This is a genomic window from Limimaricola soesokkakensis (assembly GCF_900172345.1).
Classification (GTDB): Bacteria; Pseudomonadota; Alphaproteobacteria; order Rhodobacterales; family Rhodobacteraceae; genus Limimaricola; species Limimaricola soesokkakensis.
The window spans coordinates 1-57,276 of record NZ_FWFY01000011.1 but is presented as its reverse complement, the minus strand read 5'-3'; the positions used below and the strand labels follow the sequence as shown (position 1 = coordinate 57,276).

Below are 57,276 nucleotides of genomic sequence, written 5' to 3'. Positions count from 1 at the left end.
CGGCGATGCTGGCACTGGTGGGAATCTGGCACAACCAGGTGCTGGGCCACGCCACCCGCGCCGTGCTGCCTTACGACAACCGCCTCGCCCGGCTGCCCGCCTATCTCCAGCAGCTGGAGATGGAGAGCAACGGCAAGCGGGTCTCGATGGATGGCGAGACGCTGTCCTTCCACAGCGGCCCGGTGGTCTGGGGCGAGCCGGGCACCAACGGCCAGCACGCGTTTTACCAGCTGATCCATCAGGGCACCCGGGTGGTCCCGTGCGAGTTCCTCGTCGCGGCCGAGGGCCACGAGGAGGGGTTGGAGCACCAGCACCGGCTGCTGGTCGCCAACTGCCTCGCGCAGTCCGAAGCACTCATGAAGGGGCGCGATCTCGACGAGGCGCGCGGCAAGGTCGCCGGCAAGTTCGAGGGCGACGAGCTGGAGCGCCAGGCAAAGCACCGGGTGTTCCCCGGCAACCGCCCCTCGACCACGCTGGCCTATCCGAAACTCGATCCCGAGACGCTGGGCAAGATCATCGCGCTCTACGAACACCGGGTCTTCGTCGAGGGCGCCGTGCTCGGCATCAACTCCTACGACCAGTGGGGCGTGGAACTGGGCAAGGAGCTCGCGACGGCGCTGCAGCCGATCGTCGATGGCGAGGAGAGCCCCGACAGCAAGGACGGCTCTACGGCGCAGCTCGTGGGCTTCCTGCGTGCCAACGGCCTCTGAGGTCCGGCTTCGCTGAATGAAAGGGGCGGTCGCGATGGCGACCGCCCCTTCTCGTTTCTGCGGATACACAAGCGCTGCGCTTGGCCAGCGCCGCGTTCAGACGGCGGCGGTGACGATGATCTCGACGCGGTAGTCGGGCGAGGCGAGCTTGGATTCGCCGGTATAGCGCGCCGGGGCGTGCTCCTTGGCGACCCATCCGTCCCAGACCTCGTTCATGGCGGCGAAATCGGCGATGTCGGCGAGCCAGATCTGAGCGGTCAGAATGCGGGTCTTGTCGGTACCGACCAACGCCAGGAGACGGTCGATCTCGGCCAGCGTGGCGCGGGTCTGCTCACCGGCATCGGCGCCGGGGGCTTCGACCTGGCCCGCCAGATAGGCGATGCCGTTATGCACGACGACCTGGCTCATGCGGCCGTTGGATTCGAAGCGGGTGATGTCTGTCATGGAAAGCTCCCTGTGGTGACGACCGGCGGGAGTGGATGGAGCGGGTAACGGGAATCGAACCCGTAACTGAAGCTTGGGAAGCTTTCGTGATACCTTTTCACCATACCCGCGCGCTCAGGCCCCGAGGTAGCCAAGCCCGCGGGTATCGTCAAGCCGGTTTCGCGGCCCGGACCGGTTCAGTCGCGGGCCCGCCGACGCCGCCGTGCCCCGCCCTCGCCGCTACCGCCTTGGTTGAAGCTGGGCTCCGGCAATGGCTGGGTTTTGCGCAGCCCCGCGAAGGGGGCCGTGGCATGCGGGATCGCGTTCGCGGCGACGAAGTGCTCCTGGAATCGCGGCTCGATCGCGGTTTCGACCTTGGTGATCTGCCGGACCAGCGCCTCCGCCTCGCGCCGTGCCGCGACCGAGCACAGCGCGATCCGCGCGCCGGTGCCCGCCGCGTTGCCGGCGCTCGTCACCTTCTCCACCGGGACGTCGGGGATCATGCCCAGCACCAGCGCGTGCTTGGGGCTGATATGCGCGCCGAAGGCGCCTGCGAGCACCACGCGGTCCACCGCCTCGACCTCGCGCTCGTCCATCAGCAGACGCGCGCCCGCGTAGAGCGCCGATTTGGCGAGCTGGATCGCGCGGATGTCGCCCTGCGTTACGGTAATGCGCGGACCACCCGCCTCCGAGCCGTCATGGATCAGATAGGCATGGGTACGGCCCTCGGCGATCATCCGGTCGGTGCCAGTCTGCTCGGCCGAGCCGATCAGCCCCTTGGCGTCGACCAGCCCGGCGATGCGCATTTCGGCCACCGCCTCGATGATGCCCGATCCGCAGATGCCGGTGACGCCACCCGGGCCGACCTCGTCCCAGAACCCCGGCTCGTCGGACCATGTCTCGCAGCCGATGACGCGGAAGCGCGGCGCCTTGGTCTCGGGGTCGATGCGGATTGCCTCGATCGCGCCCGGCGCCGCGCGCTGGCCGGAACTGATCTGCGCCCCCTCGAAGGCCGGGCCGGTGGGCGAGGAGCAGGCCAGCACCCGCGCCCGGTCGCCCAGGAGCAGTTCGGCATTGGTGCCGACATCGACGATGAGCACGAGATCGTCCGACTGGTCGGGCCGCTCCGACAGCGCCACGGCGGCGGCATCGGCGCCGACATGGCCCGCGATGCAGGGCAGCACGTAGACCTGCGCGCCGGGGTTCAGCGCCGAGAGGTCGAGATCGCGGGCGGGCAGGGCCACGGCGTCGGAAGTGGCGAGTGCGAAGGGCGCCTGTCCCAGCTCGACCGGATCGATACCCAGAAGCAGGTGGTGCATCACCGGGTTGCAGACGAAGACCGTCTCGACGATGTCACGCGGCTCGATCCCGGCCTCGGAGGCCAGCTCGCGCGCCAGATCGTCGATCGCGACCCGCACGGCGGCGGTCATCTCCGCGGCTCCGCCTTCGTTCATCATCGAATAGCTGACCCGGCTCATCAGGTCCTCGCCGAAACGGATCTGCGGGTTCATCACCCCGGCAGAGGCCTCGACATGACCGTCCTCGAGCGAGGTCAGATGTGCGGCGACGGTGGTCGAGCCGAGATCGATGGCCAGCCCCCAAAGCGGCTCCGCCCGAAAGCCCGGCCAGAGATCGAGAATGTGGTGCGGCCCGTTCTCGTCGGCCCGATGCAGCGCGACGGTCACCTCCCATTCGCCCTTACGGAGGGCTTGCTGCAGCTTGGCCAGAACCGGCGGGGCCGCGATCACCTCGTCGATGCGCCATTGGCCGCGCAGCGCCTCGGCAAGACGTTCCAGATCGCCCTTGGGCTCGTGCATGTCGGGCTCGGCCACCGTCACGAAATACTTGCGCGTCGCCGGGTCCATGACGATGGGCCGGGCATCGGCGTTCTTGCGCACCACCTGCCGGTGCACCTGGCTCTCGGGCGGTACGTCGAGCACCACGTCGGAGAGGATCTGCGCCTGACAGCCGAGGCGACGGCCGGGCTTCAGACCGCGAATCCGGTCGTAGCGTTCCTCGACCGCGTTGATTTCGCTCAGCGCGTCCTCGGCCACCGTCACGCCATGCTTGGAGAACTGGCCGCGCCCAGGGCTGACCTGGCACTTGGAGCAGATGCCGCGGCCGCCGCAGACGCTGTCGAGATCGACGCCGAGCCGCCGTGCGGCACTCAGCACCGTGGTGCCCTGGGCCACGCGGCCGCGCTTGCCCGACGGGGTGAAGATGACGAGCGGATCCTGAGTCATGGCGGGCCTTTCGGGGCGGCGGGGTCGTTTGCGCGGACCATAGGCGATTGCGCCCGGAGGAAAAGGGCATCCGGGCGGCAGATCATGCGGTCAAAGCGACGCGGCCGTTTCGCCCTTTCCCCTCGGGAAGATCGGTGCGATAGGGACGTGCCAAACGAAGCATCCCAAAGGAGTGGTCCCGATGGAGATTCGCGAGGCTCTGACCTTCGATGACGTTCTGCTGGTTCCCGCCGCCTCGAGCGTCATGCCGTCCACGGCCGATACCCGCACAAAAGTGACGCGCGACATCGCGATGAACATCCCGCTCCTGTCGAGCGCGATGGACACCGTGACCGAGGCGCGCATGGCGATCTGCTTGGCGCAGTCCGGCGGCATCGGCGTAGTGCACCGCAATCTCGGCGTCCAAGAGCAAGCCGACCAGATCCGCCAGGTCAAACGCTTCGTTTCGGGCATCGTCTACAACCCGATCACCCTGACGCCCGATCAGACGCTCGCGGATGCGCGGCGGCTGATGGAGCAGTACAGCGTCACCGGTTTTCCGGTAGTGGGCGAGGGCGGCCGCGTCGTCGGCATCGTCACCAACCGCGACATGCGCTTCGCCGCCGATGACCGCACGCCCGTCAAGGCGATGATGACCGCCGACAATCTCGCCATGCTGACCGAGCCCGCCGATCTCGACGAGGCGCGCAACCTGATGAAGGAGCGGCGGATCGAGAAGCTGCTCGTCACCGACACCGAAGGCCGCCTGACCGGCCTCCTGACGCTCAAGGACAGCGAGCAGGCGGTGCTGAACCCCTCGGCCTGCAAGGATCGCCTAGGCCGTCTGCGCGTCGCCGCGGCCTCGACCGTCGGTGACGCCGGTTTCGAACGCTCAATGGCGTTGGTCGAGGCTGGGGTCGACATTGTCGTGATCGACACCGCGCATGGCCATTCCGAAGGGGTGGCAGAAGCGGTGCGCCGTCTCAAGCGCGAAGCGGGCGACGTGCAGATCATGGCCGGCAACGTCGCCACGGGCGACGCCACGCGCGCGCTGATCGATGCGGGCGCCGACGCGATCAAGGTCGGGATCGGGCCGGGCTCGATCTGCACCACGCGGATGGTGGCGGGCGTCGGCGTGCCGCAGCTCACTGCGATCATGGATTGCGCCGAGGCTGCCGGTGACGTGCCGGTGATCGCCGACGGCGGCATCAAGTTCTCGGGCGACTTCGCCAAGGCGATCGCCGCGGGCGCCAGCTGCGCCATGGTCGGCAGCATGATCGCGGGCACCGACGAGAGCCCGGGCGAGGTGATCCTCTATCAGGGCCGGACTTTCAAATCCTATCGTGGCATGGGCTCTCTGGGCGCGATGGCGCGCGGATCGGCCGACCGCTACTTCCAGAAGGATGCGGCTTCCGACAAGCTGGTACCCGAGGGCATCGAGGGCCAGGTACCGTACAAGGGCACGGCGACGGCGGTGATCCACCAGCTCGTGGGCGGCTTGCGCGCCGCGATGGGCTATACCGGTCACCCGACCGTTGCCGCGATGCGGGGCAACTGCAACTTCGTGAAGATCACCGGCGCGGGCCTCAAGGAGAGCCACGTGCACGACGTGCAGATCACCCGCGAAAGCCCGAACTACCGGATCGGCTGAAGGCGCCGGCCTTCCCGAGGATTCCATCTCATAGAGCAATGAGCCGGACCCGCCGTTCGGGTCCGGCTCATTGCAATCCGGTATCAATCGAGACGCCACGGGCAAGGCCGCAGCGCGCATCTTCCCGAGCGTGCGGCCTCCTCAGACCGGGTATCCCTCCTCGACGACGAGGGTCCAGATTTTGCGGTTGAGTTGTTTCAGCGCCTCGATCGTGTCGCGGATCCGATCGAGCGCGCTGGCGTCGATCGCGTCGCTTTGACCCATCTTGAGGGCATTCTTTCGATCCGCGATCCGCATGGTGATCGTGCGGGCCGCTCCGGTTTCAGTGTCGAAGGAATAGATTGAATGGCTGTAGCGGTTTCGCAGGGACTGGTGCTTGCGGATCTGAGCCGTGGCCGCGAGGATCCGGCTCCGGGTCGCGTCGGTGATGCCGCCCGATTTGGCAAGTCGCTCGACGAGGTCGAGTCGTGCCCGCGTGGTGTTCAGTGTCAGGTAGATGATGACGGCGGACTGCTTGGTCGTGCCGGCCAGCCCGGCGATCAAATGGATCAGAAGGCTTTCGGTGTTGGTCCAGCTGTAATTCATCCGGCCCACCAGCAGAAGCAGCTGATCGAACGGGCTGAGGCTAGCCTCGGCAGGTGTTGAGGTGCTGGCATCGCGGGTCGTCATGACTTGTCAGGTAGAATATCGGCTGCCTCCCCCCGGGCGAGGTACCAGATCGCGGCGCCGGTGCGGTTCGAGACGCCCAGCTTGTGAATGAGGTGGTGGATATGGAGCTTGACGGTATGCTCCGACAGCCCCAACTCCGCGGCTACGATCTTGTTTTGCTTGCCCTCGGCCAAGAGCGACAGCACCTCCCATTCCCGGCGCGTCAGATCCGACCCGACCAGCTCCGCGCTTTCGTCGGGAGCGTCCAGAGGCACGTGTTGTCCATTTTCGAGAAGCACTTTCAGCACGGCCTCGGGTACGAGGATTTCGCCGCAGAGCAGCAGGCGCATCATCGCCAGAAGCACGTCGATCCGTACGTTGAGCGGTAGAAGCCCGAGCCGGGGGGGCTCGGCTTGGTTCAGGCCCTTCAGCAGGAGGTCTCGATCCGGGACACGCCCTCCATAGGCCAGAACGAGCATGTCGGTTCCCGCGGCCTCGGCGGCGGCGAGTACCTCGTCGCGGGTCGTCACCCTTTGGGCGTCGATAAGCATGAGCCGCGGGTTGCCGCGTTCGTCACGAAGCTTGGAAATGGTGGAGAGGTTGTCGGTGCGCATGAAGTCGACGCTGTCGAATTCCGCCGCGAGTGTCTTTAACAAATCTTCGGGAAAGCAGAACTCGCTTCCAAGAATAGGAATGGACGTGCGGCCTCGGGGATTGGCTTCTGTCAGATCCTGAACCTGAAATATTCTTTCACGATTTAACATAAATCACCCGATAAAATTGGACTGACACGACTTCGATATCGGTGCGCCTGAACAATACGGCCAATGGCAGGGCTAACCCATATACCGATCGGTTAGGTGCAAGAACTGCCGAGTAGATGGTTCCTCCAGCGCGTGTGTACGCAAGAGCGAAGGAGCCAAAAGCGAATGCCTTAACAGAGCATTACGACCGGAGCGATGGCTGCTTCTACAGTCTTGCCCAAATCGGCATCTCACGCAAATTCTTGATCACGTTTTGTTGAAAATTGTAAAGATCCGGAACTTTTCGTGAATGTGCCTATGAGCTATCCCCCATTCGGCCAGATGGGTATTAGTACCATTTTCCGGGCTGATAGAATTTTGCATTCTGCGCAACATTTGGGCGTCGGCTGCAACCGGTCGTAGCAAGCGTGTGCGCTCTGCGATGAAACGGAAATTGTAAACCGCGTCTTCCGGTATCTCCTGCGGCTGGCGAAGCTGCTCGTTTCGCAAGGGGAGGTTAATTCGTGCCGCCGATCAGGCGGAGTTTTCTCGCATTCGGAATGTAGATCCGGAATGCTCATCGATCCCAAATCACTGACATGCCATCGCAGATCACCGCTTTTGAAATGACTGGCGGGGCGGCGATAGCTTTTTGTCCGGAGACAGGACCATGGCTACACGCAACAACAACATGATCATCGGCTGGGGCGACGGTACCGCCCCGCAGGGGGAGGCCATCGAGGCGGCTGAAGCCGCATCGGCCGCGGAAACCACAAGCAAGGAAGTGCACTACGGGAAAGGTAAGGGCGATCACGACAGAGGCGACAAGGACCATGACGGGCACCATGCCGGCAAGTCCTACAGCGTCAACAAGAACCAAAACGAGAACGAGAACCACGACAGCAACGTGAATCGGAACCACAACGAGAACGAAGCATCGGCGCGTAGCAAAGCCGAGGCGAATGCGGATAGCGACAACAGCAACGTCAACGAAAACACGAACGACTCCGACGTGGATGTTGACGTGAGGGTCGACGTGGGCGTGGGTCTCGACCTCGAAGGCGCCGGCCACGAGGACAATGACCTCGCCGATATCGACATCGACCATTCGGAGATCGGGAACATCCTCACCGCGAAGGGTGATATCGACTACAACCCCGGTGACGATTTCGATCTCGAGAACATCCTGAACCACTCGCTCAATGGGGAGGGCAACGACGCCGGCTTCCTGAACGTGCTCAGCAACGATCTCGATGACAACGACATGCTGTCGGACGTGCATCTGTCGAATGACGGGACGTTCGAGCAGAACGGCAGCGCCCATGGTGGAACCGCGCATGCCGAAGAGGGCATCGAGGCCGGGAGCGAAGGCGGCAAGGGCGGCGACGACGCCGACTCCACCGGCGGCAATGGCGAAGGAGGTCATGCCGGTGATGCCAACGCGGCAGCCGAAGGCGGCAGGAGTGGCGATACCGGCGATACCACAGCCGCTGGAGGCTATGGTGGCGACAGCGGCTATGCCTATGCGCAAGGCCACGATACCATAAGCGGCAAGATCGACACGCAGTCTGACGCCATGGGCGGTCACGGCGGCGATAACGACTCGACCAACGACTCGACCGCCGACAACACCATTGACCAGAGGGCCGATGGCGAGGGCGGCGACAGCGGCAGCGTCGATACCGAGAGCCATGTCGATTCCCAAAGCGACGCTCAGGCGACCTCCGATGACGACGGTGGCGATGGCGGCGATGGCGACGCCTGGGCTCACCAGTATTCCGACGGTTCGGCCTGGAGCGACAACGCAGCCGATGGCGGTACCGGTGGATGGGCCGATAGCGAGGGCAACGGCACCGGCACGGCCGATAGCACCTCGACGGCCGATGCCGATGGTGGGCGCGGCGGTGATATCGATGGCGATGTCGATGTGCATGGTGACAGCGCGACAGACAGCGACGCCTCCGGGGACGGTGGCGATGGTGGCGAAGCCACGACCGACGCCACTGGCCATGCCGATGGCGAGACGACGGCCGATGCAACTGCCGAAGGTGCCGAAAGCGGCTATGTCGATACCGATGTGGAAGGTACCGCTGACGCTCATGCCGATGGCGATGGCGATGGCGGTGACGGTGGCTATATCGACGGCCATGTCGATGCCGCCGCAGATGGCACCACTGATGGAGATGCCGATAGTCGAGCCGGCAATAGCGGCGACAATAATCAGGATGCCGCCGGATCCGGCCACTCGGAATCCTACGCCGATGCCACGCACGACACGGGTGACGGTGGTGACGGATATGGCGACGCTGACGCCACTGGTGATGCCGCTGCATATGGCGATGCCGATGCGGGCGATGCCGGATACATCGACGGCGACGTCGAGGGCGATAGCGATGCCCGGACCCAGGGTACGGCCGAAGCCGGCGACGGCGAGGGCGGGGACACCGACAACGATGCCGACAGCCATGCCGACGGCGCAGCCACATCCGACGCCGCTTCGACGGCGGGTGCCGCAGGCAGTGCCGACGGTGCCGGCTACGGCAAAGGGGAGGGCGGCGAGGCCTACAACACGGTAGACCAGAGCGCCGACGGCTCCGGGGATACCGCGCCCATGGCGCGGGCCACTGGAGATCCGGCCGATGCCGGTGCCGACGACGCACGTGGAAGTGCCGGCGGGACTAATACCGGCGATGCCGGCCCGGCCAATGCGAACGGCACCGGCGATGGCCCGGGCACGGGCGGCACCAGCACAGGCGGCGCCTCCGACGCCACTGCAGGCATGGCCGGTAGCGATGTTTCCGGCGATGCCCGCAGCGATGGCGATGGCGGAGATGGACTTGGCGGCGACGCTACCAATACCGACAGCGCCATGGCCAGCACCGGCAACTCGACCGACTCCGAGTCGGGCGATGGCGGCGCGGCGGATGCTGCGCATATGGCCGAGGCCCGGGGTGACGCGGCCACCGACAACGACGGTGGCGCTGGCGGCGCATCCATGGGTGACGGCGGCACTTCGGCCAGTGACGGCTCCGGCGATGCGCGGAACGACGCCGTGTCCGGCGATGTCGCAGGCGGCCCGGCCTCGGCCGATAACGATGCCATGGCTGATGCCATGGGCAGCATCGACTCTGACAGCGGCGATGGCGGCGGTGGTTCCACCGACAACGATGCCATGGCCGACAACCGCTCCAGCTCCGACGGCAATGCCAGCGGTGCCGGTGGCGCGGGCACGCTCACGACCGGCATGGTGTCTGGAGCCGTCTCCGGTGATGCCGCTGCGGACGGCGCTGGCGGCATGGGCGGGGCCGGTCACGCCGAGACCGATGACGACTCGGAAGTGCACGGCACCGGCTCGACGGACTCCGAGAGTGGCTTTGGTGGCGAGGCCGCTGCCAACAACGATGCCGACGCGACCGGGAGCGGCACCGGCGGCAGCACCGCAACGGGCGGCAATGCCGACGCTGCGGCGACCAGCGACGTTTCCGGCATGGCCGATGGCAATGCCGAGGCGAACGGGACCGGCGGCGTCGGAGGTGCTACCAACTCGGATACCGACGCCACCTCCGACAGCATGGCCGACGGCTATGCCGACGGCACGAGCGGCTATGGCGGGATGTCGGATCTCGCCGCCGAAGCGCTGGCGGAGTCGATGGCCGACAACGACTCGGACATCGACACCGGTGACGGCGGCATGGCCGATGCTGGCAACATGGTCGAGGCGGCCAATACCTCGATGGGCGAGGTCTCGGCGATGAGTGGTGCTGGTGGCGCTACCGGCGCGATGACGACCACCGGCGCGGCCAGCGGCCTGGCCGCCGGCGGCGAGGCCATGGGCGGCAGTTCCATGGGCGGGGCCGGAACGGGCGGTCATGCCGGCGCTGCATATGCCGGCGATGGAGGCGCTGCGGGCGATGCCGGTACCTGGGGGTCGTCGAATGGCGACGACGGCTACGTGACGGGGGAATCCTATGCCTCCGCCGCCGCCCAGGTCGACACCTCCGCCTTCAACCAGGACATCGTGATGGGCGCGAACGTGCTCGGCAACACGGTGGACATGAACGTGGTCGGGGGATCCTTCAGCTCCCACTACATCGGTGAAGACGACGACGGGATGTAAATCCTCGCAATCCCGGGGCCGGAGCGATCCGGCCCCGGATCCGCGCCGCGATGGCGGCGCAAATGAGCCGGAGGCCTGCCGTAGCAGAGGCGGGCATCATGGCCCCGGGGCAAGGAGCGCAGCATGTCGATGGACCGTGTCACCGAATCCATTGCGCATTTCATTGGCGCGTTCGAACTGGCGGAGGAGAATGGACGCCTCAGGGCGCAGTACGACAAGATCGCGGCACAGCGCCCCCCGGATGAGGATCTGGGGGATATCGCGTTCAAGGGGCTGCATCTCAAGCCCGAGCATCCGCTAGAGGATCTGGAACCCCAGATCGCCTACCAGCCGCTGCCCCCCACGCCTTTCTGGATCCTCGCTATGCCGGCCCGACCGGCGGACGCGCCGCAGCCCGAGATCGTGATCGTCATGCCCTCGCCGGCGCTGCAGGACGCGCCCGGCCCTGCTTCGGATGGCGCGGGGCCCCGCCTCGTGCTGCCCTATGAGTTGCCGCCGCCCTCGAGCGTCGTGGCACTGTTCCACATGATCAACAGGCTCGATGACACAGATTGGTTCGGTGACGTCGATCCCTCGCTGATGGCCCAGATTTCGGGTCTGCCGCAACTGATGCATACGCTGACGGAGCAAGTTCTCGCGCTGTCGCCACTTTCGGCGCCACTGCCTCTCCTGGCGGAGGGGACCGTTGGCACTCTCGATTGGGCAACGATGACACCCGCCATCATCGAGGCCGCCGGGCAACTTGCCGGTGGCGTGCTCGACGCCGTCGTTCTGCACGGACCAGAGGCGGAGAGGCCATATGTCGACGGCGTCGCGGTCGATACCCTGCCGGACTGGCAGACGCTCTGGCCGGAATTCCTGACCCGCGAGGCCGCGGCGCAGGGTGGGGAGGAGACCGAGGTCAGCCCGGCCAAGCGCGGGGACGAGCCAATCGGCGATGATGGGAACGAGAGCGGCGAGATCGTTCCGGACTTCGCAACCGGCTGGGACCGGGCGCTTGAGGGGCTTGCTGAGGGGATGCAACCCTCGTCCGCCGCCGCTGAACAGGCGGGGCCGCTCGTCGTCACCGGCGCGAACAAGCTGGTCAACGAAGTCACGATCACTTCTGACTGGCTCGATGCGCCGGTCATCACCGTGGAGGGTGACGTGCATCGTTTCGATGCCGTCTCGCAGTTGAACATGGTGTTCGACCGCGACCAAGGCGCAGTAGCGACAGGCGCGCCGTCGCTGGCTCAGAACGCCGCTTCGATCATCACCACCCCTGATCCGGACCGCGCCGAGATCACGGCGGGACAGCAGCCGTCCGGCTGGGCGATTGCCCGGATCAGCGGCGATCTGGTCCAGATCAACGGCCTGCAACAGTATAATTTCGCAAATGACTCAGACGTCGCACGCATCGAAATCGGTTCGGGGGGTCTGCATCTCGGGCTGGGTGAAAACCAGCTCGACAATCTTGCAGTGCTGAACCAGTTCGGCTGGGTTTTCGACCTGATCATTGTCGGCGGTCAGATGATCGACGTGAACCTGATCCGTCAGGTGAACCTGCTGGTCGATGACGACACGATCGAACAGCCGATCGCGACGGCGTCGAAGCCCGAGCCGCAGCCGCTTCCAACGCTGAATCCCACGGCGCCGGTGCAGCATGCGACGAAAAAAAGCGACGAGGTAGGAAGGAAGTCGATACCCAACGAGCCCGAGGCGAAGCCGCTCTCCACCGCCCCTTCGAATGTCTCAACAGTGGCTGCCACGGAACTCAAGGGTGGGGCCGGCATGGATCAGCATCTTGCCATGAACGGCGGTGTCCAACCGGGCAGGGCGCAAGCGAAGGAGCCGGTCTCCGAAAACCTTCAGCAGACGGCACCGACGGCCAAAGCCACCAACACCTCTGAACATGTTTCGGCTCCGGCAAAATCCGTATCCCCGACCATTTCGCCCGAGCCCGTGGCTGGGCCACCGTCGAATGGGGGGGCTACTACCTCGCCTAACTCCGGAAAAACTGATCCTGCCCCGGTAAAAGCCGGAAGCCACGAAGCAGGATTGAAGCCCATGGCAGCCGCTGAGCCCGCCGCGCACGCCACGAGCGCTGCCAAGCCTCTCCCGATCAAGGCCGAGCCGGCAAAGATCGATGGAGGGGCCGATGACCAAGCTGCGGCGGTGAAGCCCTTGGCGAAGCCAGCCGCCGTCCCCGCTCCGGAAAACCTCGCCTACAACGAGGCGCGCATCCAGACCGAGGGACAGGATCTCGTCACCAAGCTTCCGGCGGCGCTCGCCGAGGCCAGTGCCGCGCTGGCGAAGGGCGCAGAAACCCTTGAGCAGGAGATCCTGGGTCTCGACCTGTTCGAGGGCGTCGAGCTGCTCAAGGTGCTGCTGATCGAAGGTGACTTCACCACCATCAACTGGATCGACCAGATCAATGTCCTCGGCGACTCGGACAGGGTGGATCTGCTTCAGGAGGCGATTGCAGCGCTGCCGGGCGCACAGATGGTGACCGGATCGAACCTCCTGGCCAACATCGCGACAATCGTCGATCGGGGCATGGATACGCAGCTCATGGCGAAGGGCGAGGTCTACAGCGACGCGTTGCTCCATCAGGCAGGATTGGTCGAAGACGGCACGCCGATCGGTGCCAATGGGCCCGCAGCGCTTGCTTCGGAAGCGGTCGCATTTCTTGCCGACGGTATGATCGAAGCGGGAATGGCCGAACTGGAGGCCGCGCAGGCGGAGGCCAAAGCGGAACTCGCGGCCATGTCGGCGAGCCAGGCCGATCTCATGCAGACCATGCTGAGCTGATGGGGAGCGATATGCGCGTCAAGGATTACGCCCAGCCGATCCGTCCCGATATCCCTTCATCCCCTGGATCTCGCCCGGCGCGACTGCCGCGCTTTCTGAACCGCGCCTTGCGGGGCGGGGCGGACGGTGGCGAGCCCGACGCAGCCCCCGCTCGTAATCACGGTGGTTCCGCAGATGACGCCACCTGCAAAGCGGAACGCGTCCCACAATCGCGGACATCCAACAAGCATTCGCGAGCCGATCCCATCGTCGAGCCCGAGCGGGCCAAGCCGATGCCGGAGGCGCGGTCGGCCGCCCCCGTGCCCGGAAAAAGTTCGCAGCGGCCTGCGGGGGAGGTTCCCGATCGCGTTCCTGAACCGGTGTCGAGGTCGGCTTCGCCGGAAGCGCGTGATCCCCAGAAGAACCTCGTATCCACGCCGAGCGCTCGGCCCGATTGCGAACCGGCTGATCCAGCTTGCAAGATCGAAACCGTACCGCAGGCGCGCGGGCCCGAGGAGGGGCCGTTGCCCGGACAGGTCATCGAGGCCGATCGCGGGCCGATCCGGCGGCGGCCGGACGTGCCGCGCCCCGACGGCGGCGAGGGGAAAGGTGACGGAAGAGGGCCGGCCAAGGGAGGGGGCGGCGGTGGCGGTGGGGTGCCGCCCAAATTCCACAAACGGGTAGGTCCGGAGAATTACGGGCTGGCGCTGAAGCTCGGTCTGCGCGCGGTGCGGCGCAACTTCATCATGGTGATGGTTTTGACCTGCGCCACCAATCTGCTGATCCTCGCGATCCCGATCTACCTGTTCCAGATTTCGGACCGGGTGCTGACCAGCCGCTCGGTAGACACGTTGGTGATGCTCACCATCGTCATCGTGGGCGCAGTGATCCTGCAGGCGGTCTTCGATGCGATCCGCCGCTTCATGCTGATGCGCACGGCAGTGGAGGTCGCGGCCCGGCTCGGCGCACCCATCCTGAGCGCGGCCTCGGCCGCGGCGCTGCATGGCTCTGGCCGCGAATACCAGACGCTGGGCGATCTACAGCAACTGCGCGGTTTCATCGTCTCGGGCACGTTGCTGTCATTCCTCGACGTGCCCTTCGCGCCGCTGTTCATACTTGCGATCTTCCTGATCCATCCGCATCTCGGAACGATCGTGGTCAGCACGGCGCTTGCCCTCTTGGTGATCACGCTGATCAACCAGAAGCTCACCGCGCGTCCCTTCGCCGAGGCCAACGCCGCCCAGAGCCGCGCCAACCTGCATCTCGAGTCGATGGCGCGCAACAGTCAGATCATCAACGCTCTGGCGATGATCCCGGAAGCCGTCCGGATCTGGGGGCGCGACACCGCGACTTCGCTCACGGCGCAGGTACATGCACAGGACCGCAACATCGCCGCCTCGGCCATCAGCCGGGCCGTGCGGTTGCTGACGCAGATCGCCATGCTGGGCTGGGGTGCCTATCTCGCCATTGGCGGCGAGATCACCGGCGGCATGGTGATCGCCGCCTCGATCATTGCCGGCAGAGCACTGGCGCCCATCGAGGGCGCGATCGAAGGCTGGAGCGCCTATGCCCTGTCACGCGCCGCCTATGGTCGGATTTCGGCCCTGCTCACCAATTCGCGGCTCCAGTTCGAACGGCTGAACCTGCCGCGCCCCGAAGGGCGTCTTGACGTAGAGCGGCTGCTCTACGTGCCGGGTGGCACCAAGCAGGTCGTGTTGAACGGCATCAGCTTTTCGCTCAGCCCCGGCGACACGCTGGCGATCATCGGCAATTCCGGGGCAGGCAAGACGACGCTCGGCAAGATGCTGGTCGGTTCGATCCTGCCAACGTCGGGCAATGTTCGGCTCGACCTGATGGACCTGCGCAATTGGGACCCGCGCCAACTTGGCGAGAACATCGGCTACCTGCCACAGGACGTGCAGCTGTTTCCCGGCACCATCAAGGACAATATCGGCCGAATGCGCGATGATGCGACCGACGCACAGATCTACGAGGCGGCGGCGCTTGCCGACGTCCACGAGATGATCGCCAACTTGCCACAGGGCTATGAGACGGTGGTGGCTGCGGATGGCGCGCCTCTTTCGGGCGGGCAAAAGCAGCGCATCGCGCTTGCGCGCGCCTTCTTCGGGGAGCCGCGTTTCGTGGTGCTCGACGAGCCAAACTCCAACCTAGATAGCGCCGGCGACAAGGCGCTGGCCCGTGCGATCCAGCACGCCAAGAAGAACCGGATCACCGTCGTGGTCGTAACCCAGAAGCCCTCGCTTCTCACCGCAGTGGACAAGATCATGCTGCTGGGCGACGGCACGATCCAGATGTTCGGCGAACGCATGGAGGTGCTTAAAAAACTTGCCGGCGACAAGGTGGCACGTGTGCCCCGAGCCGGCTCGGAGGGCGGGACATGACCATGACTAAGCATCCGGCCGATACGGGGGAATGGTTCGCCGAGGTGCCCCGGTCGGTACGGCGGCACACGATTGTCGGCCTCGTGATCTTGGTGCTGAGCTTCGGCGGTTTTGGCGCCTGGGCATTTCGGGCACCGCTCGCGGCCGCCGTGATCGCGCAGGGCAGCTTCGTGGCTACCGGGCAGAACAAGATCGTGCAGCATTTCGAGGGCGGGATAATCGAAGAAATCCTCGTGAGTGAAGGCGACCGGGTCGAGGCCGGTCAATTGCTACTGAAGCTCGACGGCACCCAGGCGGCTGCGACCGAGCGCGAATTGTATTTGCGTCAGATAAGGCTCGAAGCGACGCAGGCGCGGCTCATGGCCGAGGAAGAACGTCGGGGGGAACTGCGCTTCTCTCCCGCGTTCGAAGCTGCGCGAGAAGACCTCGCCGTGGCCCACATCCTGGAGGGACAGGAGCTGAGCTTCCGTGTGTCGCGCGATGCGCTTGAGAATGACCTCGCGCTGCTTGAGCGCAGCTTGCAGGCCTTGGAGATCCGGGCGCGCGGCTACCAGACCCAGCTCGAGACGCATCGGGGCCAGCACGCGCTTTTGCAGGCGGAACACGCGGACAAGGTCACTTTGTTTGAACGCGGCTTGTTGCGGCGTCCCGAGCTTCTGGCCATCGAGCGAGCCCAACTTGAGGCCGAGGGCCAAATCGGACGGCTCGAAGCGGAGATTGCCGAAATCGAGGAGGTGGTGCTGAAGCACCGGGCGCAGATCGCACAGGAGATCGATCGCTATCGCGAAAAGGCGCTTGATGAGTTGCAAGGCGTGCAGGCGGAGCTCGAGAGCATCCGTGAGAAGTCACGTACGGCGCGCTCAATCCATGAGCGAGTCGATCTGGTGGCGCCGGTCGCGGGCACCGTGGTGCGGCTGTATTTCCACACGTCGGGAGGCGTGATCGAAAGCGGACGACCGATCCTCGAGATCCTGCCGGTGGACGAGCCATTGATCATCGAGGTGCAGATCCCGCGGGTCGAGATCGACAGCGTAAGGCGCGGTCAGCCCGCCACCGTTCGGCTCACTGCGCTCAACCAGCGTACGACGCCGGTGCTCGACGGCGAGGTCTACTACGTCTCCGCGGATGCGATCACCGACGGGTCGGGCGACGAGATGCGAGAGGTCTATCTGGCGCGGATCTCGCTCGATGCGCAACAGCTCGGACGCGTGCCGAACTTTTCGCCGACCCCGGGCATGCCGACCGAGATCATGATCCAGACCGCCTCGCGCACCTTCGTGCAATACATCGCCAAGCCTATCAAGGACAGTATGACAAGAGCGTTCCGCGAGAACTAGGACGTGCTTGCAGCTGCGCCGTATATCGTCACGCCAGTACCAACCCCGTGCCTTCAAACCCATGTCTACGACCTGTAGATGGGCATTGTCCGGAGGTGGCCGGGCAGGACTGCGGGGCAGGATCGATGAACCAGACAGAGCTGCAAATGCAGAGCCAACGGGCACGGATGATCCGTTTGTGTGCCTCTCACGGATACGTACAGCGCTTCACGGGAGCGACCCGATGACCCCGGCCGCGCGCGTTGCGGCCGCGATCGGCGTGCTTGATGATTGCTTGGGCGGCATGCCTGTCGAGAAGGCGTTGCTTCGCTGGTCGCGTGCCAGCCGTTTTGCGGGCTCCAAAGACCGCGCAGCGGTGCGCGACCTCGTCTTCGGCGGCTGGCGCCGAAGGCGGTCGGCCGCGCATGCGGGCGGGGCCGAAACCGGGCGTGGCATCATGATCGGCTGGCTTCGCCAGCATGATACCGATCCCGCCGCGATCTTCACCGGCCTGGATCACGCTCCGGCACCGCTTACATCAGAGGAGACGCAACTTTCTGGAGAAGCGTCGCCGGCGATACGCCACGACCTGCCGGACTGGCTGTGGGAGCGGTTCTCGCGTGATCTGGGTGCCGATGCCGACACATCCGCTCAGGCGCTGCGCGACCGGGCTCCGGTGTTCCTGCGGGTCAATCCGCGCCGCGGCGATACCGACGCGGCCATGGGCGCATTGGCTCGGGACGGCGTCGAGGCGGTCGCGCATGACGAGGTCGCCGGAGCGTTGCGAGTCGTGTCGGGCGAGCGCGCGGTGTCGCGGAGCCAGGCCTATTCCGAGGGGATGGTCGAACTGCAGGACGCCGCATCGCAGGCGGCGATGCTGCGCCTGCCGCTTCAGGACGGTCAAAGCGTGCTCGACTATTGTGCCGGTGGCGGCGGCAAGGCGTTGGCCTTGGCTGCGCGGGCCGAGATCAGTGTGACCGCGCATGACATCAGCGCGGCGCGGATGCGTGACATACCGGCCCGCGCCGCGCGCGCCGGTGTCAGGATCGAATTGGCGGAACGCCTGAATGGGCTGAAGGCTGACCTCGTGCTGGTCGATGCACCTTGTTCGGGCAGCGGCACCTGGCGGCGTGACCCGGACGGCAAATGGCGCCTTACGCCCGAGCGGCTGGCCGATCTGGTGCGGCTTCAGGCGGAGTTATTGGATCAGGCGGCGCGGCATGTCGCACCCGGCGGCAGCCTTGCCTATGCCACCTGCTCGGTGCTTGCGGAGGAAAACGACGCGCAGGTCGCGGCCTTCCTTGCGCGTTGTCCCGGCTGGGTGCAGCGCGACAGGATGCAGAGGCTGCCCGGACCAAATGGCGACGGCTTCTTTCTGGCGCGTTTTCAGCGCGGCGACGCGTAATCGTTTACTGACCATTAGCCATTTTAGCCTTCACTGGATTCGTGGATATCCTGGGAGGTGGAGGTGGTCGAACTCGATGTGCCGGCCATGGTGGCCGATGACGGCGCGGCTCTTCCCGGCGCGGCACAGCTTTCGGCCATACTGGGGGCCGCTTCGCTGGCCCTCGCCGGGGCGGCGCTGGTGCCGGACGGTCATGCGGCGCTGGCGCTGTTGCTTGTGGGCTCGACGCTGGGCTTCGTCGCGGCGCTGTTCGGCCTCAAGCGGCTGCGCCACACCCGCCATCGCCGAGCCATGCTCCGCCTGTGCGGACGAATGCTTGGACATGATCCGGTGCCCGGCTTCCTGAGTGACGCGCAGGGTACGATCCTCGATTGCAACTCGGCGGCCTCGCAACGGTTCGGGGGCCGTAGTGGCAGCCTGTCGGCGGCGCTGTCGCAGCATTTCGCGACGCCCGCGACGGCTCTGACGCGGCTGCGCCAACGTGCGCTCCGCGACGGATCGGCGCAGGACATGGTCGCAACCCGCCGCGGGCATCTTCGAATCGTAGTGACTGGGCTTGGCGCGGGCACCTTCCTGTGGCGGGTCGAGGATCTGTCCGAGCGGCAGGGGACCGGCCGTGCCGCGGATGCTCTGGGTCTGCCGATGCTGACGGCGGGCCCGTCCGGCACGATCCTATACATGAACGAGGCCTGTCGGGCCCTTGTTGGGGAACGGGCTAAACGGCTCGATGCGATTTTCGACGAACTGCCCCTTCGACCCGGTCAGATCCAGCGGGTGCAGGGAGAGGCCGGTCCGGTGGATGCCCTGGTGGCCGAGATCGCGGCGGCGGGCGGGCGCAGCGAGATCTACCTGCTGCCACCGGTCGGACCCCGGCGGATTGCCTGCGCCGGCGATTGGCACGAAGCCGAAGGCCTGCCGGTGCCACTGCTGCGGCTCGCTCGCCGTGGAGCGATACTCGGCGCCAACCGTGCCGCTCGGGTCCTTCTGCCGAATGCCACCGAGCCCGGGACACGCGTTTCGGACATCCTCGAAGGGCTGGGACGACCGGTCGCGGACTGGCTCGCCGAGGCGGTGGAGGGCAGGGCGGTACCGGGGCCGCAATTCCTGAAGGGACGCGGCGCCCGCAACGACACCGTGCTGCAGGTCGCGCTTGGCGACGTCGATGAAGAAGGGGCGCTTGTGGCTGTCCTTTACGACGCGACCGAGCACAAATCGCTCGAGGCGCAGTTCGTGCAGGCTCAGAAGATGCAGGCGATCGGCCAACTCGCTGGCGGCGTCGCGCATGACTTCAACAACCTGCTCACCGCGATTTCAGGCCATTGCGACCTGTTACTCCTGCGGCACGAGAAGGAGGACCAGGATTACAGCGACCTGATCCAGATCCACCAGAACGCCAACCGCGCCGCCAGCCTCGTGGGCCAGCTCCTGGCCTATTCGCGCAAGCAGAACCTGATGCTCGAACAGCTCGATCTGCGCGATACGTTGTCGGATCTGACGCATCTGCTGAACCGGCTGGTCGGGGAAAAGGTGACGCTGACACTCAACCACGACCCCGATCTGCGGCAGGTCAGGGCCGACCGGCGACAGCTCGAACAGGTGCTGATGAACCTCGTGGTCAATGCCCGCGACGCGATGCCCGACGGCGGAGAGATCCAGGTCGAGACCGACAATTACGTGCTCGACGCTCCGATGGAACGGGATCGGGCGCTGGTGCCTGCGGGCCCATGGGTGCGAATCCGGGTGCAGGATCAGGGCAGCGGCATTCCGGCGGAGAAACTGCCCAAAATCTTCGAGCCGTTCTACACCACCAAGCGGGTCGGCGAGGGCACCGGTCTCGGTCTTTCCACCGCCTACGGTATCGTCAAGCAGAGCGGGGGTTACATCTTCGTTGAAAGTACGCCCGGCAAGGGCAGCTGCTTCACGCTGTTGTTGCCCAGTCGCTCCGCTTCTGTCCCAGCCCCGTGCCCTGTGCCGAACGTTGCGCCGGCAAGCATGGCCCGGCACGCCGAGGGGGTGGTGCTCTTGGTGGAGGACGAGGCCCCGGTCCGGGCTTTCGCTGCACGGGCGCTGCGGCTGCGCGGACTGACCGTGATCGAGGCCGAGGATGCCGAGGCGGCGCTCGAGATCTTGGCCGATGCCGAGTTGCAGGTGGACATCTTTGTCACCGACGTGATCATGCCGGGCAAGGATGGCCCGACCTGGGTGCGCGAGGCGCTGAAGGATCGCCCCGACACGCAGGTGGTCTTCGTCTCGGGCTATGCCGAGGACACATTCGCCGAGCAGCAGACCCGGATTCCGAACTCGGTCTTCTTGCCAAAGCCATTCTCGCTTACCGAGCTTGCCACGGCGGTGCAGACGCGTATCGCCTGCTAACCAAGGTCGCAGGGCCCGAGCGCCCGGTCAGCAAGCGCTGGGCAGATCGCCTCTCGGCGGAGCAGCCCGTGACCGGGACCGTCCGCCGAAAGCCGTTCAACTGGCCGTGCCGGGGAGCATCAGGCCATTGAGATGTGCCGCGCAACCGATCAGAGCGGCGTAGTCGTCCTCGATCACCGCGACACCAAAATTGCCCATGAAGCCCGCGAAGCGACCCTTGTCGCGGAAGGCATCGGCGAAACCGAACTCGCGCAGATAGGGCGCGATGGCGCGCGAGACGCCGCCCACCAGATAGACGCCGCCGAAGGGCAGCTGGATCAGCGCCAGATTGCCCGCGACCACGCCCAAAAAGCGCGAGAAGACCCGTGCCGCTTCGACCGCGCGTGCATCGCTGCGGTCGGCGCAGCCCTGCATGATTTCGGCGGCAGTCTTCTCGAGCGGCGCGCCGGCCTCGGCGCCGAGCCACGCATAGACGCGTTCGAGCCCGCGCCCCGAGAGCACGTCCTCGACCGCCGGAAAACCATGCGCCGTGGAGACGTATTGCGCCAGTCGCAGATCCGCCTCGCTGTTGACCGGCAGGTTCACATGCCCGGATTCGGACGGGGTCACGTAGCGCCCATCTTCGGTGTCGAAGACCGGCGTGGCGTTGAAGCCGGTGCCGACGCCGATCACCAGCTTGGCGGCATGGGGCGAGGCTTCGGGGAAGGCGATGATTTCGCGAATGTTGCGGGGTGCGACATGGCCCAGCGCATGGCCTTGCGCCTGAAGGTCGTTGAGGATCGCCACGGTTTCGGCGCCGGTGGCGCGGCTCAGCGTGGTCTTGTCGATGGTCCAGTCGAGATTGGTCATGGTTGCGCGGGCGTCGCGCACCGGCCCCGCCACGGCAACGCACGCGCCGATGCAGTCAACGCCGCCTTCCTCGGCGATATAACGCTTGAGCACGGATTCGAGGCCCGCGTAATCGGCGTTGGAATAGCGCCGGATCGTGTCCTCGCGGATCTCGAGGCCGCGCGCCAGCGCCACGCGGGTATTGGTGCCACCGATATCGGCGACCAGTGAATAGGCGTTGGTGGGATGCGACATGGCGGCTCCTCGGGGATCAGCGGGAGAGGGCGGATTTCAGGGCGTGATACGACGCCTTGGGTGTGCGCTCCAGAGTTTCGAAGTCGACATGGACGAGACCGAAGCGCTTTTCATAGCCGAAGGCCCATTCGTAATTGTCGAGCAGCGACCAGTAGAAAAAGCTGCGCAGATCGACACCATCGGCGATGGCGCTGCGCATGGCGTCGACATGCACGGCGATGAAGCGCTGTCGTTCGGAATCCTCGACCGTGCCGTTCTCGACCCGGTCGGCCCAGGCCATGCCGTTCTCTGTGACATGGATCGGCAGGCCCAGAATGTCACGGGCGCGGCACAGGAAATGATGCAGCCCCTCGGGATAGATTTCCCAGCCCATCTGGGTCTTGGCGAGCGGTCCTTCGACGGCGGTGAGGCCGGGCCAGGGGGCGTCCGGCGCCGCCGCGATCATGGCGCGTGTGTAATAGTTGACGCCGAGCCAGTCCAAGGGCTGCGAGATCAAAGCCATGTCGTCCTGCCAGCCATCAGGCATATGCGGCGCCAGCCCGGCGAGCGCCCCCTTGGGATAACAGCCATTGGCGATCGCTTCGATGAACCAGCGATTGTAGATCTGATCCTGCAGGTCGGCCGCGGCGTGGTCGGCGGCGCTGTCGCTGGCGGGCAGGGCGCGTTCGAAGTTCAACACGATCCCCAACTCGGCGCGTCCCATGCCGCGAAGCCGCTCCACCGCGAGCCCGTGTGCGAGCAGGATGTGATGCATGGCCCGGGCGGCGGCGCGGATATCACGAAGGCCGGGTGCATGATGTCCGAGGAAATGCGACAACCAAGCCACGCACCAAGGCTCGTTGATCGTCGCGGTCGAGGCGACGCGGTCGCCGATCCGAGCGCTGATCGTCTCGGCGTAATCGGCAAAGGCCATCGCCGTGTCGCGATTGGCCCAGCCGCCCCGATCGGCCAGCGCCGAGGGCAGGTCCCAGTGGTAGAGGGTCTGGAACGGCTTCAGGCCACGTTCGAGAGTCGCATCGACCAGCCGGTCGTAGAAGTCGAGCCCCTCGGGGTTCACGGTGCGGCCGTCCGGCATGACCCGTGCCCAGGAAGTCGAAAAACGGTAGGCGTCGAAGCCGCCATCGCGCAGCAGGTCGAGATCCTGCGCGTAGCGATGGTAGTGGTCGCAGGCCACGGCACCGTCCTCGGCACGCACCACGTTTCCGGGACCTTTGGCAAAGCTGTCCCAATGGGTCGGACCGGCGCCGCCGAAGCCATGGCCCTCGATCTGGTAGGCCGCTGTGGCCGCGCCGAAGAGAAAGCCCTCGGGAAAGTCCTTGCGGGAAAAATCCATGCTCGTCGCCTTGTCTGGGGCCTCAGCGCGGTGCCGGGCCCGTGGAGCGGCCGATGATCAGCTCGGCCTCGAGGAGTTCCTGCACATGCGGAGCCTCCGGGTTGTCTATCCGGTCTATGACCATCCGTGCCAGCCGCTGTCCAGCCTCGCGCACCGAGGACCGGGTCGCGGTAAAGGCGGGAACCGCCCCGTCGTCGCGCAGATAGGATAGCTGATCGTCATGGGTGACGGCCGAGACGTCGCGCCCTAGGACCAACCCGGCCTCCTCTATGGCGCGGCGCACGCCGAGCATGCAGATCACCGAAGAGACAAGGAAGGCGGTCGGCGGGTCGGGCTGAGCCAGCATGTCGCGCGCGGCGCGCCATCCATAGCCTTCGGTCATCTCGTCTTGGCGCATCAGGTTCGGGTCGATGACGATGCCCCGCGCGCGCAGGGCCTCTTCGTAGCCCTGGCGCCGGCGATGCGCGAAATCCATGGTTTCCAGACCGTTGACCAAGCCGATCCGCCGATGACCGAGATCCATCAGGAAGTCGGTGGCGCGCGCGAAGGCGCGGCGGTTGTTGACGTCGAGCCAGCTATATTGCCGGTCGGTGCCGGTTGCGCGGCCATGCACCGCATAGGGCAGGCCGATCCCGTCGAGCAGCGCGATGCGCGGATCGTTCATGCGCGGGGCCGAGACGATCAGCCCGTCGACCAGGCCGCGCCGTTTCATCGAGAGATAGGCCTTTTCCTCCTGCGCCAGATCAACCACCGAAATCAGCATTTCGTAGCCCGCACTGGAATAGGTTTCGCCAGCACCGGCGATGAAATCGGCGAAGATCGGGTTGACCATGGCATGGGAGCTGATCTTGGGGATCACGTGGCCGATCACGCGGCTGCGTCCGGTAGCTAGGGCGCGGGCGCGGGTGTTGGGGCGGTAATCATGTGCCTCGGCTGCGGCCCGCACGCGTGCCCGGGTTGCCTCGCTGACGTCGGTATACCCATTGAGCGCACGGCTCACCGTCGTCTGGCTCAGGCCGAGCAGTTCGGAGAGCTGCTTGAGATTCATTCCCGGGTCCCGTCCAAAGCGCTTTTGTAACAGCCGCTACCCTACGTCGCGACTTGCCGCAGGTCAAAGCGCAGTTTCCGGTCATATCAAAATGGCGTTGCCGGGTTTTTCCTCGGCGCTCTCGCGGCATCCACCATTGACAGGCTTGAACAGCTCCGACAGGTTGGCGATGTCCAAAGCGCTTTGGCACGGCTCGCGCCTGTCCGCGCGCAAGGCAGTCCATCACGCGGCCTCCGGGAAGGGGCCGTGGTTACGGGAGGGTAACATATGAAGACCATTCTTTTCGCGGGCGTGGCCGGCATCGCGCTGGCTTCGGCCGCATCGGCGCAGGATCTGAAATTCCCGATCGGGGAAGGCGATTTCAACTGGGATAGCTACAACGAGTTCGCCGAGAGCCATGACCTGTCGGGCGAGACCCTGACCGTCTTCGGCCCCTGGCTGAGCGGCGACCAGACGCTGTTCGAGTCGATGCTCGCCTATTTCGAGGAGGCCACCGGCGCCGACGTGCAATACACCGGATCGGATGGCTTCGAGACCCAGATCCGCATCGATACCGAGGCAGGCTCCGCGCCCAACATCGCCGTCTTCCCGCAGCCGGGCCTTGCGCGCGATCTCGCGTCCTTGGGCTATCTCGAACCGATGCCCGAGGGCACTGGCGACTGGGTCGCCGAGAACTATGCTGCAGGCCAATCCTGGGTCGATCTGGCCACCTTCGAAGGCCCCGAGGGCAACGAGAACCTCTATGGTTTCTTCTACAAGGCCGACGTGAAGAGCCTCGTGTGGTACGTGCCCGAAAACTTTGAGGATGCGGGTTACGAGGTGCCGGAGAGCATGGAGGAGCTCAAGGCGCTCACCGAGCAGATGGTCGAGGATGGCGAGACGCCCTGGTGCATCGGCATCGGCTCGGGCGGTGCCACCGGTTGGCCGGCGACCGACTGGGTCGAGGACATGATGCTGCGCACCCAGGCGCCGGAAGTCTATGACCAGTGGGTCGCCAACGAAATCCCGTTCGACGACCCGGCAGTGGTCGGCGCGATCGAGGAATTCGGCTGGTTTGTCTCGGACGAATACGTCGCCGGCGGCAAGGCCGCGGTCGCCTCGACCGATTTCCGCGACAGCCCCAAGGGCCTCTTCGACAGCCCGCCGCAGTGCTATCTGCACCGCCAGGCCTCGTTCATTCCGACCTTCTTCCCCGAGGGCACGGAGATCGGCGTCGACGCCGATTTCTTCTACTTCCCAGCCTATGAGGAGAAGGATCTCGGCCAGCCGGTGCTCGGCGCGGGCACGATGTTCGGCATCACCGAGCCCTCCGACGCGGCGAACGTGTTCATGCAGTGGCTGCAGACCCCGATCGCCCACGAGATCTGGATGGCACAGACCGGCTTCCTGACGCCGCTGACCACCGTCAACACCGACGTGTTCGGCGACCCGACGCTGAAGAAGATGAACGACATCCTGCTCGATGCGACCACCTTCCGCTTCGACGGCTCGGACCTGATGCCCGGCGGCGTCGGCGCGGGTTCGTTCTGGACCGGCATGGTCGATTATGTCGGCGGCGAAAGCGCCGAGAGCGTGGCCTCCGAGATCCAGGATTCTTGGGACGCGCTGAAATAAGCGTGTAACCATGAGACTTGGCGGCCGCGACTCGCGTCGTGGCCGCCTCTTTGTATCAAGGCTCGGGGAGGGCGCGATGAATCCGGCACTACAGGGCTTGCTGACCATCGTGATCGGCGTCGGCGGCTGCGTCGCCTATTTCTATTTTTCGAACATTTTGCTCGACAAGGTGCTGTTCCCGCCCCGTGGTCCCAATGCCGGGCGCAACATCAACCGCGCCAACGTCATCCGTCCCTGGCTGTTCCTCGCGCCGGCGCTGATCGCGCTGGGCCTCTATCTCGCCTACCCGGTGTTCGAGACGCTGCGCCTGTCGCTGACCCAGAGGGTGCGCGGTGGCGGCTACGAATTCGTGGGCCTCGCCAATTACCAGCAGATGCTGCGCGAGCCGAAATTCTGGGAAGGCTTCAACAACAACCTGCTGTGGCTGATCGTTGTGCCCGCCGCCTCGACCGCCTTCGGCCTGCTGGCCGCCCAACTCACCGACCGGATAAAGTGGGGCAGCATCGCGAAATCGCTGATCTTCATGCCGATGGCGATCTCCTTCGTGGGCGCCGCGGTGATCTTCAAGCTGATCTACGACACGCGCCCCGCGGGGCAGGAGCAGATCGGCGTGCTCAACGCCGTCTGGCTCGGCTTCGACGGCGGGATCGGCTCGTTCATCTGGCTGCGGCTGGTGCCGGCGCTGCTGCTTCTGGCGCTCGCCGCCGGGGCCGGCGCGCTGGGCTGGTCGCTGATGAAGCCGGTGCTGGGCCGCGAAGGCCGCAGCCCCGGGCTGATCTTCGGCGCGCTGCGCATCCTCGGCGCGGTGCTGATGGCTCTCGTCGTCTATCTGATGCTGCGCCAGACCATCGCCGTCTTTGTGGCCGATCTGCCCTATGGCCAGCCGCAGACTTGGCTCACCATACCGTTCTGGAACAACTTCTTCCTGATGATCGTGCTGATCTGGATCCAGACCGGCTTTGCCATGGTGCTGCTCTCGGCGGCGCTCAGGGGCATCCCGGAGGAGACGGTCGAGGCGGCGATCGTCGACGGCGCCAACCCGTGGCAGATCTTCTTCAAGATCAAGATGCCGCAGATCGTCGGCACCATCGTCGTGGTCTGGACCACCATCACCATCATCGTGCTCAAGGTGTTCGACATCGTCTTCGCGATGACCAACGGCCAGTGGGAGACGCAGGTCCTGGCCAATTACATGTACGACAAGCTGTTCCGCGCCAATGATTGGGGCGTGGGCTCCGCGGGTGCCATGGTCATCATGCTGATGGTCACGCCGATCCTGATCTGGAACGTCTACAACGCCCGCAGGGAGATGCGCTGATGGACAACATCGCTGGCAAGAAATCCGCGCTGACCTGGGCCGTGAACATCGCGGTGGTGGCGCTGGTGGCGCTCTGGGTCTTCCCGACGCTCGGCCTTCTGGTCTCGTCGTTCCGCACCGGCGACCAGATCGCCTCGTCCGGCTGGTGGCGCTCAATGCTGCCGACCGAGCAGAACCTGACGCTCAGGACCGCCGGCGGCGACGAGGCCGAGCTGGTCGACGGGCTCTACACCGTCTCCGGCAACCTCTTCGCCCATGAGGGGCGCGAGCCGTTGAACATCTCTGCCTTCGGCACCTCGTCGCGCGATGTCGGCGCCTACATCCCGGGCGAGACGGTCGATATGGGCGACGGCGAGATCATCACGGTCGGGGAGACCGGCGATTACGTCTATACCTCGGTCGAGGAGATGTCGGGTCGTGGTCAGCGCGTCTTCGTCACCGCCAAGGTGGCGCCGGAGTTCACGCTTGAGAACTACGACAGCATGTTGTTCAACCCGAACAACATCGAAGGCATGTCCAAGGCCTTTTTCAACACGCTCACCGTCTCGATTCCGGCGACGATCATCCCGATTCTCGTGGCGGCCTTCGCAGCCTACGCGCTGGCCTGGATGGATTTCCCGGGGCGGGCGCTTTTGATCGCGGCGATCGTGGGCCTGCTGGTGGTGCCGCTGCAACTGGCGCTGATTCCGCTTTTGAAGTTCCACAACGAGATCGGCATCGGCAAGGGCTACCTAGGCGTCTGGCTTGCTCATACCGGCTTTGGCCTGCCGCTCGCGATCTACATCCTGCGCAACTACATGGTCGGGCTGCCGCGCGACATCATCGAGAACGCAAAGGTCGACGGCGCCACGGATTTCCAGATATTCACCAAGATCATCCTGCCGCTGAGCTTTCCGGCGCTGGCCTCCTTCGCGATCTTCCAGTTCCTGTGGACTTGGAACGACCTGCTGGTCGCGATCGTGTTCCTGATCGATGCGAGCGGCGAGACCACGGTGATGACCAAGCAGATCATCGAGCTTCTGGGCACGCGCGGTGGCAATTGGGAGATCCTCGCAACGGCGGCTTTCGTCTCGATCGCGGTTCCGCTTGTTGTGTTTTTCGCGATGCAGAAATACCTCGTGCGCGGCCTGCTTGCGGGCTCCGTGAAATGAGGACTGCCTTCCGATGAACACCCCCGTCTCCGCTCCGGCCCCGGCCGCCGTCTCCCGCATGCCGAAGGATCCCAACTGGTGGCGCGGCGCGGTGATCTACCAGATCTATCCGCGCAGCTACCAGGATACGGACGGGGACGGGATCGGCGATCTGCGCGGCATTGTGAAGCGCCTGCCGCACATCGCCTCGCTGGGGGTGGACGCGATCTGGATCTCGCCCTTCTTCACCTCGCCGATGAAGGATTTCGGCTACGACGTCTCGGACTACTGCGACGTCGATCCGATGTTCGGCACGCTGGCCGATTTCGATGCGGTGGTCGAGACGGCGCATTCCTTGGGCATCCGGGTGATGATCGACCTGGTTCTGTCGCACACCGCCGAAGCGCATCCTTGGTTCGTCGAAAGCCGCTCGAGCCGCGACAACCCGAAATCCGACTGGTATGTCTGGGCCGATGCCAAGCCCGACGGCACGCCCCCCAACAACTGGCTGTCGATTTTCGGCGGCTCGGCCTGGCAGTGGGACGGGCGGCGGATGCAGTATTACCTGCACAACTTCCTGACCAGCCAGCCGGACCTGAACTTCCACAACGCGGACGTCCAAGAGGCGCTGCTCGACGTGGAGCGGTTCTGGCTCAAGCGCGGGGTCGATGGCTTCCGCCTCGACACGATCAACTTCTACTTCGCCGACGCGCAACTGCGCGACAACCCGGCGTTGCCGCCCGAGCGGCGCAACGACTCCATCGCGCCGGGCGTGAACCCCTACAATTGGCAGGAGCATCTCTACTCCAAGAACCAGCCCGAGAATCTCGACTTCCTGAAGCGTTTCCGCGCCGAGCTGGAGCCTTACGGCGCCGCTGCCGTGGGCGAGGTGGGCGACGCGCAGCGCGGTCTTGAGATCATGGCCGAATACACCTCGGGCGGCGACAAGGTACAGATGTGCTACCCGTTCGAGATGCTGCAGCCGCCGCGTCTCACCGCCGCCGCGGCCGCTGACACCTTTTACCGGCTGAGCCACGCTGCCCCCGACGCTTGGCCGTGCTGGTCCTATTCCAACCACGACGTGGAACGGCATCCCACACGCTGGAAGCTTTCGGCGGAGGCGACCCGCGTCTACACCACCATGCTGATGTGCTTCCGCGGCTCGGTCTGTCTCTATCAGGGCGAGGAACTCGGCCTGCCCGAGGCCGAGGTCGCTTTCGAGGACCTGCAGGATCCCTATGGCATCGAGTTCTGGCCCGAATACAAGGGCCGCGACGGCTGCCGTACCCCGATCGCCTGGGATGGCAGCGCGCCCAATGGGGGCTTTTCCGAGGGCAAGCCCTGGCTGCCGGTGTCGCCCAAGCATCTGCCGCGCGCCGTGGCGGAGCAGGAGGCCGATCCGGAGGCGATACTGCATCATTATCGTCGCGCCATCGCGCTGCGCCACGACCACCCGGTGCTGGCCACGGGGGAGCATGACGGCGTGCATTCGCGCGGCGACGTCGTGCATTTCGTGCGTTTCGACGCGAACGAGACGATTTTCTGCGCTTTCAATCTCGGGGAGGAGCCCGCAGAGGTGCCGCTTCCCGAAGGCGCATGGGCCCCGATCGGCACCGATCTGGGCACCGTGACAAAGGCCGAGAACGGGCTGGTCCATCTCGGCCCATGGCAATGCTGTCTGGCGCTCCGGCGACCGGCGGACTGAGGACGGAGCAGGGAGGAACCCCATGGCGGAACTGAAGCTGAAGGACGTGGCCAAGACCTATGGCGGGTCGGTCGAGGTCCTGAAGAACATCGATCTCGAGATCGGCAAGGGCGAGCTCGTGGTCTTTGTCGGGCCCTCGGGCTGCGGCAAGTCCACACTGCTCAGGATGATCGCCGGGCTCGAGGAAATCTCCAGCGGCACGCTGGAGATCGATGGTCAGGTCGTCAACGACGTGCCGCCCGCGCAGCGCGGCATCGCCATGGTGTTTCAGTCCTACGCGCTCTACCCGCACATGACGGTGCGCGACAACATGGCCTTCGCGCTGAAGCTGGCCAAGAAATCGAAGGAGGAGATCGAGGCCGCGATCTCCAACGCCGCCCGTATCCTGCAGCTGGAACCCTATCTCGACCGCTTGCCCAAGGCGCTTTCGGGCGGGCAGCGGCAGCGGGTCGCAATCGGCCGCTCGATCGTGCGCGATCCCAAGGTCTATCTCTTCGACGAGCCGCTCTCGAACCTCGACGCGGCGCTGCGCGTCGCCACCCGGATCGAGATCGCCCAACTCAAGGAGTCGATGCCTGACAGCACCATGATCTATGTCACCCACGATCAGGTCGAGGCGATGACGCTCGCGACCCGGATCGTCGTCCTGGCGAACAAAGGCATCGCGCAGGTCGGCACGCCGCTCGAACTCTACGAGCGGCCCGAGAACGAGTTCGTGGCGCAGTTCATCGGCTCCCCGGCAATGAACCTGCTGCCGGGCAAGATCACCGGAACCGGCGCGCAGACCACCGTGCAGCTCGACGGCGGCGGGGTGGCGGTGTCGAACGCGCCCTCGACCGAGGCCGACATGGGCGCCACGGTCAATGTCGGTGTGCGGCCCGAGGACATGACCGAGGTCGAGGCCGGGGGCGATTACCTTTTCGAGGGCAAGGTCGACTTCACCGAATCGCTCGGCGAAGTGACGATCCTCTACTTCCAGAAGGTGAACGGCGCCGACCCGGTGATCGCCAAGCTGCCCGGTATCCATGGCGACCTGCGCGGCCGCCACGTGCACATGACTGTCGCGCCCGAAAAGGTGCAGGTTTTCCGCGACGGCCGGTCGCTCTACTACCGCTGAGAGATCGGGGGCGGGCTCAGTAGGGCCCGTCCTCCAGCACGCCATCGGCGCTCATCTGCGCGTAGAGCAGCCCCTCGCGCAGGCCCCGATCCGCGACCGAGAGCCGGTCGGTCGGCCATAGCCGCATCAGCGCCTGCAGGATCGCCGAGCCCGACATGATCAGCGCCTGCCTATCGCGGCCGATGCGCGGGTCGTCGCGTCGCCCCTCGGGCCCGAGCGCGAGGTAGTCGCGGATCACCGCGTCGATCTGGTCCGAGGTCATGCGCAGCCCGTCGACCTTGTTGCGGTCGTAGCGCCTCAGACCGAGATGGCTCGCTGCGACGGTGGTGACGGTGCCCGAGGTGCCGATGATCTGAAACCCCTCGCGTGCCTGCTCCGAGGCCGAAGGCGCGAAGCCCGCGAGATTCTCCTCGAAAAACCAGCTCATCAGTGCGAAGCGCGCGGCGTCGTCCTCGACGTCGTGGAACTGGTCGCGCAGCGTCGCCACGCCCAAAGGTACCGAGATCCAGTCCACCACCTTGGCGGCGGCGAAGGGGCCGGGATCCTGCTGGAAGCCGGAATGCAGCCGCATGATCGCGCGCGGCCGCTCCCGTCTAGGTACGTTCGTCAGGTCGATCCACACCAACTCGGTCGAGCCGCCGCCGATATCAACGACGAGCAGCTGCTCGGTCTTGGTAGAAACCAGCGGCGCGCAGGAGATCACCGCGAGCCGCGCCTCCTCCTCGGGGCGGATCACGTCGAGCCGGAGCCCGGTGTCGCGTTGTACCTGCGCTAGGAAGGCGCGGCCGTTCTTGGCCCGTCGACAGGCCTCTGTCGCGACGAGCCGCATCCGCGTCACGCCGTGCTTCTGCAGCTTCTGGCGACAGATTCGGATCGCGCCGATGGTACGATTCATCGAGGCACGCGAAAGCCGGCCCGTCTGCTCGAGCCCGTGGCCCAGTTGGACCGTCTTCGAGAAGCTGTCGACCACGTGGAACTGGCTGCCCTTGGGTTGGGCAATCAGCATCCGACAGCTGTTGGTACCGAGATCAAGCGCGGCATAGAGTGTCGCCTGATCCGGGCCTGGCGCGGGGGATCTCACCGCTTTCGGGAACGCGCCCGCACCGTCGGGACGCATGGGCGCCATGAATACGCCCTCCAATATCGAGTTGTCTCAAGGGTAGGGCTTGGACGGGGACGGCGCAAGCACCGCGAGAGGGCGGGTCGTAACGTGACTCATCACGATCTTGGGGTTTTTGACGATTCGCCCCTCTGGCCGTGCCGCTCCGAGCTTGCGACAAGAGGCGGCGTCGCAGCACGCGGCCAAGGTGTCGAAATCCGACCCCGGCAGGGCGGTATGGCACGCTATCAGCGAAGGCGAGGAAAGGACCCCGAATGCCAGAGATCACGCTCGTATTATGGCGCGACATGCCGGCTCAGGTGATCGTCGGCCGTGGCCGCCGCGGCACCAAGATCCAGCTGTCCGAGCGGTTCGAACAGGCGATCGACCGCGCTGCGATGAAATCGGGCGCGGCGGGGACCGACGACTACCTCGCCGAATGGCGCAAGGCGCCATGGGGCGAGATCGAGGGCGAGGCCGAGGACGCCGCCCGCGCGGCGGTGGAGCGGATCGAGGCCGAGTACGACAAGGCGCGCCTCAAGGCGCTTATCGACAATAACGGGCGCGAATGACGCGTGCCCTCAAGGAGGTGCTGATGTCCCTGTTGACCTTCCGCCGCGCGAAACCCGCGCTCCAGACGGGCGGTGATTTCATCGCCCGCGCCTCGATCGAGGTGATGCCGCGGACCGCGGCCAAGGTCGACAGCTTCAAGGCGCTCCTGCCCGCCGGCACCCGCGTCTACATCGCCCATATCGACGGCACGCCGATCGAGGAGATGGTGGCGACGGCGGCGCGCATCGCGGGCGAAGGTTTCACCGTTATGCCGCATTTCCCGGCGCGCAGCATCGAAAGCCGGGCGCAGCTCTCCGACTGGATCGCCCGCTATCAGGGCGAGGCCGGCGTCACCGAGGCGCTGGTGCTCGCGGGCGGCATCGCCAGCCCGCGCGGAGCCTTCCATTCCTCGATGCAGCTTCTGGAGACGGGCGAATTCGACCGCGCCGGCTTTACCCGTTTGCACGTGGCCGGCCACCCGGAGGGCAACCGCGACATCGATCCCGATGGCGGTGACGCGGTGGTGCGCGACGCGCTGCGCTGGAAGCAGGACTTCGCGAACCGCAGCAATGCGCGGATGGCGCTGGTCACCCAGTTCGTCTTCGACGCCGAACCGGTGGTTGGTTGGGCCCGCACCATCCGCGAGGCGGGGATCGACCTGCCGGTGCATGTCGGGCTCGCCGGACCGGCGAAGTTGCAGACGCTGATCAAATACGCCATGGCCTGCGGGGTCGGACCCTCGCTCAAGGTCTTGCAGAAACGCGCGATGGACGTCAGCAAGCTGCTCGTGCCCTATGCGCCCGACGAGATCGCGGTCGAGCTGGAGCGCGCCCGCCTGGCCGAGCCGGAACTCGGGCTGGAGCAGGCGCATCTCTTCCCGCTGGGCGGCATCGCGGCGAGTGCGGAATGGCTGGCGGCCCGGCAGCCGGCGCAGGCCAGCGTCGCACGTTGAGAATTCAGGGGCCCCATGCCCGATGACAAGGATGAAGAATGACCCGTACGATCGTTGAATCGAAAACGAAAACCGCGATCATCGGCTTCGACCAGCCGTTCTGCGTGATCGGCGAAAGGATCAATCCGACGGGGCGCAAGAAGCTTGCGGCCGAGCTCGAGGCGGGCGATTTCTCGACCGTCGAGAAGGATGCCATCGCGCAGGTCGCCTGCGGCGCCACCATGCTCGATGTCAATGCGGGGGTGGTCTACAACTCCAACCCCAACCCCAACGAAACCGAGCCGCCGCTCATGACGAAGATGATCGAGCTGGTGCAAGGCCTCGTCGACGTGCCGCTGTGCATCGACAGCTCGGTTCCGGCGGCGCTCGAGGCCGGCCTCGCGGCGGCGCAGGGGCGGCCCTTGTTGAACTCGGTCACCGGCGAAGAGGATCGGCTCGAACTCGTGTTGCCGCTGGTCAAGAAATACAACGTGCCGGTTGTGGCGATCTCGAACGACGACACCGGCATTTCCGAGGACCCCGACGTGCGGTTCGCGGTGGCCAAGAAGATCGTCGAGCGCGCCGCCGATTTCGGCATCCCCGCACACGACATCGTGGTCGATCCACTGGTGATGCCGATCGGCGCCATGGCGACCGCCGGTCTGCAGGTGTTCGCGCTGGTTCGCCGCCTGCGCGACGAGTTGGGCGTCAACACGACCTGTGGCGCCTCGAACATCTCCTTCGGCCTGCCGAACCGGCATGGCATTAACAACGCTTTCCTGCCGATGGCGATGGCCTCGGGCATGACGAGCGCGATCATGAATCCCTGCGCGCTGCCGACGCCGCTTTCGAAGATCGCCGAGAAGAAGGCCGAGCTAGAGGCCGCGGGCATCGTGGTCCCCGAGGAGATGGACGACGAGACCTTCTGTCGGCTCATGGGCATCGGCAGCCGAGAGGCGCAGCCGGGTGGCGAGATGAGCGCGATCCGCGCCGCGAACTTCCTGACCAACAACGACCCGTCGGGGGCGGAATGGATCCGCTTCAACCGGCCGCCGGGCGTGCCGGGCGAGGGGCGTGGCGGTCGCGATGGCGGGCGTCGCCGCCGCCGCGCCTGAGCTTCGGGGGCGGGAGCGTGGTATCCCATGACCTTGCCGCGTTTTGCGCATTGTTGACGGGGCGGGGCTTGCCCCGTCACCCATGCTTGGCATAGTCGGGGCCTCTGATCAGGAGTGCCCCGCATGGCCAAGACACCCAAGAAGCCCGGCGCGGGCACCGGCAACACCTCCGGGCGCGGACAGCGCGACCTGACCGTTAAGGTCAAGACCGCGCGTGGCCGCAAGATGAGCTCCAAGCTCTGGCTGGAACGCCAGCTCAACGACCCCTATGTCAAGCGCGCCAAGGCCGAGGGCTATCGCGGTCGTGCCGCCTACAAGATCATCGAACTCGACGACAAGTTCCGCTTTCTCGTGCCCGGCGCGCGGGTGGTCGATCTTGGCTGTGCCCCCGGCGGCTGGTGCCAGGTGGCGGTGGCGCGGGTGAACTCCCTCGGCGCAAAATCGGGTAAATCGGTGGGTTCGGTGCTGGGCATCGACCTGCAGGAGGTCGAGCCGATTGCCGGGGCCGAGATCCACCAGCTCGACTTCATGGAGGATGACGCCGACCTCAAGGTCAAGGAATGGCTGGGCGGCGGTGCCGACGTGGTGATGTCCGACATGGCCGCCGCGGCCTCGGGCCACAAGCAGACCGACCACCTTCGGATCATCGCGCTTTGCGAGGCGGCGGCCCATTTCGCCTTCGACGTGCTGAGCCCGGGCGGCACCTTCGTCGCCAAGGTGCTGGCGGGCGGCGCCGAAGGCAGCCTGCAGCAGCTGCTCAAGCAGAAGTTCGAGAAGGTGCAGAACGTGAAGCCGCCGGCTTCGCGATCCGACAGCTCGGAAAAATTCGTCGTCGCGACCGGCTACAAGGGCCGCGACGACGATAGCGCCACCTAGAGCCCGCAGCCCGGATCGCGGGCCGCCAGGCGCTCCAGCAGATAGTCGATCTCGGCGCAGGCGGCCTCGCTGCAAGGCGCGTCCGGCGCGCGCAGATCGGCATGCGCGATGAAGCCGCGCCTCGCCAGGATGCGCTTGCGCACCGCGAGGCCGACGCCCGGCTGGTGCTCGTACCGCAGAAGCGGCAGATGGGCGTCGAAGATGTCCTGCGCGGCGTCTCGGTCGCGGGGCGCGAGATCCACCACCCGGCGCAGCATCTCGGGGAAGGCGTAACCGGTCATCGCGCCATCCGCACCGCGGCCCATCTCCAGATCCAGGAACAGTGCGCCATTGCCGCACAGGATCGACAGGTCGCGCATGTCGCCCTGCTTCTGCCAGCGCCGGATCGTCGAAATCTTTTCGAGCCCGGGCCAGTCCTCGTGTTTGAGCATCACGCAGGAGGGGTTCTCCTCGACCACGCGGCGGATCACATTCGTCGACATCACCACGCCCGTCGCGGTGGGATGGTCCTGCAGCACGAAGGGCACGTCCGTCCCGATCTGCGCCACGGCTTGGGCAAACCATCCCGCGATCTGGTCGTCGGTCCGCATCGCCGCGGGCGGCGTCATCATGACGCCTGCAGCCCCCATCTCCATGGCGGCGTTCGACAGCCGCTTCATTGCGGCAAAACCCGGCGCCGAGACGCCGACCACGACTGGCAGGCTGCCAGCATGCGCGACCACCTCGCGCACGACGGCAAGGCTCTCCTCCGGCTCCAGCTTCTGCGCCTCGCCCATGATACCGAGGATCGTCAGCCCGTCGACGCCATAGCCCGCGTAGCGTTCGGTCATCCGGCCAAGCGAGGCGACATCCAGCGCGCCGCCGGGCATAAAAGGGGTGGGGGCGATGGCGAAGACGCCGCGCGTCTCGGCGGAGATCATCGCTGACCCTCTTTCCAGGCGGCGTAACGGGCGCGGGTCGCCTCGTTCATCGGGTAGAGGCCGGGCAGCTTCTCGCCGCGCTCGACCTCCTCGACGATCCAGCCCTCCATGCGCTCCTGTTCGATCGCCTCGGCCGTCACCTCCTCGACCATGGCGGCGGGGATCACCACCGCGCCGTCGGCATCGGCGACGATCACGTCGCCCGGCACCACGCAGACGCCGCCGCAGCCCACCGTCTCCTGCCAGCCGGTGAAGGTCAGCCCGGCGACGGAGGGCGGCGCTGCGGCGCCGCGCGCCCAGATGGGCAGGCCGGTCTGCATCACGCCCGCGCGGTCGCGGATCACCCCGTCGGTGATCAGCCCGGCGGCGCCGCGCTTGACCATCCGCGCACAGAGGATGTCACCGAATACCCCGGCATCTGTGATGCCCATGGCGTCGATCACTGCGATCGCGCCTTCGGGCATCTCCTCGATCGCGGCGCGGGTCGAGATCGGGCTACCCCACGAGGCCGGGGTGGCCAGATCCTCGCGCGCCGGCACGAAGCGGAAGGTAAAGGCGGGACCGACAACGCGGTCCTCGCCCTCGCGCATCGGCATGGCGCCGCGAATCCAGACATTGCGCAGGCCCTTCTTGAGAAGGATCGTGGTCAGCGTGGCGGTGGTCACCTCGCGCAGGGCAGCGGTGGTTTCGGCAGTCAGTGTCATCTGCGTCCTCGATGGATGTCACGGGGCTCGCACGCCTTGTGCGCCAGCCCACCTCGGCGCGCAGAGTGGTGTGGATCGGCGTCGCTGCCAAGACGGCAATGCATTCCGCGCATCGGCTCGGGCAGGGGGTGGAGTTAGGCAGGCGACCCGACGATCCCGCTGCAAGCGAAAAATTCCCGGTACGCGTCGACCCAAACGCCGCATCGGCCGTTGAACCGGGTTAGTCTCGATCAGAATCGCAGTTTCACATCAATGGCAGGCCCATGAGTTCCGGATTGTTCGCCCTTCTCGACGACGTCGCCCTGATCGCCAGAGCCGCGGCGGCGTCGCTCGACGATGTCGCTGCCGCCACGCTCAAGGCCGGCTCCAAATCCGCCGGTGTGGTGATCGACGATGCGGCCGTCACTCCGAAATACGTGCTGGGCTTCGCGGCCGATCGCGAGTTGCCGATCATCCGCAAGATCGGCATCGGTTCGCTGCGCAACAAGCTTCTGGTGCTTTTGCCTGCCGCGCTGGCGCTGAGCTTCCTCGCGCCATGGGCGATCACGCCGTTGTTGATGCTGGGCGGTTTCTACCTCGCCTATGAGGGCGCCGAGAAGATCGCCGAAGTGCTTCTGGGCCATGGTCACGGGACGGCCGAAAAGGTGCCGCTCGACGAAGCGACCACGGTCAAGGGCGCGATCCGCACCGATTTCATCCTCTCGGCCGAGATCATGGCACTGACGCTCTCGACCGTGGCCGATCAGCCATTCGTGACGCAGGCCCTGGTTCTGGGCCTGGTCGGTATCTTCATCACCTTCATCGTCTATGGCGCCGTCGCGATCATCGTGAAGGCCGACGACCTCGGCGTAGCCTTGGCGGCTCGGGGGCCGGACGGTCTGCTGCCGGCCTTCGGCCGGATGCTGGTCAAGGGCATGCCCTACGTGCTGAAGCTGCTTTCCGTCGTCGGTACCGCCGCGATGCTCTGGGTCAGCGGCGGCATTCTGATCCACGGCCTCGAGACCTATCACATCTCGCAGCCCGAGCATCTCATCGAGATCGCCACCCATTTCGTCGCCGCGCATGTGCCGATCCTGCCCGCGGCTCTCGGCTGGCTGACCGGTGCGACGATGATGGGGATCGTGGGCCTCGCGGTCGGGGGCGTGATCGTCGCGGTGATGAGCGCCTTCACATCGAAAGCACCGGCGCATTGACGCAGCCTCGCCTTGCGGCCGGTCATGCCGATCCCGGGGCACCCCGTCAGCGATGCGACAGCGAGTCCGGGGCCGCTAAGGGAAAACTCCTGCTCGACCAAGATTGATCTGCGGTTGAAGTCCGATTGCCTTCATCAAGGCGGGTGTGGTCGATCTTGAGGCTGGATCGGCCACGACATCCCCGATCGGGAGACCCAAACCGCGACCTCGATATCGCGCCGACCGGTTCATAGCACCTGCTATCGGTTCCAGCTTGCGGTCTGCGAAGCGACCGAATCTCCGAGCCGTTGCTGATGGCCACAGCGACATGCACATCTCATGGGAAGCGCTCTCGCAGTTTCCTGCGAGAGCGCGGAGGTGGCCTCTTACCACCGATCGCTATCAGGCCTAGGCGGTCGCCTTTCGCGGCCTCGCGGCGTTGACCTCGCCTACGGCAAGCGCGGTCAGCTTGGCGTTCGTCGCCTTCTCCTGATCGAGGATCTGCGTCAGCAGGTCATGGGCTTCGTCCTTACCGAGCTGCCGCGCCCATTCCCGGAGCGTGCCGTAACGGGCGATCTCATAGTGCTCGACCGCCTGGGCCGCGCCGATCAGCATCGCATCGAGGGCCGCGCCTTCGGCTTCGTCTATGATGCTCTCGGTCTCCTTGATCAGCCCTTCGATGGCATCGCACTTCTCGCCTTCGGCCTTCTTGCCGATCGCCTCGAAGACCCGATCGAGCAGCTTGATCTGCTCCTTGGTCTCGGCCAGATGCGTCTTCAGGGCCTCCTGTAGATGGGCGGCACCCGCGGCCTTGGCCATTTTCGGTAGCGCCTTGGTGAGTGCGTTTTCGGCGTAGTAGATGTCTTGCAGCGTATGTTCGAATGCGTCGTTCAGGGTCTTCATGATGAACCTCGTCACCTGCGGGCACCACGCCCGCGATGCCAAGAAACGAGTGGACGCGCCCCCTCGTTCCCTGCTCCCGGGAGGGGAGGCGGCAGTTGGCGCATTCATGGATGAACGAGCCCCGCGAGCTGGTGGATCGTCGACTGTGCAGCCGCGGCAGACCCGCTGATGCCTCGCCGGCAAAGGTGGAGAGTTCAACCCTTGATTATAGGGCAACCGAGGTCTTCGCGACCCTCGGACCGAGCCCTACATATCTGCCGAACGATCCCTTTGAACATGGGGGGAAACATGGAAAGGACATCCCGTCTCTTACCGCTCGCTCAGATGTCGCTAGGACGCCCTGCGATCGCGGGTGCAGCGGATCGCGGCGAAACCGGAGCTGTCGCGCTTTGCGAAGCGCCTGCCGTCATTCTCTACCGGCCATCCCGCATGCCGACCCAATCCGGGCCGGCACCGCGTCACTGGGTTCTTCGCATCGATCCGCGGCACCCGCACGAGCGGGAGCCGCGGATGGGCTGGGTCAGCGATACCGATCCTGACCGGCAAATCGAGTTGCGGTTTCCAAGCCGCGAAGCCGGGCTTCTTTATTGCAGGCAGCGCGGCTGGCAGCCGATCGTGTTGCCGGCGCAGGAGCGTGAGCCGGTCTTGAAGAGCAACGCAGAGCGCTTCGTCAGCGAGCGGAAGCCGAGATCCGGACCCGGCCACGAGGCTCGAACCGATGATGCTCGAGCCGGGATCGAGCCGCTTGACGAGGCGCTTATCGGAAGCTTCCCGGCCAGCGATCCGCCGCCGCTCTGGGCGGACCGGATCGGCCCGCCTTTGCATCCCGGCGACGCAGCCGCCTGATCAGGCGGTCTCGCGCATCGGTTCCGGCTCCCGCCGCAGCTCATCGCGGTAGCGGGCCAGTTCCTGATCCGTTAGGGTCTCACTCTCCAGAAGTTCGTCGGCGGAGCGCTCGAGCAGCCGGCGATTGGCCCCGAGCAGCATCAGCACCCGGTCGTGGACACGAGCGATGATGTCGCGCACCGCGGCATCGATCCGCTCGGCGGTTTCGGGGCCATAGCGCGCCTCCGTCGCGCCGGGGCGCTGGCCGAGAAATTCGCGCTGCGGGGCCTCGTAGCTGACGAAACCCAGATCATCTACCATGCCGTAGCGGGTCGCCATGGCGCGGGCGATGTCGGTCGCGCGGGCCAGATCGTCCGCCGCGCCGGTGGAGAGATGATCGAAGACCAGGAGCTCCGCGGCCCGACCGCCGAGCAGCACGGCGATCTTGTTCTCCAACTCCTCGCGGGTCATCAGGAAGCGATCCTCGGTGGGCCGCTGGATCGTGTAGCCGAGCGCGCCGATACCGCGCGGGATGATCGAGACCTTGTGCACCTCGTCCACCCCCGGCAATGCCATCGCCGTCAGCGCATGGCCCATCTCGTGATAGGCGACGATCTCGCGCTCGCGCGGATTCAGGAGCCGGTTGCGCTTTTCCAGCCCCGCCACGATCCGTTCGATTGCGTTGGTGAAGTCCTCCATCGCCACCCGGCCGGCACGCCTGCGGGTGGCCAGCAGCGCCGCCTCGTTGACGAGGTTGGCGAGGTCCGCGCCCGAAAAGCCGGTGGTGAGGCCCGCCAGCTGACCGATCTCGACATCAGCGCCGACGCGGATCTTCCTCATGTGGACCTTCAGGATCGCCTCGCGACCCGGCCGGTCGGGGCGATCGACCAGCACCTGCCGGTCGAAGCGGCCTGCACGAAGCAGGGCCGGGTCGAGGATCTCGGGGCGGTTGGTCGCCGCAAGCAGCACCAGCCCGCTCGAGGGGTCGAAACCGTCGAGCTCGGTCAGGAGCTGGTTCAACGTCTGCTCGCGCTCATCATGGCCGCCGACCCCCGGCATGCTGCCGCGGGCGCGGCCCAAGGCGTCGAGCTCGTCGACGAAGATGATCGCCGGGGCCTTGGCACGAGCCTGTTCGAACAGGTCGCGTACCCGGGCGGCTCCGACGCCCACGAACATCTCCACGAACTCCGAGCCCGAGATCGAGAAGAACGGCACCCCGGCCTCGCCCGCCACGGCCCGCGCCAGCATCGTCTTGCCGGTGCCCGGCGGACCTACCAGCAACACACCCTTGGGCATCCGTGCCCCGAGCGCACCGTAGCTCACGGGGTCCTTCAGGAACTCGACGATCTCCTGCAACTCGGCCTTCGCCTCGTCGACCCCGGCGACGTCCTCGAACCGGGTCTTGGTATCCGTCTCGACATAGACCTTGGCCCGGCTCTTGCCGATCGACATCATGCCGCCGAAGCCCTGTTTCTCGGCAAACTTGCGGATCACCAGAACCCACAGCCCGACGAAGACCGCAGCCGGCACTACCCATGACAGGATCGTGCCGAGCCACGTGTTCTCGACCGCGCCGGTAAAGGTCACGCCGCTGTCGTGCAGTCGCTCTGCAAGGCCGGGCTCGACCCGCGTCGTCACGAATTCGGTCTTGCCGTTCTGCGGGACGGTGAAGCTGCCGGTGATCCTGTCGGAGCCGATCACCACTTGGTCGACGAGCCCGTTATCGACCAGCTGCTCGAAGCGGCTATAGGGGATCGGCTCGATCCGCTGCGCACCGACCCACAGGTCGTGCAGCAGCACGACCCCGAAGAGGGCCAGCACGAAATACCACAGATTGATCTTGTTCTTCTGGTCCATCTTATCCTCCTTCCCCGACCAGATCCTGCGTTCGGTCGGCATGTGGGCGATGCCCCGCCGATTTTCCAGATCCGGGCTTGACAGCAGAATTCGCGATTCCCACATGCGCCTCGGGGATGCCGGAGGCGGGTCCCCGGGTAGTGGACAGACGGAGGTTCGGCGCATCGCGGCCTTCCCGTCGGCTGCCGATCCGGCGGCGGTGCCATGAGGCGCGCCGGCCGACAGCAGTGCTCCGCCCTGCAACCTGCCTTTCCGGGACATCCTCGCATCGATCGATCGTGCGCCGCCGCTGCGCGTGTCGCCGCGGCCCCGCGATCCGACGGATGGACGCCACAGGAAAGGAGGAAACCAATGCTACAGACATCCTTCGCGCCCTACGGCATGCCGGACCCCTTTGCCGACATGCGGCGGATGCAGCGCGACATGAACCGCATGTTCGAGGGTTTCGGCACGACGCCGCGCGACGGCCAGCCCGCGATCAACTTCTGGGCCGGGCAGGACAGCATCGTGCTGACCGCCGAGCTTCCGGGCCTGTCGCAGGACGATATCGAACTCACCGTGAAGGACGGCATCGTCACGCTGTCGGGCCACTATCCCGAGCCGCAGACCGGCGAGGACGCGACATGGCATCGCCGCGAGCGCCCGCAGGGGCGTTTCTCCCGCAGCATCGAACTTCCGTTCCGCATCGCCCCCGACCGGGTCGAGGCCCGGTTCGCGAACGGTGTGCTGACGGTGGAGATGCAGCGCCCGGAAGAGGACAAACCCAAGCGCATTGAGATCAAGTCGTCCTGAGATCGCAGGAGAAAGGAGGAGAACATGGCACAGGAAGTTGCGCGTCAGGAAGGACGCGAAATGACCGAGACCGGCAAGGACCGCATGGCGATGAGCTTCACCCCCGCGGTCGACATATTCGAGACGAATGGCACCACCGTGATCATGGCCGACATGCCGGGCGTCGCGCCCGAGGATGTCGACGTGACGCTGGAGCGGCAGGTGCTGACGCTTCAGGGCAAGGTGCGGCCGCATGCCCCCGAGGGCTACCGGCGGCTGTCGACCGAATACCGCGAGGGTGACTACATCCGGGTCTTCACCCTGTCTGACGAGGTCGACCAGTCGAAGATCAAGGCCGATTTCAAGCACGGCGTGCTGCGGCTCGAATTGCCACGCGCGCCCGAGGCCAAGCCGAAGAAGATCAAGGTCAGGGCGAATTGACGTCCTGATCCGAACCAAGGAGGAAAACACGACATGCATATCAGCGATCTCATTCCCTGGGGTCGTGAGAAACCTAAGACCCCGGCCAATGGCGATGGCGGCACCACCAGCCCGCTCGCCATGCTTCAACGCGACATCAACCACGTGTTCGAGGAGTTCTGGCACAAGGTCGATAACGGTCGGAACGGCCAGCGCGGCCCGATCGGCCTGTTCGGTCCCAGCGCCGACGTCACCGAGACCGATAACGGCATCGAGGTGGCGGTCGAACTACCCGGCATGAATGTCGAGGATGTCGACATCTCTCTGTCCGGCGACGTGATGACGATCCGGGGCGAGAAGAAAGTCGAGCACGAGGAAAAGCGCAAGGGCGTCTATCTGTCCGAGCGCTCCTTTGGTGCCTTCGCGCGCACCATTCCGCTGCCGCCGGGGGTCGATGCCGACAAGGCCGAGGCGCGCTTCGAAAAAGGCGTGCTCAAGGTCAGCCTGCCGAAGACCGCCGAGGCGCAGGCGCGCGTCAAGCGCATCCCCGTCAAGGCCGCCTGAGCCCGTTCGGGCGGCCGGTGGCGACCGGGCGCCCAGTTCGCTTCATCAGTCAAGGAGGAGACGATGCCCGGTCCCGTGCCCAGCCCCTGGATCGTCCTGCGTCGCTGGCTGGCGGCGCTCTGCGTGACGTTGCTGGCCGCCAACCCCATGGTGGCCCAAACGCCAGACCGCCCGCTGTTCCTGAACGATGACGGCCTGCCGACCCTCGCGCCGCTTCTGGCCGAGGTGACGCCCGCCGTCGTCAACATTTCGGTCGAGACACGACAGGACGTGGAGAGCAACCCGCTCTTCGCCGATCCCTTCTTCCGGCGCTATTTCGACCTGCCGCCGATGCCCCAGCCCTCGCCACGCCAGCAGATGAGCGCGGGTTCGGGCGTCATCGTCGACGCCGAGGAAGGCTACGTGCTTACCAACCATCATGTCGTCGCGGAGGGCGACAGGATAGTGGTGACGCTGAAGGACCGCCGCCGCTTCGAGGCGGAGCTGGTCGGCAGCGATCCCGGTACCGACATCGCGCTTTTGCAGATCGAAGCCGAGGATATCGCCGAACTGGAACTCGGCGACAGCGACCGGCTGGAGGTGGGCGACTACGTGCTCGCCATCGGCAACCCGTTCGGGCTGGGTCAGACCGTCACATCCGGCATTGTCAGCGCGCTGGGGCGCAGCGGCCTCAACGTCGACGGCTACGAGGACTTCATCCAGACCGATGCCTCGATCAATCCTGGCAACTCGGGTGGGGCGCTGGTAACGCTCGACGGGCGGCTCGTCGGCATCAACACCGCGATCATCGCGCCCTCTGGCGGCAATGTCGGCATCGGGTTCGCCGTTCCGGCCAATATGGCCCACGCGGTGATGGATCAGCTGGTCGAGTTCGGCGAGGTGCGGCGCGGCCAGCTCGGCGTGATGATTCAGGATTTCACACCGGACCTCGCCGAAGCGCTGGGGATCGAGTCTGGACTGGGTGCGGTGGTGACGCAGGTGGAACCCGGCAGCGCCGCCGAGGAGGCAGGGCTGGAGCCCGGCGACCTGATCGTCTCGGTCGATGGCCGCCCGGTCGCGGGCTCGGCCGACCTGCGCAGCCAGATCGGCCTGAAGCGGATCGGCAGCCCGGTCGAGCTGGAGGTGATCCGCGACGGTGACGCGGTGACGATCGAAGCCAAATTGCGCGAGGGCGGGCTGGTCGCCTCGCTCACGGATGATCGGGCGATGGATCGGCTGTCGGGCGCAGAGCTGCGTGACCTGGAGCCGGGTGATCCGATGTTCGGCGGCGAACCGGGTGTGCTGGTGGCGCGGGTCGATCCCGGCAGCCGCGCGGCGCGGTCGGGGTTGATGGCTGGCGACGTGATCCTTGCGGTGAACCGTGCCCCGGTCGGATCGCTGGTCGAGCTGCGCCGGCAATTGGCAGGGGTCGAAGGGGCGCTCGCACTGACGGTGCAGCGCGGCTCGGCCCGGATCTTTCTGGTGATGCGCTGAAGCGCAACGAAGGAAAGGAGGTAGGAAATGGAAGATTTCGAGGACAGGAAGAACGAATTCGAGAGCGACACGCTCGAACCCGCGACCGCGTCGCAGCCCGAGCCTAGCGATGGCGGCGGGGGCCACGCAACGCATGAGGCAAGGATCGCCGAGCTGACCGATCGCTGGAAGCGCGCGATGGCCGAAGCCGAGAACGCCCGCAAGCGGGCCGAGGCCGCCCGCATCGAGGGCCGGGACCACGGCATCGCTCTGGCCATCGAGGCACTGACGCCCGGTTTCGACGCGCTGGCGCTCGGTATCGAGGCGGCCCGGTCGGGACCGGATGCGAAAGACAAGCGCGTCGCCCAGCATCTGGAAGGGCTGGAGCGGATCCGGAGTTGCTTCGACACCGCGATGAAGGCGCTCGACGTGCGGATCATCGCGCCCGATGACGCCGCCTTCGACCCGGCCCATCACGAGGCGATCGACACGCAGGTCAGGGAGGGCGTCGAGGCCGGTCGGGTGCTTGTGCTGCACCGCCCGGGCTATGCCATCGGCCGGCGGCTGATCCGCCCCGCCCGGGTGACGGTCAGCGCCGCGCCGGAGCCGCAGGAGGGCTGAGCCATGCTGCGGCTGGCGCTGTTTTTCGGCACGAACCTCGCGGTGCTTGTCGTGCTGTCCCTGGCGTTTCGGGTATTGGGAATCGAGGGGCTGCTCGCGGCGAACGGCGTCGATCTCGACCTGACGGCGCTGCTGATATTCGCCGCGGTGATCGGCTTCGGCGGATCGCTCGTCTCGCTTGTCCTGTCGAAGCCGATGGCCAAGGCCGCGATGCGCGTGCGGGTGATCGAGACCCCACGCAGCCCGACCGAGAGCTGGTTGCTCCAGACGGTGCGGGAGCAGGCGCTGCGCGCCGGGATCGCGATGCCCGAGGTCGGGATCTTCGATCACCCGTCGCCCAATGCCTTTGCCACCGGCTGGCGGCGCGACGAGGCGCTGATCGCGGTGAGCACCGGTCTGCTCGCGAATATGCGGCGAGAGGAGATAGGAGCGGTGCTCGGCCACGAGGTCGCCCATGCCGCGAATGGCGACATGGTGACGCTGGCGCTGATCCAGGGCGTGGTGAACACCTTCGTGGTGTTCCTGTCGCGACTGGCGGGGTTCCTGGTCGACCGGCTGCTGCTGCGGATCGAGCGCGGCCATGGGCCGGGCTACTGGATCTTCGCGCTGGTGACCGAGATGGTTCTGGGGGTGCTGGCGACGGCGATCGTCATGTGGTTCTCGCGCTGGCGCGAGTTCCGGGCGGATGCCGGTGGGGCCGCGCTGGCCGGGCGCGACAACATGATCGCCGCGCTGGAGCGGCTTCGGGGCCTGCGGCATGCCCCGCCCATGCCCGACGAAATGCGGGCCATGGCTTTCGACGCAGGTCGGGTGCAGGCGCTATTCGCCAGCCATCCACCCCTTGAGGCCCGGATCGCGGCGCTGCGCGCGCCCGACCGGCAGGCCGCCGCCCGCCCGGGCAGGGGAAGACCGCTACGGTTTATGTGAAGTGTTCGGCCGGTTCGGGCCGTTCGGAGTGATGAAGAATGACACACGATCCCTATGAGACCCTCGGCGTCAAACGTGACGCCTCGCAGGCCGAGATCAAGAAGGCCTATCGCAGGCTCGCGAAGAAGCTGCACCCGGACCTGTCGCAGGGTGACGCGACCACGCAGGCGGAGTTTCAACGCGTCGGCGCGGCCTACGACATTCTCGGTGATCCGAAAAAGCGTCGCCTCTTCGACGCGGGCGAGATCGACGCGAACGGGCAGGAGCGGGCGCGTCTGGACCCCCGCTGGAGCTATGCAGGCGCCGCGGCAGGGGGAACTGGTCCGGACGACGCGCCCTTCGGCGCCTTTGAAGATGTCTCCGACATCTTCGCCGATCTGTTCGGCGGGCGGGTCACGCGTGGCCGCCGCTCAGCGCCCTTCGGCGCACCGGGCGCGGATCTTCGCTACAACATCGAGGTCGATTTCCTCGACGCTGCCCGTGGTGCGACGCGAGACGTCACCATGCCGGACGGCCGTGCGATCGAACTGCGGATACCGGCCGGCCTGCGTGACGGGCAGGTGCTCCGCTTGAAGGGGAAGGGCGCGCCCGGCCTGCATGGTGGCCCCTCGGGTGATGCCTATGTGGAAGCGCGAGTCCTCCCGCACCCGCTGTTCTCACGCAATGGCGACGACATCGAGATCGAATTGCCCATTAGCTTTGATGAGGCGGTGCTTGGGGACCGGGTCGAGGTGCCGACGATCTGGGGGCCGGTCTCGATGAAGCTGCCGGAAGGTGCTTCTTCGGGTCAGCGGGTCCGGCTCAAGGGCAAGGGCATCCGCCGAGCGAAGCGGCCGGCAGGCGACCAGTATGTCCGGCTGTCGATCCGATTGCCGAAGCATGTGGATGCCGAAATGAAGGCCTTGGCGAAACGGTGGAAAGAGTATGTCCGACACGACCCACGAGAGGGGATGAAGCAGCATTGACGGGTGGAGTCTATGAAAAGCTCAAATCGTTGACTGCTCGCCGCCTGCGCGTTGCCTGTCACCAGATGATTTGCGACGCGAGGGCCTGGCATCGAACGGCGGGTCTGGCTCAACCGGGGCTCGGTTCGTATCCCGATATGCTGAGCAGAAAGCGGCGCGTATCGACGGTAGTAACATTGGTCTCCTATCGGCGATTGAGAGCGGTCTCTGTCCTGCCGAGATAGGCGTCAACAGGTGTTAAGTTGCGTGATGGTTTTAAGGGCCAGAGAAGGCTGCCATGGCGTCCTTCAGCGCCCTTAGGAGATGGGCGTTCGAGAACAGCATGCGGTTCTTCATAATCTTGTACCGGCGCTTGATCTTGCCTTGCTCCGAGGGTGCCAGGGAGTGCCGCAGCCGCATTGGCCAACGGCAGGTCTCTTTCCGCGCTCGGAAATACCCTATGCTGCTAGAGGCTTTTCAAATAAGTAGCGATGGCCTCGAGATCTTCTCCCGTCAGATGACTTGTGCCGTGCTCGATCACGTCGATCATTTTGCCGCCGGATACGTCACCATCCGGTGTCAGCCCAAGCTGGAGGTAGAACACCAGGTCGTTGAGGCTCCAATCGCGTATCGTGGATCGGCTGCCTGCAATGGCCGGGGCGCCAGATGAGAACGAACTCTTGCCAGTGCCCTCAAGAGTATTGGTGCTCATCCCGCCAATGAGATTTCTTGCAGTATGGCACTCGCCGCAGTGACCCGGTCCGTTCACGAGATACGCGCCACGATTCCAGCTTGCCGACTCCGCGTCGTTGGGAACGAACGGTTCGGGAGTGTGATAGAGGCTTTTCCAGACCCCCACGAATTGTCGGTTCGAGAATGGCCAGATCAGTTCGTGCGGCTGGCTCGGCCTAGCCACCGGCTCAACCGTATCCAGATAGGCCTTTAGATCGACGATATCTTCGGTTTTGAAGTGCCCGTAGCTGGTGTAGGGAAAGCTGGGAAAATAATGCTCGCCATCCGGAGTCACACCTGCGGTCATGGCAACGTAGAAATCCTCGAGTGACATCGCACCGATGCCGTGTTCCGTATCCGGCGTGATATTGGGGGCGTAGAATGTGCCGAACGGCGTTTCCAGCCCGGCGCCGCCGGCCAGAAAAACACCACCGTTGTCGATATCGGTATGGCAGACGACGCAGCCACCCATGCGCAACACGTATGCCCCGCGCTCTACATCAGCCGAATAGGCGTTCAGATCAACGTTCTTTGCTGTTTGCCCCAAGCCCGGAAGAATGAAGGCGTAGCCGAAAGCCGCGGCGGCGACGCTTATGCCGAATAGCCAGATAATAGGCTTGGTCATTTTTGACGTTCGGATAGCTAACATCAGACGGGTTCGCCTATCTCGGTTGCTTGTAGCTTTCTTCCTTTGGCTTTCGGAAGGGTTGGTGACAGGATCCGCAGGATTTGCCGAGGCTTTGCATCGCCATCGCGATATCTCGCATGTCGCCCTCTTCGGCTGCATTGGCAAGCGCCGCGCTGGCCTGAGCCATCTCCGCATTCAATTCGACGAACTCGTCCATCTTGCTCCAGATCTCGGGCTGCGCGTCCGTCAATCCGTCGCTCACCTGTTCCTCGAATGCGGCAGGAACGAGTTCCGCCGCTTTCTCGATGAGTTCCGCGTGTTCCGCTATGTGCTCGGTCAGCGGCAGACGCCCCTTAACGACGGCAGCGACGGCAGCCATATGGCCGCCGATCGCCCGCATCAGATGCTGGCGATACTCGATGACGCTGTCGCCATTCGCACGGGCATGGCTGCCCGGCACCGCAATCAATGCGCCCAAGGTCACCGCAGCAAGAAATCGACCCAGCATATGCACATCTCACTTGTGCTGAATTTCGGAAACGTCGTGGCAGGTGCCGCAGGCCGAGGTGTAGGGGATCGGCATCGCGTTGCCCGGCAATTCGCCTTGAACGCCGACGGTCGTCGTGCGTGGGACGTCGAACACGTGGGAATTGATATCCCCCTGCAGGTAGGCGTTTATCTCTTCGGTGAGCGTGTCATAGTAGGGCGGAGCGCTAACCATACGTCCGAAGCGTCCCGAGTCACCTCCATGGATGGCCGTTCCGGGCATATGGCAGTCGACGCAGCGCGTTCCTGCCGCGCCCTTCATCTCGCTGCCGAGCTGGTGCTGCATGTGCGCGTTGATGTCGACGGCATGACAGTTCTGGCAGAGCGGCGACGACGCGTCGTCGGGATCGCCGACGAGCGAGCGCCGAAAGCCGGTGCCGCCATGCATGTCGTGACAATCGCTGCATCCGACCATCCGCCGGTCGTTTCGATACATACCCGATTTCATGTAATCCGCGTATTGCTGGTGCGGATTGCGGGAATGGATGTCGTCGACCCAGATGTGACGGCCGGGGATGGGGCCGCGCGTCACGCTGTACTCGGTGATCATGGTGTGCCGGCTCAGCCCCGGCGGCATCATCTCGCCGTCCTCGTTAATCGGTTGGGTGTAGCCGAGGGTGGGGCCGCCCGGACCTTGCCGGCGGTCGTGACAGCGGCCGCAGACCGCCGTCTCCCGTTCGACGGAAAGGTAGGCGGGATTGACCATGTGGGACGGGAAGTTTTCTCCCAACCCGGCGAACGCCGCATGCTCGGAGCCGGGGGCCATGGCAGGTCTCGCATCCGACATTGACCTCGTCCATCTCGGGATCGTCGTCAATGTTGAAAGCGCCGTTCGGATCGTTGACCCCGCGTACAAGCGCCTGTCCCGTCTCCTCGTCGAGGTAGCGTTCGTACCCAGTGACATGGCAGGCGGCACACATAGCCTGGATCGTGTTCTCGTTCACGGCGGGCGCAGTGATCCGGTCATCGGAGGTCCCGTATTCGCCGTCCTCGCCCTTGCTCCACCAATAGTTGAACTTGTAGTCTCGCCAGACGCGTCGATTATGGGTCAGCCGGCGATCGTCCCCGTTGGGGTGGAATTGCAGTAGCGTATATATGCCTTGCCGATCCCCCAATGATTCCGGGACCGAGACCATGTATCTCTGACGCAGGACCGCGCCTCCGTAGACCATCTCGATCTTCAGATGGGCCGGGCTGGCAGGATCGCTTTCGTTCAGGCGGTTCTCGACCGTGATATAGTATTCGCCGTCCTGCGCGCTCTTCCAGAAATAGATGTCCGCGTATATCTTCTCAATCTCCACCCTATCATCATCGGCGAGGCGGATCTTGAACTTCACGTTGCCGCGGGCCTCCGGGTTGTAGTCGCCGATCTCGAGACGGGTGCCGCCGTCATACGATTCAGCCTCGATCCACGACTCGAGTGCCTCGAAGAAGTCCGGGAACTGCGAGAAATCCTGGTGCGGTCCCGGATTGCCGGGACGTGACCATGCAAGCTTGTGCCCCGTCTGCTTCCATGCCGCCTGCTCCTCGTGACATTCCAGGCATTCGGTGCTGCCGATGTATTCGGCATGGGGCGGCGGGCGGCTCGACAGCTGGATCCTTTTTTCATGCCCGCGAAGCTCCTGCGCATCGTAGGAGGCGCGGCTCTTGTCGCCACCGGGCAGGTGCTCGACATCGCCGTCGGCGATCGCGACATAGACGAAGAAGCGGCCATCCGGGATGTCGAATATCCGGAAATGACCCTGCTGATCTGTTTTTCCGCTAGGGAGCTGGTCGCGATGCCTTGCAATCGCATCTTCCAGAGGCTCGTCATACGCATCGGCCGCATATGGCTCATCGAACACTGCCGAGGCCGTTATCGGCGTCATGTCGATCATGCCAATCGGAACGAGGTAAACTGTAGCATCCGCGACGGGGAGGTCTCGCGAACTTACGACTCGTCCCAGGAGATCGTCTGTCGCTATAGGATCAGTGAAGCTCGGAAAAATCGGCTTGCCGTCCTGTGCAGGCGCAATCCCAGTACTGAAGAGATATATAAGAACTGCGCTCAGCAGATTAGGAACATAAACCATCAGGCGAAAATTAAACTCCATCCTGCGCTCCACCATAGGTCGGGGAAACGGGCAATGCTCGCTTGAGATTGCCTGAAAATCGTCATTAAATTCCCGAGGATTAGATTTACTAAATGATATGTGCGAGCGCCCAATCGGCATGGGCCGATTTCCAGCGCTACTTACATCTAAAGTATCCTCTCATGTCTTTTCATCTACTTGTCACTCCTCGCTTGGCATACGGGGTGCGTCAGCGGCGAACCGCCAAGGCGGGTCATGCATGAAATATGCTTGCGGCCAATGGCGGATTGCCTATCGACAGATTGACGCCGTATGGCCTTTGCAGTTTGGTTTGCTGTATCTATGGGTGTTTGTAAAATACAGAGGACCATGCCTTCAGGGTCGGGGATCAGAGCCAGAAGTCAACGATGCCGTCGATGCTTAATGGGCGATATGACCCAACATTCATTCTGGCTATTAGTAACCTCCTCCGATTTTGTAATGGTTCAAGGGGTTTCCTCTTGGAATGCCTCCAATGAAGGGCCCTGTTTGCCGAGATGGATTTGTGCCATCATGAGGAGGGCGAATGACCTGAGACCCGTCTTTCCTCTGGTTTGACGGAGAATCCGTGGGTGATTTCTGAGGCTATGCAGCCTACTGTTCCAGTGCTGTTCTCATGGCAAACTCGGCGGGTGGGATGTTGCCCATAGCCGAATGGGGGGCGTTGCAGATTGTAATCGAGCTGCCATGCCTGGATCTGACGCCGGGCATCGCCGAGCGTCGAGAACAGCACCTCATTGAGCAGCTCGTCCCGGAGCCGGCCGTTGAAGCTCTCGACGAAGCCGAGAAAGATCATGGGGCCGCATGTCGCGTCCCTGCTGAAAGCCGGTCCTTCCGTCTTGCTGAGTTTCGAGGCCAACACGTTCGAGGCGTGCGGCTGGACACGCAGTTCCGACAAATATCCAACTACTTCGTCGAGCCGACTCCTCAGGGGGTTCGAGTTCAGGCTGTACGGTTCGCGCGATGCATGATGGCCTGTCTCAAGCGCCGAAGCTGTCCGCCAACGCCTCGAAGACCACTCGTAGGCGGCGGGACCGGGCGATGTCGCGATGGGCGACGATCCAGACCGGGAAGTCGACCGGCGCGAAATCCGGCAGGGCGCGCTCGACCAAGGGGTCGGCGTCGCCGATGCGGTCGTCGAGGATGCCGATCCCCATGCCCTGCCGCACCAGCTCCCACATCACCGTGAAGCTGCGGCACCTATAGGGAAAGTTTCCCGCGTCGAGGGCAAAGCCCTTGGTATTGAGCAGCTTCATGAGACTGCCCGAGGCGTCGATCTCGATGAATTCCGCCGAGGAGAAACCAGCGGCCGTGCCGGGCCGCCCCAGGCGGTCCAGGTAGTGGGGCGCCGCGTAGAGCCGCGCCGAGGCGTCGCGGACCCGGCGCGCGATCAGATCGGGCTCGGTCGGCCGGACATTGCGCACTGCGATATCCGCCTCGCGCCGCGACAGATCCGACAAGGCGTTGGACACCACTACCTCGATCCGGATGCGCGGTTCGGCCCGATGCAGCCGCGCGAGGATCGGCGGCAGAAGATAGCTGGCATAGGCGTCTGAAGCGGAGATCGCCACCTCGCCCTCTAGCACTTCGGTCTGGCCCCAGGCGGCGAGATGAAGGGCGCGGGCGCCTTCGCCCATGATCCGCGCATGCTCGAGCAATTCGTGCCCGGAAGGCGTCAGGCGCAGCCCGCGGCCCGAGCGTTCGAACAACGCGACCCCAAGCTCGGTCTCCAGCGCCTCGACCTGCCGGCCAAGCGTCGGTTGCGCCAGCTTCAGGGCGCGGGCGGCAGCCGAGAGGGAGCCTTCCTCGGCCGTCACGAGAAAGGCCCGCGCTCGGTTCCAGTCGAAGGTGACGCTTCGCCAATCCATGCATATTTGCATACCAGTTCGGCAAGACCGGTCAATTCCCCCCAGGGACGACGGGGCGTAGAAGGTTCGCATGCCGCAACGTCACGCCGAAAGGAGGCCCGCGATGCATGCTCTTCGAGACCCTTCCTCCCGCGTCTATGCCCGCCTGACCGGGTCGCTCTATCTCCTCATCGCCTTTGCCGGAGGCTTTTCGATCCTCTACGTGCCGGGCGTGCTGAACGTTGCCGGCGACCCGGCGGCCACCTTCGCCAACATCGCCGAGCGGCGCGGCCTGTTCCATGCAGGCCTCGTGGGCGACGTGGTGATGATGACCGCCGAGGTGTTCGTCTCGGTCACGCTATACTTCATGTTCCGGCCCGTGAACGCGACGCTCTCGCTCGCCTCTTCCTACGCGCGGCTGATGATGGTCGCGGTGATGGCGGCGATGCTGTTCTTCCATGCCGCGTCGCTGGCGCTGGCCGACGGCAAGGTGCCGCTCGACAGCTTCAGCGCGGCGCAGCGGTTCGAACTGGCCGGCCTGATGCGGCACGTCCATGATGCCGGCGTCTGGATCTGGCAGGTCTTCTTCTGGCTGCATCTGATGCTGTTGGGCACGCTGATCCTACGCTCAGGGTTCTATCCACGACTCTTGGGTCTCGGCCTGATCCTCGGCGGCACGGGCTACCTCGTCGACAGCGTGCAGATGTTCGCCCTGCCGGACGCCGCCGCGCTCGAAGCAGTGAAGATCGCGCTGCTGCTCGTCGTGACGCTGGCCGAGATCGGCTTCGCGCTCGGGCTGCTGATCCGCGGCCCGCACATCCCCGTATCGCGTCACGTCGCGGCCTGACCCCGATCGCAAGGAGATCTCCCATGAAACGCATCTGCATCGTCGGCATCTCGGGCAAGCTCGGGCAATACATGACCGAACACGCGCTGGCGCGCGGCTACGAGGTCACGGGCGTCTGTCGCTCGGAAAGCGTCGGCAAGCTCGCCCGGTTCGAGGGCCGCATCACCGTGCATCCCGGCCGCACCGACGACCGCGCGGTGATCGAGGCGGCCACGCGCGGCTGCGATGGCGTGCTGGTGGTTCTCGCGCCCTGGGGCGTGCAGGACTACGCGTCAGGCACCGCGCGCGCCGTACTCGACCTCGCCCCGCCCGGTGCGCGGCCGGTGTTCTCCTGCGGCTGGCACATCAGCCGCGACGGCCGCGACCGCTACGGTTGGAAGATCCGCGCTATCGTCAGGTTCGGCACGCCGATCCTCAAGGCGCTGCGGCTCGTCGATCTCGACGACCAGGTCCGCGCGACTGATCTTGTCTTCGCCTCGGATCGCGCCTGGACCGTGGTGCGTGGCTCGGATCTCGAGGAGGGCCCGAGCGAGGGGTTGCCGGTTTGGGCCCGCCATGTCGGCGATCCGCTCCTTGCGAGCAATCTGACCCGGCGCACCGACTTTGCGCTGTTCATGGTGGCCGCGCTGACCGACTTGGAGCTCATCCGCGAGGCCCCCGCCATCACCGGATGCAACAGCGCCTCGTTTCGATCAGGCGAGACCGCCGCTACCGGGGCTTCGCCTTCCGGGCGCTGAGTGGGTTTCCCTCCTGGCACAGGAGGGAAAGTGGATGAACGACGCTGTCGCCGCCATCGTCCCCCCGGCTCTTGCAATGGAAAGGCGTGAGCCGATGGGGCGGGGGCGACGCCAATCGATCGCCGCGATGTCCGCCGGGAAGGCCTGAGCCGGACGGTCATGGTCCCCGCATCACCAGGATGACGACAACGAGTCACTCCCAGGCCAGATCTGTCGCGCCTACGCTTTCGCGGAGGACCCGGAAGCGGCCTGCCGCGCCGCGTAGTCGCGCATCAAGGTCACGCGTCGGGGCCTGAAGCTGCGCCCGTTAAGGCAGGCGTCCTCGATCCCCGGGGCGTGGAATACGCGCCAGTCCCGCCGCAGGCAGCACCAGGCCAGCAGCTTCAGAGCGCGGTCCGAATAGCTGAGGCCCAGTGGCCAGACCTCGCGTCGCGTGACCCGGCCCTCGAGATCGCGATACCGCATGTCGAGCGCCAGTTCCTCCCAGCAGGCGCGCCGCAGAAGCGACATGTCCACGCTAATATCTACGCGGGCTGGCGGCGGACGGAAGCTGCGCAGGACGGTGTGCATGGCTTGCCGCGACTGTTCGTCCGCCAGCGTGGCGATGATCCGAGCAAGAGCCATGCGGCCCGCAGCCTCCAGCGCCGCGTCGCCCGTCTGGCGCAATTCTCCCACGGCGAGGACCAGCGCCTCGATCTCCAGTCGCGAGAAGCTCTGCGGCGGCAGGGCGGGATCTCCGGTCAACCTGTAGCCCACACCAGCCTCCCCATCGATCAGGGCGCCGCCCGCGCGCAGCGTGGCGATGTCCCGGTAGAGCTGTCGCCGCGACACGCCCGTCTCCACCGCCAGCCGCGTGGCGGTGACCGGTGCGGGCAGGCGGCGCAGCGCATCCATCAGGCGCATGAGGCGGTCGGTCCGGGCCATGCTGACGGAAACTGTCAGCAGGTCGCGGCTATAGCAAGGCATGATCCGATTTCAGGAGAGCCTCATGCCGACCCTCTACCACGCCCCAAACTCCCGCTCGACCTCGATCCTCGTCCTGATCGAGGAGATGGGCATCGCCGACCGTATCGACGTGGTCGAGGTGACGGTCGCGCGACAGGATGGGAACGGCGGTCCGGACCCGCGCAATCCGCATCCCGAGGGCAAGGTGCCCTACCTGACCGACGGCGAGGACCATGTGCGCGAGCGCGGTGCGATCATCGCCTACCTGACGGACCGATTTCCCGAAACTGCGCTCGGCCGCCCCGTCGGGCATCCGCAGCGCGGGACGTTCCTGAGTTGGCTGTTCTATTATCAGGGCGTGATGGAGCCGGTTCTGGTTCACGACTGGGCGACAATCGATCACCCCATCCTGCACGCGACCTTCCGCGATCTAGAGGCCGTCTTCGCCCGGCTGGCCGAGGCGCTGGACAGCCAGCCCTATCTTCTCGGAGAGGATTACTCGGCGGTCGACCTGCTGCTATCGAGCCCCTTCCAATGGCTTCCCGACGCGATGCCGGAGCAGCCGGCTCTCCGGGGCTGGATCAGGCGTTGCGCCGATCGTCCGGCGTTCCATGCCGTCATGGCGCGGGAACAGGCGGGGCTGCGGAGATAGGGCGAGGGGCGGCTACAAGGCCGTTCGGACGGCGAATGCTGGCGGGACGGAGACACGTTCTCTGTGGCGCTCCCGGCTGCCTCCGCAGGCTCGACCATTTGAGATGGCGCCATGCTGCGCTCGGGTTCAATAGGAGCTTTGTGGAGCGGCCGCCGCGGCAGACATCCCAGAACATACGACAGGTCTTGGCCGTTCGCGTCGACGTCGCACATTCTACGTGAGGTCTGATCCCCCGCGCTGCCGCATGTCCGCTCCGAGCACAAACTGACCATGAGACGCCAAGTCGGTGCTGCATGTGCGGCAGTGCGAACCCTGCAGCGATCGGCCCGAAGCCGACTTTCGATCGCAATCCGGGCGAAGGCAGGTTCGAATGATCCTTCTACCAATCCATTCTCCGAGCGCGCAGATGTTCGGGCGCGAGATCAAGCGACCATGTCCGGAGCGAACCGAC

General features: G+C 65.4%; 47 protein-coding genes, 1 tRNA gene and 1 pseudogene (1 of these 49 only partly in view). 29 read left to right on the top strand and 20 right to left on the bottom strand.

The window, feature by feature from the left end; genetic code table 11:
- Positions 1-710, top strand: the 3' portion of a protein-coding gene (gene pgi / locus LOS8367_RS15405) for a glucose-6-phosphate isomerase (RefSeq protein WP_085897432.1). Its footprint begins 892 nt before the window's first position; only the last 710 of its 1,602 coding nucleotides appear in the window; its start codon lies beyond the left edge, outside the window; its stop codon occupies positions 708-710.
- Between the two features lie 96 nt (positions 711-806).
- Here the strand turns inward: pgi and LOS8367_RS15400 are convergent, their stop codons facing one another.
- The 3 genes from LOS8367_RS15400 to LOS8367_RS15390 all read right to left on the bottom strand — a co-directional run bounded on the left by LOS8367_RS15400 (position 807) and on the right by LOS8367_RS15390 (position 3,376).
- Positions 807-1,154 (bottom strand): RidA family protein, encoded by a 348-nt coding sequence (locus LOS8367_RS15400; RefSeq protein WP_085897431.1) that lies wholly within the window; start codon positions 1,152-1,154, stop codon positions 807-809.
- Between the two features lie 36 nt (positions 1,155-1,190).
- Positions 1,191-1,264 (bottom strand) — tRNA-Gly (locus LOS8367_RS15395).
- Between the two features lie 66 nt (positions 1,265-1,330).
- Positions 1,331-3,376 carry an ASKHA domain-containing protein gene (locus tag LOS8367_RS15390; protein WP_085897430.1) on the bottom strand — a complete coding sequence of 682 codons (2,046 nt, stop codon included), beginning with the start codon at positions 3,374-3,376 and terminating at the stop codon, positions 1,331-1,333.
- A 181-nt stretch (positions 3,377-3,557) separates the two neighbouring features.
- On the opposite strand from LOS8367_RS15390, the gene guaB reads away from it, so the two are divergent.
- Positions 3,558-5,006: an IMP dehydrogenase gene (gene guaB / locus LOS8367_RS15385; RefSeq protein ID WP_085897429.1), complete on the top strand. Its 1,449-nt coding sequence runs from the start codon at positions 3,558-3,560 to the stop codon at positions 5,004-5,006.
- A 141-nt stretch (positions 5,007-5,147) separates the two neighbouring features.
- Here the strand turns inward: guaB and LOS8367_RS15380 are convergent, their stop codons facing one another.
- Both LOS8367_RS15380 and LOS8367_RS19205 read right to left on the bottom strand, forming a co-directional pair.
- A complete protein-coding gene (locus LOS8367_RS15380) occupies positions 5,148-5,675 on the bottom strand; it encodes a hypothetical protein (RefSeq protein WP_085897428.1) in 528 nt (175 codons plus the stop codon).
- Positions 5,672-6,418 (bottom strand): helix-turn-helix transcriptional regulator, encoded by a 747-nt coding sequence (locus LOS8367_RS19205; RefSeq protein WP_207569276.1) that lies wholly within the window; start codon positions 6,416-6,418, stop codon positions 5,672-5,674. The genes LOS8367_RS15380 and LOS8367_RS19205 overlap by 4 nt, the downstream gene beginning before the upstream one ends.
- A 649-nt stretch (positions 6,419-7,067) precedes the next feature.
- Between LOS8367_RS19205 and LOS8367_RS15370 the strand changes: the two genes are divergently transcribed.
- The 6 genes from LOS8367_RS15370 (at position 7,068) to LOS8367_RS15345 (ending at position 20,779) form a co-directional block, all read left to right on the top strand.
- Complete coding sequence (locus LOS8367_RS15370; RefSeq protein ID WP_085897427.1) at positions 7,068-10,514, top strand: beta strand repeat-containing protein; 3,447 nt, start codon at positions 7,068-7,070, stop codon at positions 10,512-10,514.
- Between the two features lie 123 nt (positions 10,515-10,637).
- Positions 10,638-13,304 (top strand): hypothetical protein, encoded by a 2,667-nt coding sequence (locus LOS8367_RS15365; RefSeq protein WP_085897426.1) that lies wholly within the window; start codon positions 10,638-10,640, stop codon positions 13,302-13,304.
- Positions 13,305-13,807: 503 nt separating this feature from the next.
- Positions 13,808-15,685 (top strand): type I secretion system permease/ATPase, encoded by a 1,878-nt coding sequence (locus LOS8367_RS15360; RefSeq protein WP_442354856.1) that lies wholly within the window; start codon positions 13,808-13,810, stop codon positions 15,683-15,685.
- Positions 15,682-17,022, top strand: coding sequence for an HlyD family type I secretion periplasmic adaptor subunit (locus tag LOS8367_RS15355; protein WP_085897425.1), 1,341 nt, complete (start codon positions 15,682-15,684; stop codon positions 17,020-17,022). Before LOS8367_RS15360 ends, LOS8367_RS15355 begins: the two co-directional genes overlap by 4 nt.
- Before the next feature lie 223 nt (positions 17,023-17,245).
- Positions 17,246-18,406, top strand: coding sequence for an RsmB/NOP family class I SAM-dependent RNA methyltransferase (locus tag LOS8367_RS15350; RefSeq protein ID WP_085897424.1), 1,161 nt, complete (start codon positions 17,246-17,248; stop codon positions 18,404-18,406).
- An 87-nt stretch (positions 18,407-18,493) separates the two neighbouring features.
- Positions 18,494-20,779, top strand: coding sequence for an ATP-binding response regulator (locus LOS8367_RS15345; protein WP_085897503.1), 2,286 nt, complete (start codon positions 18,494-18,496; stop codon positions 20,777-20,779).
- Between the two features lie 96 nt (positions 20,780-20,875).
- Here the strand turns inward: LOS8367_RS15345 and LOS8367_RS15340 are convergent, their stop codons facing one another.
- The 3 genes from LOS8367_RS15340 to LOS8367_RS15330 are packed head-to-tail and all read right to left on the bottom strand — an operon-like array spanning position 20,876 to position 24,243.
- Positions 20,876-21,862, bottom strand: a complete 987-nt coding sequence (locus LOS8367_RS15340; RefSeq protein ID WP_085897423.1) for a glucokinase — start codon at positions 21,860-21,862, stop codon at positions 20,876-20,878.
- Between the two features lie 16 nt (positions 21,863-21,878).
- Complete coding sequence (locus LOS8367_RS15335; protein ID WP_085897422.1) at positions 21,879-23,195, bottom strand: GH1 family beta-glucosidase; 1,317 nt, start codon at positions 23,193-23,195, stop codon at positions 21,879-21,881.
- Between the two features lie 22 nt (positions 23,196-23,217).
- Positions 23,218-24,243, bottom strand: a complete 1,026-nt coding sequence (locus LOS8367_RS15330; RefSeq protein WP_085897421.1) for a substrate-binding domain-containing protein — start codon at positions 24,241-24,243, stop codon at positions 23,218-23,220.
- Between the two features lie 267 nt (positions 24,244-24,510).
- On the opposite strand from LOS8367_RS15330, the gene LOS8367_RS15325 reads away from it, so the two are divergent.
- The 5 genes from LOS8367_RS15325 to LOS8367_RS15305 all read left to right on the top strand — a co-directional run bounded on the left by LOS8367_RS15325 (position 24,511) and on the right by LOS8367_RS15305 (position 31,127).
- On the top strand, positions 24,511-25,857 hold the full coding sequence (locus tag LOS8367_RS15325) for an ABC transporter substrate-binding protein (protein WP_085897420.1): 1,347 nt from the start codon (positions 24,511-24,513) through the stop codon (positions 25,855-25,857).
- A 76-nt stretch (positions 25,858-25,933) separates the two neighbouring features.
- A complete protein-coding gene (locus LOS8367_RS15320; RefSeq protein ID WP_085897419.1) occupies positions 25,934-27,175 on the top strand; it encodes a carbohydrate ABC transporter permease in 1,242 nt (413 codons plus the stop codon).
- A complete protein-coding gene (locus LOS8367_RS15315) occupies positions 27,175-28,326 on the top strand; it encodes a carbohydrate ABC transporter permease (RefSeq protein ID WP_085897418.1) in 1,152 nt (383 codons plus the stop codon). Before LOS8367_RS15320 ends, LOS8367_RS15315 begins: the two co-directional genes overlap by 1 nt.
- Before the next feature lie 58 nt (positions 28,327-28,384).
- On the top strand, positions 28,385-30,010 hold the full coding sequence (locus LOS8367_RS15310; RefSeq protein ID WP_085897502.1) for an alpha-amylase family glycosyl hydrolase: 1,626 nt from the start codon (positions 28,385-28,387) through the stop codon (positions 30,008-30,010).
- A 22-nt stretch (positions 30,011-30,032) separates the two neighbouring features.
- Positions 30,033-31,127, top strand: coding sequence for an ABC transporter ATP-binding protein (locus LOS8367_RS15305; protein ID WP_085897417.1), 1,095 nt, complete (start codon positions 30,033-30,035; stop codon positions 31,125-31,127).
- 16 nt (positions 31,128-31,143) lie between these two features.
- On the opposite strand, the gene LOS8367_RS15300 is transcribed toward LOS8367_RS15305, so the two are convergent.
- Positions 31,144-32,253: a Ppx/GppA phosphatase family protein gene (locus LOS8367_RS15300; protein WP_085897416.1), complete on the bottom strand. Its 1,110-nt coding sequence runs from the start codon at positions 32,251-32,253 to the stop codon at positions 31,144-31,146.
- A gap of 248 nt (positions 32,254-32,501) precedes the next feature.
- Between LOS8367_RS15300 and LOS8367_RS15295 the strand changes: the two genes are divergently transcribed.
- The 4 genes from LOS8367_RS15295 to LOS8367_RS15280 all read left to right on the top strand — a co-directional run bounded on the left by LOS8367_RS15295 (position 32,502) and on the right by LOS8367_RS15280 (position 35,700).
- A complete protein-coding gene (locus LOS8367_RS15295; protein ID WP_085897415.1) occupies positions 32,502-32,798 on the top strand; it encodes a virulence factor in 297 nt (98 codons plus the stop codon).
- 23 nt (positions 32,799-32,821) lie between these two features.
- Entirely contained in the window at positions 32,822-33,730 is a 909-nt protein-coding gene (locus tag LOS8367_RS15290) for a methylenetetrahydrofolate reductase (RefSeq protein WP_165761495.1), read from the top strand.
- Between the two features lie 38 nt (positions 33,731-33,768).
- On the top strand, positions 33,769-34,824 hold the full coding sequence (locus tag LOS8367_RS15285) for a methyltetrahydrofolate cobalamin methyltransferase (RefSeq protein WP_085897413.1): 1,056 nt from the start codon (positions 33,769-33,771) through the stop codon (positions 34,822-34,824).
- Between the two features lie 123 nt (positions 34,825-34,947).
- Positions 34,948-35,700, top strand: coding sequence for an RlmE family RNA methyltransferase (locus tag LOS8367_RS15280; RefSeq protein WP_085897412.1), 753 nt, complete (start codon positions 34,948-34,950; stop codon positions 35,698-35,700).
- Here LOS8367_RS15280 and LOS8367_RS15275 read toward each other — a convergent pair.
- Together LOS8367_RS15275 and LOS8367_RS15270 are read right to left on the bottom strand one after the other, a co-directional pair.
- Complete coding sequence (locus tag LOS8367_RS15275) at positions 35,697-36,620, bottom strand: dihydrodipicolinate synthase family protein (protein WP_085897411.1); 924 nt, start codon at positions 36,618-36,620, stop codon at positions 35,697-35,699. The genes LOS8367_RS15280 and LOS8367_RS15275 overlap by 4 nt on opposite strands.
- Entirely contained in the window at positions 36,617-37,324 is a 708-nt protein-coding gene (locus tag LOS8367_RS15270; RefSeq protein ID WP_085897410.1) for a ribonuclease activity regulator RraA, read from the bottom strand. Before LOS8367_RS15270 ends, LOS8367_RS15275 begins: the two co-directional genes overlap by 4 nt.
- A 263-nt stretch (positions 37,325-37,587) precedes the next feature.
- Between LOS8367_RS15270 and LOS8367_RS15265 the strand changes: the two genes are divergently transcribed.
- Positions 37,588-38,517 (top strand): DUF808 domain-containing protein, encoded by a 930-nt coding sequence (locus LOS8367_RS15265; RefSeq protein WP_085897409.1) that lies wholly within the window; start codon positions 37,588-37,590, stop codon positions 38,515-38,517.
- Between the two features lie 387 nt (positions 38,518-38,904).
- Here LOS8367_RS15265 and LOS8367_RS15260 read toward each other — a convergent pair whose 3' ends face one another.
- Positions 38,905-39,399, bottom strand: coding sequence for a YciE/YciF ferroxidase family protein (locus LOS8367_RS15260; RefSeq protein WP_085897408.1), 495 nt, complete (start codon positions 39,397-39,399; stop codon positions 38,905-38,907).
- 168 nt (positions 39,400-39,567) lie between these two features.
- Between LOS8367_RS15260 and LOS8367_RS15255 the strand changes: the two genes are divergently transcribed.
- Entirely contained in the window at positions 39,568-40,245 is a 678-nt protein-coding gene (locus LOS8367_RS15255) for an NADH dehydrogenase ubiquinone Fe-S protein 4 (protein ID WP_085897407.1), read from the top strand.
- Here the strand turns inward: LOS8367_RS15255 and ftsH are convergent, their stop codons facing one another.
- Complete coding sequence (gene ftsH, locus LOS8367_RS15250) at positions 40,246-42,081, bottom strand: ATP-dependent zinc metalloprotease FtsH (protein ID WP_085897406.1); 1,836 nt, start codon at positions 42,079-42,081, stop codon at positions 40,246-40,248.
- A gap of 351 nt (positions 42,082-42,432) precedes the next feature.
- Here ftsH and LOS8367_RS15245 point away from each other — a divergent pair, with 351 nt between their 5' ends.
- The 7 genes from LOS8367_RS15245 to LOS8367_RS15215 all read left to right on the top strand — a co-directional run bounded on the left by LOS8367_RS15245 (position 42,433) and on the right by LOS8367_RS15215 (position 47,801).
- On the top strand, positions 42,433-42,873 hold the full coding sequence (locus LOS8367_RS15245) for an Hsp20/alpha crystallin family protein (RefSeq protein WP_085897405.1): 441 nt from the start codon (positions 42,433-42,435) through the stop codon (positions 42,871-42,873).
- Positions 42,874-42,897: 24 nt separating this feature from the next.
- Entirely contained in the window at positions 42,898-43,293 is a 396-nt protein-coding gene (locus tag LOS8367_RS15240; RefSeq protein ID WP_085897404.1) for an Hsp20/alpha crystallin family protein, read from the top strand.
- A gap of 33 nt (positions 43,294-43,326) precedes the next feature.
- Entirely contained in the window at positions 43,327-43,836 is a 510-nt protein-coding gene (locus LOS8367_RS15235) for an Hsp20/alpha crystallin family protein (RefSeq protein WP_085897403.1), read from the top strand.
- A gap of 63 nt (positions 43,837-43,899) precedes the next feature.
- Entirely contained in the window at positions 43,900-45,309 is a 1,410-nt protein-coding gene (locus LOS8367_RS15230; RefSeq protein WP_085897402.1) for a DegQ family serine endoprotease, read from the top strand.
- 27 nt (positions 45,310-45,336) lie between these two features.
- Positions 45,337-45,909, top strand: coding sequence for a nucleotide exchange factor GrpE (locus LOS8367_RS15225; protein WP_085897401.1), 573 nt, complete (start codon positions 45,337-45,339; stop codon positions 45,907-45,909).
- 3 nt (positions 45,910-45,912) lie between these two features.
- Positions 45,913-46,836, top strand: a complete 924-nt coding sequence (gene htpX, locus LOS8367_RS15220; RefSeq protein ID WP_085897400.1) for a protease HtpX — start codon at positions 45,913-45,915, stop codon at positions 46,834-46,836.
- A gap of 38 nt (positions 46,837-46,874) precedes the next feature.
- Complete coding sequence (locus tag LOS8367_RS15215; RefSeq protein ID WP_085897399.1) at positions 46,875-47,801, top strand: DnaJ C-terminal domain-containing protein; 927 nt, start codon at positions 46,875-46,877, stop codon at positions 47,799-47,801.
- Positions 47,802-48,246: 445 nt separating this feature from the next.
- On the opposite strand, the gene LOS8367_RS15210 is transcribed toward LOS8367_RS15215, so the two are convergent.
- The 6 genes and pseudogenes from LOS8367_RS15210 to LOS8367_RS15180 all read right to left on the bottom strand — a co-directional run bounded on the left by LOS8367_RS15210 (position 48,247) and on the right by LOS8367_RS15180 (position 53,665).
- Positions 48,247-49,137 (bottom strand): c-type cytochrome, encoded by an 891-nt coding sequence (locus tag LOS8367_RS15210; RefSeq protein WP_133056346.1) that lies wholly within the window; start codon positions 49,135-49,137, stop codon positions 48,247-48,249.
- 37 nt (positions 49,138-49,174) lie between these two features.
- Positions 49,175-49,648: a c-type cytochrome gene (locus LOS8367_RS15205; protein WP_085897397.1), complete on the bottom strand. Its 474-nt coding sequence runs from the start codon at positions 49,646-49,648 to the stop codon at positions 49,175-49,177.
- A 9-nt stretch (positions 49,649-49,657) separates the two neighbouring features.
- Complete coding sequence (locus LOS8367_RS15200) at positions 49,658-50,263, bottom strand: cytochrome c3 family protein (protein WP_165761493.1); 606 nt, start codon at positions 50,261-50,263, stop codon at positions 49,658-49,660.
- 16 nt (positions 50,264-50,279) lie between these two features.
- Complete coding sequence (locus LOS8367_RS18725) at positions 50,280-51,563, bottom strand: multiheme c-type cytochrome (protein ID WP_165761492.1); 1,284 nt, start codon at positions 51,561-51,563, stop codon at positions 50,280-50,282.
- Positions 51,564-52,415: 852 nt separating this feature from the next.
- Positions 52,416-52,578 (bottom strand): annotated as a pseudogene (locus tag LOS8367_RS15185) (integrase core domain-containing protein); the annotation flags it as partial.
- Positions 52,579-52,777: 199 nt separating this feature from the next.
- A complete protein-coding gene (locus LOS8367_RS15180; protein ID WP_242665616.1) occupies positions 52,778-53,665 on the bottom strand; it encodes a LysR family transcriptional regulator in 888 nt (295 codons plus the stop codon).
- A 103-nt stretch (positions 53,666-53,768) separates the two neighbouring features.
- Here LOS8367_RS15180 and LOS8367_RS15175 point away from each other — a divergent pair, with 103 nt between their 5' ends.
- Both LOS8367_RS15175 and LOS8367_RS15170 read left to right on the top strand, forming a co-directional pair.
- On the top strand, positions 53,769-54,491 hold the full coding sequence (locus LOS8367_RS15175; protein WP_085897391.1) for a DUF4386 domain-containing protein: 723 nt from the start codon (positions 53,769-53,771) through the stop codon (positions 54,489-54,491).
- A 23-nt stretch (positions 54,492-54,514) separates the two neighbouring features.
- Positions 54,515-55,228 carry an NAD(P)-dependent oxidoreductase gene (locus LOS8367_RS15170; RefSeq protein ID WP_085897390.1) on the top strand — a complete coding sequence of 238 codons (714 nt, stop codon included), beginning with the start codon at positions 54,515-54,517 and terminating at the stop codon, positions 55,226-55,228.
- A gap of 219 nt (positions 55,229-55,447) precedes the next feature.
- Here LOS8367_RS15170 and LOS8367_RS15165 read toward each other — a convergent pair whose 3' ends face one another.
- The gene (locus LOS8367_RS15165) at positions 55,448-56,152 is read right to left on the bottom strand and encodes a helix-turn-helix transcriptional regulator (protein ID WP_085897501.1); all 705 of its coding nucleotides are present in this window, start codon (positions 56,150-56,152) and stop codon (positions 55,448-55,450) included.
- A 64-nt stretch (positions 56,153-56,216) separates the two neighbouring features.
- On the opposite strand from LOS8367_RS15165, the gene LOS8367_RS15160 reads away from it, so the two are divergent.
- A complete protein-coding gene (locus tag LOS8367_RS15160) occupies positions 56,217-56,825 on the top strand; it encodes a glutathione S-transferase family protein (RefSeq protein ID WP_085897500.1) in 609 nt (202 codons plus the stop codon).
- The last annotated feature ends 451 nt before the right edge of the window (positions 56,826-57,276 follow it).

Bases quoted from the DNA above. Each gene is read 5' to 3' on its own strand.
- LOS8367_RS15350 (WP_085897424.1), top strand. From the start codon at position 17,246: ATGACCCCGGCCGCGCGCGTTGCGGCCGCGATCGGCGTGCTTGATGAT.
- LOS8367_RS15305 (WP_085897417.1), top strand. From the start codon at position 30,033: ATGGCGGAACTGAAGCTGAAGGACGTGGCCAAGACCTATGGCGGGTCG.
- LOS8367_RS15345 (WP_085897503.1), top strand. From the start codon at position 18,494: ATGGTGGCCGATGACGGCGCGGCTCTTCCCGGCGCGGCACAGCTTTCG.
- LOS8367_RS15260 (WP_085897408.1), bottom strand. From the start codon at position 39,399: ATGAAGACCCTGAACGACGCATTCGAACATACGCTGCAAGACATCTAC.
- LOS8367_RS15230 (WP_085897402.1), top strand. From the start codon at position 43,900: ATGCCCGGTCCCGTGCCCAGCCCCTGGATCGTCCTGCGTCGCTGGCTG.
- LOS8367_RS15245 (WP_085897405.1), top strand. From the start codon at position 42,433: ATGCTACAGACATCCTTCGCGCCCTACGGCATGCCGGACCCCTTTGCC.
- LOS8367_RS15225 (WP_085897401.1), top strand. From the start codon at position 45,337: ATGGAAGATTTCGAGGACAGGAAGAACGAATTCGAGAGCGACACGCTC.
- LOS8367_RS15315 (WP_085897418.1), top strand. From the start codon at position 27,175: ATGGACAACATCGCTGGCAAGAAATCCGCGCTGACCTGGGCCGTGAAC.
- ftsH (WP_085897406.1), bottom strand. From the start codon at position 42,081: ATGGACCAGAAGAACAAGATCAATCTGTGGTATTTCGTGCTGGCCCTC.
- LOS8367_RS15170 (WP_085897390.1), top strand. From the start codon at position 54,515: ATGAAACGCATCTGCATCGTCGGCATCTCGGGCAAGCTCGGGCAATAC.
- LOS8367_RS15325 (WP_085897420.1), top strand. From the start codon at position 24,511: ATGAAGACCATTCTTTTCGCGGGCGTGGCCGGCATCGCGCTGGCTTCG.
- LOS8367_RS15275 (WP_085897411.1), bottom strand. From the start codon at position 36,620: ATGATCTCCGCCGAGACGCGCGGCGTCTTCGCCATCGCCCCCACCCCT.
- LOS8367_RS15335 (WP_085897422.1), bottom strand. From the start codon at position 23,195: ATGGATTTTTCCCGCAAGGACTTTCCCGAGGGCTTTCTCTTCGGCGCG.
- LOS8367_RS15340 (WP_085897423.1), bottom strand. From the start codon at position 21,862: ATGTCGCATCCCACCAACGCCTATTCACTGGTCGCCGATATCGGTGGC.
- htpX (WP_085897400.1), top strand. From the start codon at position 45,913: ATGCTGCGGCTGGCGCTGTTTTTCGGCACGAACCTCGCGGTGCTTGTC.
- LOS8367_RS15200 (WP_165761493.1), bottom strand. From the start codon at position 50,263: ATGCCGCCGGGGCTGAGCCGGCACACCATGATCACCGAGTACAGCGTG.
- LOS8367_RS15310 (WP_085897502.1), top strand. From the start codon at position 28,385: ATGCCGAAGGATCCCAACTGGTGGCGCGGCGCGGTGATCTACCAGATC.
- LOS8367_RS15300 (WP_085897416.1), bottom strand. From the start codon at position 32,253: ATGGCGCCCATGCGTCCCGACGGTGCGGGCGCGTTCCCGAAAGCGGTG.
- LOS8367_RS15290 (WP_165761495.1), top strand. From the start codon at position 32,822: ATGTCCCTGTTGACCTTCCGCCGCGCGAAACCCGCGCTCCAGACGGGC.
- LOS8367_RS15380 (WP_085897428.1), bottom strand. From the start codon at position 5,675: ATGACGACCCGCGATGCCAGCACCTCAACACCTGCCGAGGCTAGCCTC.
- LOS8367_RS15165 (WP_085897501.1), bottom strand. From the start codon at position 56,152: ATGGCCCGGACCGACCGCCTCATGCGCCTGATGGATGCGCTGCGCCGC.
- LOS8367_RS15355 (WP_085897425.1), top strand. From the start codon at position 15,682: ATGACCATGACTAAGCATCCGGCCGATACGGGGGAATGGTTCGCCGAG.
- LOS8367_RS15370 (WP_085897427.1), top strand. From the start codon at position 7,068: ATGGCTACACGCAACAACAACATGATCATCGGCTGGGGCGACGGTACC.
- LOS8367_RS15180 (WP_242665616.1), bottom strand. From the start codon at position 53,665: ATGGATTGGCGAAGCGTCACCTTCGACTGGAACCGAGCGCGGGCCTTT.
- LOS8367_RS15295 (WP_085897415.1), top strand. From the start codon at position 32,502: ATGCCAGAGATCACGCTCGTATTATGGCGCGACATGCCGGCTCAGGTG.
- LOS8367_RS15320 (WP_085897419.1), top strand. From the start codon at position 25,934: ATGAATCCGGCACTACAGGGCTTGCTGACCATCGTGATCGGCGTCGGC.
- LOS8367_RS15270 (WP_085897410.1), bottom strand. From the start codon at position 37,324: ATGACACTGACTGCCGAAACCACCGCTGCCCTGCGCGAGGTGACCACC.
- guaB (WP_085897429.1), top strand. From the start codon at position 3,558: ATGGAGATTCGCGAGGCTCTGACCTTCGATGACGTTCTGCTGGTTCCC.
- LOS8367_RS15215 (WP_085897399.1), top strand. From the start codon at position 46,875: ATGACACACGATCCCTATGAGACCCTCGGCGTCAAACGTGACGCCTCG.
- LOS8367_RS15280 (WP_085897412.1), top strand. From the start codon at position 34,948: ATGGCCAAGACACCCAAGAAGCCCGGCGCGGGCACCGGCAACACCTCC.
- LOS8367_RS15265 (WP_085897409.1), top strand. From the start codon at position 37,588: ATGAGTTCCGGATTGTTCGCCCTTCTCGACGACGTCGCCCTGATCGCC.
- LOS8367_RS15285 (WP_085897413.1), top strand. From the start codon at position 33,769: ATGACCCGTACGATCGTTGAATCGAAAACGAAAACCGCGATCATCGGC.
- LOS8367_RS15210 (WP_133056346.1), bottom strand. From the start codon at position 49,137: ATGACCAAGCCTATTATCTGGCTATTCGGCATAAGCGTCGCCGCCGCG.
- LOS8367_RS15205 (WP_085897397.1), bottom strand. From the start codon at position 49,648: ATGCTGGGTCGATTTCTTGCTGCGGTGACCTTGGGCGCATTGATTGCG.
- LOS8367_RS15160 (WP_085897500.1), top strand. From the start codon at position 56,217: ATGCCGACCCTCTACCACGCCCCAAACTCCCGCTCGACCTCGATCCTC.
- LOS8367_RS15255 (WP_085897407.1), top strand. From the start codon at position 39,568: ATGCCTCGCCGGCAAAGGTGGAGAGTTCAACCCTTGATTATAGGGCAA.
- LOS8367_RS18725 (WP_165761492.1), bottom strand. From the start codon at position 51,563: ATGATCGACATGACGCCGATAACGGCCTCGGCAGTGTTCGATGAGCCA.
- LOS8367_RS15175 (WP_085897391.1), top strand. From the start codon at position 53,769: ATGCATGCTCTTCGAGACCCTTCCTCCCGCGTCTATGCCCGCCTGACC.
- LOS8367_RS15400 (WP_085897431.1), bottom strand. From the start codon at position 1,154: ATGACAGACATCACCCGCTTCGAATCCAACGGCCGCATGAGCCAGGTC.
- LOS8367_RS19205 (WP_207569276.1), bottom strand. From the start codon at position 6,418: ATGTTAAATCGTGAAAGAATATTTCAGGTTCAGGATCTGACAGAAGCC.
- LOS8367_RS15390 (WP_085897430.1), bottom strand. From the start codon at position 3,376: ATGACTCAGGATCCGCTCGTCATCTTCACCCCGTCGGGCAAGCGCGGC.
- LOS8367_RS15235 (WP_085897403.1), top strand. From the start codon at position 43,327: ATGCATATCAGCGATCTCATTCCCTGGGGTCGTGAGAAACCTAAGACC.
- LOS8367_RS15240 (WP_085897404.1), top strand. From the start codon at position 42,898: ATGGCACAGGAAGTTGCGCGTCAGGAAGGACGCGAAATGACCGAGACC.
- LOS8367_RS15365 (WP_085897426.1), top strand. From the start codon at position 10,638: ATGTCGATGGACCGTGTCACCGAATCCATTGCGCATTTCATTGGCGCG.
- LOS8367_RS15330 (WP_085897421.1), bottom strand. From the start codon at position 24,243: ATGAATCTCAAGCAGCTCTCCGAACTGCTCGGCCTGAGCCAGACGACG.